The sequence below is a fragment of the Pseudomonas chlororaphis subsp. piscium genome, from assembly GCF_003850345.1.
GTDB classification, from domain to species: Bacteria; Pseudomonadota; Gammaproteobacteria; order Pseudomonadales; family Pseudomonadaceae; genus Aquipseudomonas; species Aquipseudomonas piscium.
In genome coordinates this window covers 57672-113638 of the sequence record NZ_CP027707.1, presented here as the reverse complement: position 1 = coordinate 113638, position 55967 = coordinate 57672, and the positions used below count along the sequence as shown (strand labels likewise).

The 55967-nt window shown below is 62.8% G+C and carries 56 protein-coding genes (2 of these 56 cut by a window edge); 31 read left to right on the top strand and 25 right to left on the bottom strand.

From position 1 onward, the window contains the following. From C4K38_RS00565 to C4K38_RS00530, 8 genes are all read left to right on the top strand, one after another. Positions 1 to 613, top strand: the 3' end of a protein-coding gene (locus C4K38_RS00565) for an NAD(P)(+) transhydrogenase (Re/Si-specific) subunit beta (protein ID WP_053276862.1). It extends 824 nt beyond the left edge of the window; the window shows 613 of its 1437 coding nt (coding positions 825-1437); the start codon falls outside the window, past its left edge; it ends in the stop codon at positions 611 to 613. Positions 614 to 793: 180 nt separating this feature from the next. Further along, positions 794 to 2287, top strand: coding sequence for a succinyl-CoA:acetate CoA-transferase ScpC (gene scpC / locus C4K38_RS00560; RefSeq protein ID WP_053276861.1), 1494 nt, complete (start codon positions 794 to 796; stop codon positions 2285 to 2287). Positions 2288 to 2606: 319 nt separating this feature from the next. Next, the gene (locus C4K38_RS00555; RefSeq protein WP_009041553.1) at positions 2607 to 2822 is read left to right on the top strand and encodes a DUF1127 domain-containing protein; all 216 of its coding nucleotides are present in this window, start codon (positions 2607 to 2609) and stop codon (positions 2820 to 2822) included. 277 nt (positions 2823 to 3099) lie between these two features. Beyond that, positions 3100 to 3309, top strand: coding sequence for a DUF1127 domain-containing protein (locus C4K38_RS00550; RefSeq protein ID WP_169915331.1), 210 nt, complete (start codon positions 3100 to 3102; stop codon positions 3307 to 3309). A gap of 164 nt (positions 3310 to 3473) precedes the next feature. After that, positions 3474 to 3791: a DUF2388 domain-containing protein gene (locus tag C4K38_RS00545; protein ID WP_007924251.1), complete on the top strand. Its 318-nt coding sequence runs from the start codon at positions 3474 to 3476 to the stop codon at positions 3789 to 3791. 107 nt (positions 3792 to 3898) lie between these two features. Next, the gene (locus C4K38_RS00540) at positions 3899 to 4204 is read left to right on the top strand and encodes a DUF2388 domain-containing protein (protein WP_053276873.1); all 306 of its coding nucleotides are present in this window, start codon (positions 3899 to 3901) and stop codon (positions 4202 to 4204) included. Positions 4205 to 4231: 27 nt separating this feature from the next. Next, entirely contained in the window at positions 4232 to 4552 is a 321-nt protein-coding gene (locus C4K38_RS00535) for a DUF2388 domain-containing protein (protein WP_009041550.1), read from the top strand. Then, on the top strand, positions 4549 to 6510 hold the full coding sequence (locus tag C4K38_RS00530; protein WP_053276860.1) for a DUF7844 domain-containing protein: 1962 nt from the start codon (positions 4549 to 4551) through the stop codon (positions 6508 to 6510). The genes C4K38_RS00535 and C4K38_RS00530 overlap by 4 nt, the downstream gene beginning before the upstream one ends. Positions 6511 to 6578: 68 nt before the next feature. Here C4K38_RS00530 and C4K38_RS00525 read toward each other — a convergent pair whose 3' ends face one another. Then, positions 6579 to 6980: a GFA family protein gene (locus tag C4K38_RS00525; RefSeq protein WP_053276859.1), complete on the bottom strand. Its 402-nt coding sequence runs from the start codon at positions 6978 to 6980 to the stop codon at positions 6579 to 6581. Positions 6981 to 7330: 350 nt separating this feature from the next. Between C4K38_RS00525 and C4K38_RS00520 the strand changes: the two genes are divergently transcribed. The 9 genes from C4K38_RS00520 to C4K38_RS00480 all read left to right on the top strand — a co-directional run bounded on the left by C4K38_RS00520 (position 7331) and on the right by C4K38_RS00480 (position 17491). Further along, on the top strand, positions 7331 to 8638 hold the full coding sequence (locus C4K38_RS00520) for a CitMHS family transporter (RefSeq protein ID WP_007924260.1): 1308 nt from the start codon (positions 7331 to 7333) through the stop codon (positions 8636 to 8638). Positions 8639 to 8726: 88 nt separating this feature from the next. Then, positions 8727 to 9494, top strand: a complete 768-nt coding sequence (locus C4K38_RS00515; protein WP_025806798.1) for a TerC family protein — start codon at positions 8727 to 8729, stop codon at positions 9492 to 9494. A 215-nt stretch (positions 9495 to 9709) separates the two neighbouring features. Then, entirely contained in the window at positions 9710 to 11368 is a 1659-nt protein-coding gene (locus C4K38_RS00510) for a Na/Pi cotransporter family protein (RefSeq protein ID WP_053276858.1), read from the top strand. Positions 11369 to 11424: 56 nt separating this feature from the next. After that, a complete protein-coding gene (locus C4K38_RS00505; RefSeq protein ID WP_053276857.1) occupies positions 11425 to 12810 on the top strand; it encodes a M16 family metallopeptidase in 1386 nt (461 codons plus the stop codon). A 62-nt stretch (positions 12811 to 12872) separates the two neighbouring features. Then, entirely contained in the window at positions 12873 to 13904 is a 1032-nt protein-coding gene (locus C4K38_RS00500; protein ID WP_053276856.1) for a DUF5924 family protein, read from the top strand. Positions 13905 to 13973: 69 nt separating this feature from the next. Then, positions 13974 to 15122, top strand: coding sequence for an ABC transporter permease (locus C4K38_RS00495; protein ID WP_053276855.1), 1149 nt, complete (start codon positions 13974 to 13976; stop codon positions 15120 to 15122). A gap of 8 nt (positions 15123 to 15130) precedes the next feature. Next, positions 15131 to 15922 carry an ABC transporter ATP-binding protein gene (locus tag C4K38_RS00490; RefSeq protein WP_172833184.1) on the top strand — a complete coding sequence of 264 codons (792 nt, stop codon included), beginning with the start codon at positions 15131 to 15133 and terminating at the stop codon, positions 15920 to 15922. 1 nt (position 15923) lies between these two features. Beyond that, the gene (locus tag C4K38_RS00485) at positions 15924 to 16862 is read left to right on the top strand and encodes an MlaD family protein (protein WP_025806804.1); all 939 of its coding nucleotides are present in this window, start codon (positions 15924 to 15926) and stop codon (positions 16860 to 16862) included. After that, positions 16859 to 17491, top strand: a complete 633-nt coding sequence (locus C4K38_RS00480) for an ABC-type transport auxiliary lipoprotein family protein (protein ID WP_053276853.1) — start codon at positions 16859 to 16861, stop codon at positions 17489 to 17491. Before C4K38_RS00485 ends, C4K38_RS00480 begins: the two co-directional genes overlap by 4 nt. A gap of 85 nt (positions 17492 to 17576) precedes the next feature. Here C4K38_RS00480 and C4K38_RS00475 read toward each other — a convergent pair whose 3' ends face one another. The 5 genes from C4K38_RS00475 to C4K38_RS00455 all read right to left on the bottom strand — a co-directional run bounded on the left by C4K38_RS00475 (position 17577) and on the right by C4K38_RS00455 (position 21968). Further along, positions 17577 to 18806: a nucleoside recognition domain-containing protein gene (locus C4K38_RS00475; RefSeq protein ID WP_025806806.1), complete on the bottom strand. Its 1230-nt coding sequence runs from the start codon at positions 18804 to 18806 to the stop codon at positions 17577 to 17579. 99 nt (positions 18807 to 18905) lie between these two features. After that, positions 18906 to 20237 carry a glutamate/aspartate:proton symporter GltP gene (gltP, locus tag C4K38_RS00470; RefSeq protein WP_007924276.1) on the bottom strand — a complete coding sequence of 444 codons (1332 nt, stop codon included), beginning with the start codon at positions 20235 to 20237 and terminating at the stop codon, positions 18906 to 18908. 738 nt (positions 20238 to 20975) lie between these two features. Further along, a complete protein-coding gene (locus C4K38_RS00465; RefSeq protein WP_053276852.1) occupies positions 20976 to 21440 on the bottom strand; it encodes an inhibitor of vertebrate lysozyme family protein in 465 nt (154 codons plus the stop codon). A gap of 2 nt (positions 21441 to 21442) precedes the next feature. After that, positions 21443 to 21607 (bottom strand): DUF1328 domain-containing protein, encoded by a 165-nt coding sequence (locus tag C4K38_RS00460; protein ID WP_003177151.1) that lies wholly within the window; start codon positions 21605 to 21607, stop codon positions 21443 to 21445. Positions 21608 to 21680: 73 nt separating this feature from the next. Continuing rightward, positions 21681 to 21968 (bottom strand): hypothetical protein, encoded by a 288-nt coding sequence (locus C4K38_RS00455; RefSeq protein WP_053276851.1) that lies wholly within the window; start codon positions 21966 to 21968, stop codon positions 21681 to 21683. Positions 21969 to 22419: 451 nt separating this feature from the next. Here C4K38_RS00455 and algB point away from each other — a divergent pair, with 451 nt between their 5' ends. Both algB and C4K38_RS00445 read left to right on the top strand, forming a co-directional pair. Next, on the top strand, positions 22420 to 23766 hold the full coding sequence (gene algB, locus C4K38_RS00450) for a sigma-54-dependent response regulator transcription factor AlgB (protein ID WP_053276850.1): 1347 nt from the start codon (positions 22420 to 22422) through the stop codon (positions 23764 to 23766). A 10-nt stretch (positions 23767 to 23776) separates the two neighbouring features. Continuing rightward, positions 23777 to 25564 carry a KinB sensor domain-containing domain gene (locus C4K38_RS00445; protein WP_053276849.1) on the top strand — a complete coding sequence of 596 codons (1788 nt, stop codon included), beginning with the start codon at positions 23777 to 23779 and terminating at the stop codon, positions 25562 to 25564. Here the strand turns inward: C4K38_RS00445 and C4K38_RS00440 are convergent. The 7 genes from C4K38_RS00440 to C4K38_RS00410 all read right to left on the bottom strand — a co-directional run bounded on the left by C4K38_RS00440 (position 25561) and on the right by C4K38_RS00410 (position 32993). Beyond that, complete coding sequence (locus C4K38_RS00440; RefSeq protein WP_172833163.1) at positions 25561 to 27183, bottom strand: EAL domain-containing protein; 1623 nt, start codon at positions 27181 to 27183, stop codon at positions 25561 to 25563. The genes C4K38_RS00445 and C4K38_RS00440 overlap by 4 nt on opposite strands. A 72-nt stretch (positions 27184 to 27255) precedes the next feature. Further along, complete coding sequence (locus tag C4K38_RS00435) at positions 27256 to 28035, bottom strand: N-acetylmuramoyl-L-alanine amidase (RefSeq protein ID WP_053276848.1); 780 nt, start codon at positions 28033 to 28035, stop codon at positions 27256 to 27258. A 105-nt stretch (positions 28036 to 28140) separates the two neighbouring features. Then, positions 28141 to 30339, bottom strand: a complete 2199-nt coding sequence (locus tag C4K38_RS00430) for a GGDEF domain-containing protein (protein WP_053276847.1) — start codon at positions 30337 to 30339, stop codon at positions 28141 to 28143. After that, positions 30336 to 31214, bottom strand: coding sequence for an endonuclease/exonuclease/phosphatase family protein (locus tag C4K38_RS00425; protein ID WP_053276846.1), 879 nt, complete (start codon positions 31212 to 31214; stop codon positions 30336 to 30338). Before C4K38_RS00425 ends, C4K38_RS00430 begins: the two co-directional genes overlap by 4 nt. A 13-nt stretch (positions 31215 to 31227) precedes the next feature. Continuing rightward, positions 31228 to 31857 (bottom strand): thiol:disulfide interchange protein DsbA/DsbL, encoded by a 630-nt coding sequence (locus C4K38_RS00420; protein ID WP_009041530.1) that lies wholly within the window; start codon positions 31855 to 31857, stop codon positions 31228 to 31230. 194 nt (positions 31858 to 32051) lie between these two features. Then, positions 32052 to 32657, bottom strand: coding sequence for a c-type cytochrome (locus C4K38_RS00415; protein ID WP_009041529.1), 606 nt, complete (start codon positions 32655 to 32657; stop codon positions 32052 to 32054). A 45-nt stretch (positions 32658 to 32702) separates the two neighbouring features. Beyond that, a complete protein-coding gene (locus tag C4K38_RS00410) occupies positions 32703 to 32993 on the bottom strand; it encodes a c-type cytochrome (protein ID WP_009041528.1) in 291 nt (96 codons plus the stop codon). A gap of 191 nt (positions 32994 to 33184) precedes the next feature. On the opposite strand from C4K38_RS00410, the gene yihA reads away from it, so the two are divergent. After that, positions 33185 to 33826, top strand: coding sequence for a ribosome biogenesis GTP-binding protein YihA/YsxC (gene yihA, locus C4K38_RS00405; RefSeq protein ID WP_023967622.1), 642 nt, complete (start codon positions 33185 to 33187; stop codon positions 33824 to 33826). 414 nt (positions 33827 to 34240) lie between these two features. On the opposite strand, the gene polA is transcribed toward yihA, so the two are convergent. Continuing rightward, the gene (gene polA / locus C4K38_RS00400; RefSeq protein WP_053276845.1) at positions 34241 to 37048 is read right to left on the bottom strand and encodes a DNA polymerase I; all 2808 of its coding nucleotides are present in this window, start codon (positions 37046 to 37048) and stop codon (positions 34241 to 34243) included. A gap of 74 nt (positions 37049 to 37122) precedes the next feature. Between polA and C4K38_RS00395 the strand changes: the two genes are divergently transcribed. Both C4K38_RS00395 and C4K38_RS00390 read left to right on the top strand, forming a co-directional pair. Further along, a complete protein-coding gene (locus C4K38_RS00395) occupies positions 37123 to 37410 on the top strand; it encodes a DUF2782 domain-containing protein (protein WP_007924295.1) in 288 nt (95 codons plus the stop codon). Positions 37411 to 37472: 62 nt separating this feature from the next. Beyond that, positions 37473 to 38423 carry a homoserine kinase gene (locus C4K38_RS00390; RefSeq protein WP_053276844.1) on the top strand — a complete coding sequence of 317 codons (951 nt, stop codon included), beginning with the start codon at positions 37473 to 37475 and terminating at the stop codon, positions 38421 to 38423. A gap of 73 nt (positions 38424 to 38496) precedes the next feature. Here C4K38_RS00390 and C4K38_RS00385 read toward each other — a convergent pair whose 3' ends face one another. Beyond that, entirely contained in the window at positions 38497 to 39426 is a 930-nt protein-coding gene (locus C4K38_RS00385) for a zinc ABC transporter substrate-binding protein ZnuA (RefSeq protein WP_053276843.1), read from the bottom strand. Positions 39427 to 39483: 57 nt separating this feature from the next. Between C4K38_RS00385 and zur the strand changes: the two genes are divergently transcribed. The 7 genes from zur (at position 39484) to C4K38_RS00350 (ending at position 45108) form a co-directional block, all read left to right on the top strand. Continuing rightward, positions 39484 to 39966, top strand: coding sequence for a zinc uptake transcriptional repressor Zur (gene zur / locus C4K38_RS00380; protein WP_007924301.1), 483 nt, complete (start codon positions 39484 to 39486; stop codon positions 39964 to 39966). Further along, positions 39966 to 40751 (top strand): zinc ABC transporter ATP-binding protein ZnuC, encoded by a 786-nt coding sequence (gene znuC / locus C4K38_RS00375; protein WP_007924302.1) that lies wholly within the window; start codon positions 39966 to 39968, stop codon positions 40749 to 40751. The genes zur and znuC overlap by 1 nt, the downstream gene beginning before the upstream one ends. Next, positions 40744 to 41532 (top strand): zinc ABC transporter permease subunit ZnuB, encoded by a 789-nt coding sequence (gene znuB, locus C4K38_RS00370; RefSeq protein ID WP_009046274.1) that lies wholly within the window; start codon positions 40744 to 40746, stop codon positions 41530 to 41532. Before znuC ends, znuB begins: the two co-directional genes overlap by 8 nt. Positions 41533 to 41569: 37 nt before the next feature. Continuing rightward, the gene (locus tag C4K38_RS00365) at positions 41570 to 42283 is read left to right on the top strand and encodes a PA5502 family lipoprotein (RefSeq protein ID WP_053276842.1); all 714 of its coding nucleotides are present in this window, start codon (positions 41570 to 41572) and stop codon (positions 42281 to 42283) included. 314 nt (positions 42284 to 42597) lie between these two features. Continuing rightward, positions 42598 to 43605, top strand: a complete 1008-nt coding sequence (locus C4K38_RS00360) for a methionine ABC transporter ATP-binding protein (protein WP_007924306.1) — start codon at positions 42598 to 42600, stop codon at positions 43603 to 43605. After that, entirely contained in the window at positions 43605 to 44279 is a 675-nt protein-coding gene (locus tag C4K38_RS00355; RefSeq protein ID WP_007924307.1) for a methionine ABC transporter permease, read from the top strand. Before C4K38_RS00360 ends, C4K38_RS00355 begins: the two co-directional genes overlap by 1 nt. A gap of 55 nt (positions 44280 to 44334) precedes the next feature. Beyond that, complete coding sequence (locus C4K38_RS00350; RefSeq protein WP_053276841.1) at positions 44335 to 45108, top strand: MetQ/NlpA family ABC transporter substrate-binding protein; 774 nt, start codon at positions 44335 to 44337, stop codon at positions 45106 to 45108. 166 nt (positions 45109 to 45274) lie between these two features. Here C4K38_RS00350 and C4K38_RS00345 read toward each other — a convergent pair whose 3' ends face one another. The 5 genes from C4K38_RS00345 to C4K38_RS00325 are packed head-to-tail and all read right to left on the bottom strand — an operon-like array spanning position 45275 to position 49183. After that, positions 45275 to 45910: an SCO family protein gene (locus C4K38_RS00345; protein WP_053276840.1), complete on the bottom strand. Its 636-nt coding sequence runs from the start codon at positions 45908 to 45910 to the stop codon at positions 45275 to 45277. Next, positions 45907 to 46806 (bottom strand): heme o synthase, encoded by a 900-nt coding sequence (gene cyoE, locus C4K38_RS00340; protein WP_053276839.1) that lies wholly within the window; start codon positions 46804 to 46806, stop codon positions 45907 to 45909. The genes C4K38_RS00345 and cyoE overlap by 4 nt, the downstream gene beginning before the upstream one ends. Continuing rightward, positions 46794 to 47873 (bottom strand): COX15/CtaA family protein, encoded by a 1080-nt coding sequence (locus C4K38_RS00335; protein ID WP_053276838.1) that lies wholly within the window; start codon positions 47871 to 47873, stop codon positions 46794 to 46796. The genes cyoE and C4K38_RS00335 overlap by 13 nt, the downstream gene beginning before the upstream one ends. A 10-nt stretch (positions 47874 to 47883) precedes the next feature. Then, positions 47884 to 48477 carry a PA_0111/PP_0108 family redox-active disulfide protein gene (locus C4K38_RS00330; protein ID WP_053276837.1) on the bottom strand — a complete coding sequence of 198 codons (594 nt, stop codon included), beginning with the start codon at positions 48475 to 48477 and terminating at the stop codon, positions 47884 to 47886. After that, positions 48443 to 49183, bottom strand: a complete 741-nt coding sequence (locus C4K38_RS00325) for an SURF1 family protein (protein ID WP_053276836.1) — start codon at positions 49181 to 49183, stop codon at positions 48443 to 48445. Before C4K38_RS00325 ends, C4K38_RS00330 begins: the two co-directional genes overlap by 35 nt. A gap of 69 nt (positions 49184 to 49252) precedes the next feature. On the opposite strand from C4K38_RS00325, the gene C4K38_RS00320 reads away from it, so the two are divergent. Next, positions 49253 to 49456: a twin transmembrane helix small protein gene (locus tag C4K38_RS00320; protein WP_053276835.1), complete on the top strand. Its 204-nt coding sequence runs from the start codon at positions 49253 to 49255 to the stop codon at positions 49454 to 49456. Between the two features lie 8 nt (positions 49457 to 49464). Here the strand turns inward: C4K38_RS00320 and C4K38_RS00315 are convergent, their stop codons facing one another. The 4 genes from C4K38_RS00315 to coxB form a co-directional block, all read right to left on the bottom strand. Next, positions 49465 to 50352, bottom strand: a complete 888-nt coding sequence (locus tag C4K38_RS00315) for a cytochrome c oxidase subunit 3 (protein ID WP_053276834.1) — start codon at positions 50350 to 50352, stop codon at positions 49465 to 49467. A 34-nt stretch (positions 50353 to 50386) separates the two neighbouring features. Continuing rightward, on the bottom strand, positions 50387 to 50941 hold the full coding sequence (locus C4K38_RS00310; protein ID WP_053276833.1) for a cytochrome c oxidase assembly protein: 555 nt from the start codon (positions 50939 to 50941) through the stop codon (positions 50387 to 50389). A 49-nt stretch (positions 50942 to 50990) separates the two neighbouring features. Then, positions 50991 to 52592 carry a cytochrome c oxidase subunit I gene (ctaD, locus tag C4K38_RS00305; RefSeq protein WP_007924322.1) on the bottom strand — a complete coding sequence of 534 codons (1602 nt, stop codon included), beginning with the start codon at positions 52590 to 52592 and terminating at the stop codon, positions 50991 to 50993. Positions 52593 to 52674: 82 nt separating this feature from the next. Then, positions 52675 to 53802, bottom strand: coding sequence for a cytochrome c oxidase subunit II (gene coxB, locus C4K38_RS00300; RefSeq protein ID WP_053276832.1), 1128 nt, complete (start codon positions 53800 to 53802; stop codon positions 52675 to 52677). 372 nt (positions 53803 to 54174) lie between these two features. Here coxB and C4K38_RS00295 point away from each other — a divergent pair, with 372 nt between their 5' ends. Next, on the top strand, positions 54175 to 54825 hold the full coding sequence (locus C4K38_RS00295; RefSeq protein ID WP_025806830.1) for a hypothetical protein: 651 nt from the start codon (positions 54175 to 54177) through the stop codon (positions 54823 to 54825). 157 nt (positions 54826 to 54982) lie between these two features. Here the strand turns inward: C4K38_RS00295 and C4K38_RS00290 are convergent, their stop codons facing one another. Next, positions 54983 to 55967, bottom strand: partial view of a SulP family inorganic anion transporter gene (locus C4K38_RS00290; protein ID WP_053276831.1) — the 3' portion only. The gene runs 572 nt beyond the window's last position; only the last 985 of its 1557 coding nucleotides appear in the window; its start codon lies beyond the right edge, outside the window; the stop codon is at positions 54983 to 54985.

The following is a 55967-nucleotide window of genomic DNA, read 5'->3' as shown; positions in this document are numbered from 1 at the left end:
GATGAACCGTTCGTTCTTCAACGTACTGCTTGGCGGTTTCGGTAACACCGCCGACGCTGGCGGCCCGGCGGGCACACAAGAGGCCCGTCCGGTGAAGTCCGGCTCGGCCGACGACGCCACCTTCCTGCTGACCAACGCCGACACCGTGATCATCGTTCCGGGTTACGGCCTGGCGGTCGCGCGGGCACAGCACGCACTGAAGGAGCTGACCGAGAAACTGGTACACCGTGGCGTGACCGTGAAGTACGCGATCCACCCGGTAGCGGGGCGCATGCCCGGCCACATGAACGTACTGCTGGCCGAAGCTGAAGTGCCGTACGACCAGGTGTTCGAGATGGAAGACATCAACTCCGAGTTCGGCCAGGCCGACGTGGTGCTGGTGCTCGGCGCCAACGACGTGGTCAACCCGGCGGCGAAGAACGATCCGAAATCGCCGATCGCCGGCATGCCGATTCTCGAAGCGTTCAAGGCCAAGACCGTCATCGTCAACAAGCGTTCGATGGCCAGCGGTTATGCCGGCCTGGACAACGAACTGTTCTACCTGGACAAGACCATGATGGTGTTCGGCGACGCCAAGAAAGTCATCGAAGACATGGTCAAAGCCGTCGAGTAAAACCTGCTCCAGCGCAACACCCAAGACCTCAGCCTTTAGTAGGCTGGGGTTTTTTATTTCCCGCACAAACCCGACAAAAGGCTCTAAATCGCGGCCTTTCATTCGACCTTGGTAGCGGGACGAATTTTTTTGAAATCACTAGACTGCGCATCTTGCTTCCGCTGCCCGAGATAACAATCCATGTACCGTGATCGTATCCGCTTGCCTTCGTTGTTGGATAAGGTGATGAGCGCCGCTGACGCTGCCGCTCTGATTCAGGACGGCATGACCGTCGGCATGAGCGGTTTCACCCGCGCCGGCGAAGCCAAGGCCGTGCCCCATGCGTTGGCCGAGCGCGCCAAGGTAACCCCACTGAAAATCAGCCTGATGACCGGCGCCAGCCTGGGCAATGACCTCGACAAGCAACTGACCGAGGCCGGTGTCCTGGCCCGACGCATGCCGTTCCAGGTCGACAGCACCCTGCGCAAGGCAATCAATGCCGGCGAGGTGATGTTCATCGACCAGCACCTGTCGGAAACCGTGGAGCAGCTGCGCAACCAGCAGCTCAAGCTGCCGGACATCGCCGTCATCGAAGCCGTGGCGATCACCGAGCAAGGCCATATCGTGCCGACCACCTCGGTGGGCAACTCCGCCAGTTTCGCGATCTTCGCCAAGCACGTGATCGTCGAGATCAACCTGGCGCACAACCCGAACCTGGAAGGCCTGCACGACATCTATATCCCGACCTACCGGCCGACCCGCACGCCTATCCCGCTGGTGAAGGTCGACGACCGTATCGGCAGCACCGCCATCCCGATCCCGGCGGAGAAGATCGTCGCCATCGTCATCACCAACCAGGCGGACTCGCCATCCACCGTTTCGACGCCAGACAGCGAAACCCAGGGGATCGCCAATCACCTGATCAACTTCTTCAAGCAGGAAGTGGACGCTGGGCGCATGAGCAACAAGCTCGGCCCGCTGCAGGCAGGCATCGGCAATATCGCCAACGCAGTGATGTGCGGCCTGATCGAGTCGCCGTTCGAAGACCTGACCATGTACTCCGAAGTGCTGCAGGATTCGACTTTCGACCTGATCGACGCCGGCAAGCTGAGCTTCGCCTCGGGCAGCTCAATCACCCTGTCGAGCCGTCGCAACGCCGATGTGTTCGGCAACCTGGAGCGTTACAAGGACAAGCTGGTGCTGCGCCCGCAGGAGATCTCCAACCATCCGGAAGTGGTGCGTCGCCTGGGCATCATCGGCATCAACACCGCCCTGGAGTTCGACATCTACGGCAACGTCAACTCCACCCACGTCTGCGGCACTCGGATGATGAACGGCATCGGCGGTTCGGGTGACTTCGCTCGCAACGCGCACCTGGCGATCTTCGTCACCAAGTCCATCGCCAAGGGCGGGGCGATTTCCAGCGTGGTGCCGATGGTCAGCCACGTCGACCACACCGAACACGACGTCGACATCCTGGTGACCGAAGTCGGCCTGGCCGACCTGCGTGGCCTGGCGCCACGGGAGCGGGCACGGGTGATCATCGACAACTGTGTACACCCGGACTATCGCCAACCCCTGAATGACTACTTCAGCGCAGCCTGCGCCCTGGGCGGCCACACGCCGCACATCCTGCGCGATGCCCTGCGCTGGCACATGAACCTGGAAGAAACCGGGCGCATGCTCGCTGTGTGATGGGTACAGTCGAGGGCTGACGCAAGCACAGTTGCGTCAGCCCATCGACATCCTTCAAACGGCCTTCAAAAACTGTACTACTGTACCGGTCTTTTATCGCCTTCAGCCCCTGCCTTTTTCGAGAAAACACCTTGAAACGCACCAAAATGGTGCCGACAGGTACAGTTGCATCATTTCCGAACAGTACAGCACCTATAAACAGTTAACTGGTCCCTCACAATACAGATGAACTGTATCTAGAGAGACTGGCGCGAGAGGAGGATCATGGGCACCAGTTAAACCACTACCTAATCCCGCCACAAGCGGAAGGATGCACACCATGGAACGTACACTCAGTTCCGAACTGTTCTTCGAAGACAAAGCTGCAAAAACCCAGGCTTCCATGCCTCTGCGCGTTCTCGCCAACCTGATGCTGTGGCAGCGCCGCATCTCCAGCCGCCACCAACTGGCTCGCCTGGATTCGCGTCTGCTGGCTGACGCTGGTATCAGCGAAGCTCAACGCTACGAAGAGCTGAGCAAGCCGTTCTGGCGCTAAGTTAGCGTCGCTGGCCCTGACCCACCGGGTCCACTGCCAGCACCTAGAATTGAAAAAACAAAACCCGTCGCGGGCAACCGCGACGGGTTTTGTCGTTTAAGGCCTGGCAATGTTGGAAACAGCCGGTACAGAAGGGGTAAGGCCAGACAGGTACAGTTTTAAAATAAATACATCTGAACCAGTACAATTTCACACTGGTGTATCTGTATACGCGCCTGCGTGAATAGCAACATGGTGTCCCAAGTCCCTGACTTCGGCCTGCCGAAAGGACCGCACCATGAACCACATACCAGGACGTATCGCACCTCTCAGCTTTTCCCATCCTCAGATAAGCGTGTGGAAACGCTTGTTCCGCGCCTTGTGCCAGATGCAGCAGAACGCCCGAACACGTCGTGTGCTGGCAGGGCTCAACGATCAGCAATTGTCCGATGTAGGCATCAGCCACAGCGACCGCATGGCCGAGCTGGACAAACCCTTCTGGCGCTAGTTCGTACCAAGACAGCAGAAGAGGGCTATTCGAACAGATGGGGTGGGCCTAATATCCGGCAGTGTGTAGCGATCTTTCTGAAGGGGCGACTGATTCATCTGCCCCTCAGTGGCTACCCGGTGCCCACTCAGCACCACCCTATCTGTTATCAAGGAGTTTTACCTATGTCCCGTCTTCGCCTGCTCAGCGCTGCTGCCTTGCTGGCCTTGGCCTCCAACGCCCACGCCTCCAGCTTTATCGTCACCACCGATGCGGTAGTCGGCGCACTCAAGGCCACTTCCGATGCGACATCCGACGTCACCTCCTCATTCCGTGACAACAAAATCGTGCGCGCCGCTCGTGACGACGCCGCCAGTTTTGTCGCCACCGAAGGCGCCATTCGCGGCGTGAAGCTGGAAAGCGCGTTTGACCACATCCGCCAACAGTTGCCACAACTGAGCGCTACCGACGCCCAGCTCGCTCAGGCCATCCTGACGATCTGACCGCCGGTCCGGTGACGGGTGCGCCCAACGCACCCGAAACCCTGGGCGCTGGCTCTCGCCCGGGCATTGCGCTAGCCTTGCCGCTGGTTTTTCAGCTGTCGAGACTCATGCGTTTTTCCACCTTGCTTACCGTCCCTTCGTTGATTGCCCTGTGCTGGAGTGGCTCGGCCGCTGCTTTCGACCTGAGCACACAAGGCCTGGTCATCACTGGCTACGCCACCAGCAAGGTGACCTCTGCACCTTTCGATAACAAACGCCTACTGGCTGCCCAGGATGACGCCGCGGCGTTCATTGCCACTGACGGCCACCTGCGCGGAGCCCGGCTGGAATCAGCCCTGAACTACCTGCGTAAAACCCAGCCACAACTTCATGCCGGCGACCTTGAACTGGCGCAGGCAATTCTCGTCCAATAACTATCCCTGTCATCCCGGAGTCGTTCCATGCGTAGCCCGCTGATTGCTGCCACCCTTGGCCTGTTGCTGTTGGCTGATGTAGCCCAGGCGCAAACCCTGGTAGCCACCAGTAACATCATCGTTCGAGCCTTTGGTCGTACCATCGATTTCACCTCGGACACCACCACCTCCATCCGCGACTCGAAAATCGTGCGTGCCGCTCATGACGACGCCGCCAGCTTCGTCGCCAGCGACGGCGATATTCGTGGCGCTCAGCTGGAAGCTGCCTTCGATACCTTGCGTAACCGCGTGCCGCAAGCCCGCGACGCCAGTGATCAGGTTCTCGCCGAAGCCATCCTCGCACTGTGAGGCCGCTCGCTGCCTGGCTGCTGGGCGCAGCGCTGTTACTCTTGGGCAACGGTGCTCAGGCCGGCCTGCAACTGCGGCTCAAGACCGAAGGCTTGAGCCCGGAGCAGCAGCACGCCAGCCAGGCGCTGCTGGATGAAGCGCTGCAAGCGCTGCCGCCGCGCTTCATCGAACAACTGGACCGTCGCATCGATGTCGGCTGGACCGACGACATGCCTCACAACGCTTACGGCCAGGCATCACTGGTCGACGAACTCGACCTGAATCGCAAACTGCTGGCCAGCCTCACCGACGGCAGCGCGGCCACCCAGAAAACCCATCGCCCCCATGGCACCGTGCGCCGGGAAATGCTCGCCACCGTGCTGCACGAACTCACCCATATTTATGACCGTTCGCGCCTGTGGTCAGGTGCCGAGCGCACGCTGATCCAGCGTTGCAGCCGCCAGAACAGCGCCTCCGGCCTGATCGGGCTGCCGGATCAGTGCCGCGGTCAGACCTCGCGCCGCTTCACCCTCAGCGACGACCCGCGCCTGCTCGACCTCGCCGGCTGGCCGCAATACGTTGGCCGCCGGGGCGAGCGCGAGCAATACAACCGCCAGATCGCCCGCAGCCCGGATATCTACGAAACGACCAACCCGAAAGAGTTCGTCGCGGTGAACATGGAGTACTTCCTCCTGGACCCGAGCTACGCCTGCCGCCGGCCGGCGCTGTACCGTTATTACCAGGAACACTTCGGCTGGGCGCCGAAGGCCAAGGACACTTGCACCCGGTCCTTCGCCTTCCTCAACGCCGGCAACGATTTCGCCAAGCAGCCGCTGGGCAAGGTCGACCCGGAGCGGGTCTATGCCGTGGATTACCTGCTGGCCGAGGCCAACCAGAACTGGGTCAGCCGCTGGGGGCATAGCATGTTGCGCCTGGTGATCTGTGCACCCGGCCGGCCGCGCGGACCGGATTGCCGGCTGGACCTCGAGCAGCACCTGGTGCTGTCCTACCGTGCCTTTGTCGGTGACGTACAGCTATCGAGCTGGGACGGCCTGGTCGGCAAATACCCATCCCGCCTGTTTATCCTGCCGCTGGCCCAGGTCATCGATGAATACACCAAGACCGAGCTGCGCAGCCTGGCCTCGGTGCCACTGAACCTGTCGCGCAACGAGATCGAAGAGGTGGTCGAGCGTGCGGCCGAGATGCACTGGAGCTACGACGGCAACTATTACTTCCTGTCCAATAACTGCGCCGTGGAAAGCCTGAAGCTGCTGCGCAGCGGCAGCAACAATGCCCAGCTGACCGGGCTCGACAGCATCATGCCCAACGGCCTGCTGGAAGTGCTCAAGGGCCGCGGCCTGGCCGACACCAGCGTACTGGACGATCCTCGCGAAGCCTTGCGCCTGGGGTATCGCTTCGACTCCTTCCGCGACCGTTACCAGGCGATGTTCGAGGTGCTGAAAAAACACCTGCCGATCAAACAGAACAGCGTCGAAGACTGGCTGTCCCTGAGTGCCGCGGAGCGTCGCCAATGGTTCGACCAGGCGGACCTGCGTACCAGCGCTGCCTTGCTGCTGCTCGAACAGGCGAGCTTCCGGCGCCAGCTGTTGCTGGCCCAGGACGAGGTCAAGCAACGTTATCTGGGGGCCCGCGACCTGCAGAACGGTGGCATGGACAAGGCCAACAAGACCCTGCAGGAAATCCTCGCCAACAGTGGCTTCCTCAGTCGCCCGGCCGAGTTGCTGGGCAGCAGCGGCTACGGCTTGCCACAGCCGAGCGAGTGGCAACGCCTGGAGTCGGAAAGCAGCCTGCGCCAGAAGCAGCTACAGGTGCTGACCGGTGATCTGGACAAGGAAGTACGGGCCCTGCTGGAGCCGAAACGCGCCGCCGAAATCGCCGCCAACGAAGCCAACCTGAAACAGGTCGGCGAACATCTGCGGGCCTTGCACAAGGCCGCGGGCGGACTCGAGCTGCCCTGACGCCAACAGCTTCGCGGGCAAGCCTCGCTCCTACAAGGACGCATTGCCCGCGAAGCGATCCCGCAACCTTACAACGTCTCCTCGGCCTCTCCCGGCAACTGCTCATCCAGGTGCAGCCAGGGCAAACGGCTGTCGGTCCAGATATGCCGCTCGGCAGGCGCCAGCTCCGGATGATCCAGGGTGGCGATGGTCACATCGATGCTGTCCGGGCTCAGTTGAGTGATCAACGCCACATGGGCACCGCAGTTCGGGCAGAAATACCGCGCGCAGCCCGGCGAGGAGTGGTAACACGTCGGCGTCCCAGCCAGCCACTGGAAAGCCGGGCGGGGCAGGGTGATCCAGGTGGTCACCAGGCCGCCGCTGACTCGTCGGCAGATCGAACAATGGCAATGGGCGATATCGCGCAGCGGCCCACTGAACTGATAACGCAGCTGGCCGCAGTGGCAACCGCCGGTGTGCAACAGGCTCATACAAGGACCTCCCATCGAATGACCGGGCCAGCGGCAAACTCCGCCGGCTGGCCGAACTGGTTGTTTTTTAACCGCACGTCGGCTCGCGGCGCATCCGATCATTGCTTTCTACAACGAAAGGTAGCTGAAAGCTTCCGCGATTAGGATCGCCTCCACTGCCGGCAACAGACCGGTTGGCCAATAAGCGTTTTCGCGCCTCCTGGCCCAATTAACAACAACAATGGTGATTCTGATGTCCGTTCGTACCCGCCTTTTCGCCCCGCTTCCTCCAGCCCGTCCCGCGCTTCCCGTTCTGCGCTGACCCCATCCGGTTCGCCATTCCCTAGCCGCGCTACGCCTGGAGTATTCCCATGCTGACTTTCCTTGGCTTCGCCATGGTCATCACCTTCATGTTCCTGATCATGACCAAGCGCCTGTCCGCGCTGATCGCTCTGATCATCGTTCCTATCCTGTTCGCGCTGTTCGGCGGCTTCGCACCGAAGATCGGCCCAATGATGCTCGAAGGCATCACCAAGCTGGCGCCAACCGGCGTGATGCTGATGTTCGCCATCCTGTATTTCGCCCTGATGATCGACTCCGGCCTGTTCGACCCGGCCGTGCGCAAGATCCTCAAGCTGGTCAAGGGTGACCCGCTCAAGGTCTCGGTCGGTACCGCCGTGCTCGCGCTGGTGGTGTCCCTGGACGGTGACGGCGCCACCACCTACATGATCTGCGTGGCGGCCATGCTGCCGCTGTACAGCCGCATCGGCATGAGCCCGCGGATCATGGCCGGCCTGATCATCCTGGCCGGCGGCGTGATGAACATGACCCCCTGGGGTGGCCCGACCGCCCGTGCCGCCAGTGCGCTGCATGTCGACCCGTCGGACATCTTCGTGCCCATGATCCCGGCGATGCTGGCCGGCGTGGTGGCGATCCTGGCGATCGCCTATATGTACGGCAAGCGCGAACGTGCGCGCCTGGGTGAACTGCACCTGCAGGGCGACGAGATCGACCACAGCGAAATCAGCGTTTCGCAATTCCCGGACGCCCGCCGTCCGAAGCTGATCTGGTTCAACGGCGCCCTGACCTTCGCCCTGATGTGCGCACTGATCGCCGGCCTGTTGCCGCTGCCGGTGCTGTTCATGGTGGCCTTCAGTATCGCGATGATCGTCAACTACCCATGCCTGCAACAGCAGAAAGACCGCGTCGCGGCCCACGCCGGCAGCGTGCTGGCGGTGGTCGGGTTGATCTTCGCCGCCGGTATCTTCACCGGCATCCTGTCCGGTACCGGCATGGTCGACGCCATGTCGAAGAGCCTGCTGGCAGTGATTCCGGACGCGCTGGGCCCGTACCTGGCGGTGATCACCGCGCTGGTGAGCATGCCGTTCACCTTCTTCATGTCCAACGATGCCTTCTATTACGGCGTGCTGCCCGTTCTCGCCGAGGCCGCCAGTCACTATGGCATCACCGCGGTGGAAATGGCACGTGCCTCGATCGTCGGCCAACCCGTCCACCTGCTGAGCCCGCTGGTACCATCCACCTACCTGCTGGTGGCCCTGGCCGGTATCGAGTTCGGCGATCACCAGCGCTTCACCCTCAAGTGGGCAGTCCTGGTTTGCCTGTGCATAATGTTCGCCGCCTTGCTGATGGGGATCTTTCCGCTGTTCAGCACTCTATAAAAAAGCAATGACTCACCGCGTCGGCCGCTAGACTTCGCTCTCGGAAATCTCGGCTGGCGCGGTACAACACTCGCTCAAAGGAATACACATGGAATGGCTGACCAACCCGGAAATCTGGGTTGCCTTCTTTACCCTGACCGCCCTGGAAATCGTCCTGGGTATCGACAACATCATCATGATCTCGATCCTGGTCAGCCGCATGCCCAAACACATGCAGGCACGGACCCGGATTTTCGGTCTGGCGCTGGCCATGATCACGCGGATCCTCCTGCTGCTGTCGATCACCTGGGTCATGCGCCTGACCGCCGACCTGTTCGTGGTCTTCGACCAGGGTATTTCCGGACGTGACCTGATCCTGTTCTTCGGTGGCCTGTTCCTGCTCTGGAAAAGCTCCCAGGAGATGTACCACGCCCTGGAAGGCGAGGACGAAACCGCCGATGAGCCAAGCGGCAAGGGCGGCAACTTCCTCTACACCATCATCCAGATCGCGATCATCGACATTGTGTTCTCCCTGGACTCGGTGATCACCGCCGTCGGCATGGTCTCCCATGTGCCGGTCATGGTCGCTGCGATCATCGTCGCGGTACTGGTGATGATGCTGGCCTCGGGCACCATCAGCGAGTTCATCGACAAGCACCCGTCGCTGAAGATGCTGGCGCTGTCGTTCCTGCTGGTGGTCGGTACCGTACTGATCGCCGAGGCGTTCGAAGTGCATGTGCCAAAAGGCTACGTCTACTTCGCCATGGCCTTCTCGCTGGCGGTGGAGGCGATCAACATCAAGATGCGCACCGCCATCGCGAAAAAGAAAAAGCAGCAGGACCCGGTGAAACTGCGCAAGGACATCCCGGGTCAATAACCCGAGAGCGCAGCAGAAAAAGGGGCTTTCGAGCCCCTTTTTCACGCCCGCGAAAAGCCGCTTTCTTTATGACGGTTTTGTTTCAATCGCCGCATCAGCTATGCGATGCTGGCGCACAGACCGTTAGCCAACTACAGCTTAAGTACAGAACGTAGAAAGACGCGCGGCACCGTTAACTTGCCCCTCTGGGGCGCTATTCACCACAGGGGGCCGTCATGCTCACCCTGCTCAATTTGCTGTCCGCCGTGGCCTTGCTGATCTGGGGCACGCATATCGTCCGCACCGGTATCCTGCGGGTCTATGGCTCGAACCTGCGTCACCTGATCGGCCAGAACATGGCCAAGCGTCCGCTGGCCTTCGTCGCCGGGATCCTGGTCACCGCCATGGTCCAGAGCAGCAACGCCACGGCGATGCTGGTCACCTCGTTCGTCGGCCAGGGGCTGATGGCGCTGACACCCGCCCTGGCGACCATGCTCGGCGCCGACGTCGGCACCGCGCTGATGGCTCGGGTGCTGACCTTCGACCTGTCCTGGCTGTCGCCGTTGCTGATCTTTCTCGGGGTGATCTTCTTCCTGTCGCGCAAACAGACCCGCGCCGGCCAGCTCGGGCGGGTAGGGATCGGCCTGGGGCTGATCATCCTGGCGCTGCAACTGATCGTCGAAGCCGCCGCGCCCATCACCCATGCCCAGGGCGTGAAAGTCCTGTTCGCCTCGCTGACCGGCGACATCCTGCTCGACGCCCTGATGGGCGCGCTGTTCGCCATGATTTCCTACTCCAGCCTGGCGGCCGTGCTGCTCACCGCGACCCTGGCCGGGGCCGGCGTGATCAGCCTGCCGGTGGCCATCGGCCTGGTGATCGGCGCCAACATCGGCAGCGGGGTGCTGGCCTTTCTCAGCACCAACATGCAGAACGCCGCCGGCCGCCAGGTGGCGCTGGGCAGCCTGCTGTACAAGCTGATCGGCCTGCTGCTGATCATTCCGGTGCTCGACCCGCTCGCTCACTGGATGGACAGCCTGGACTTCAGCCCGCAAGAGGTGGTGATCGGTTTCCACCTGCTCTACAACACCCTGCGTTGCCTGGTGCTGCTGCCAACGGTCGAGCCGATGGCCAAGGTCTGTGCCTGGCTGCTGCCGGAGCGCCCGGAAACCAATGGCCGGGCCAAGCCTCGCCACCTTGATCCGACCGCCCTGACCACCCCCAGCCTGGCCCTGGCCAACGCGGCGCGGGAAACCCTGCGTATCGGCGACCTGATCGAAACCATGCTCGAAGCCGTGCGCGATGTGTTGCACGGCAAGCAGACCGCGATCACCCAGGAAATGCGCAACCTCAACGACGATGTCGAAGTGCTCTACAACGCCATCAAGCTCTACCTGGCGCAGATGCCCAGGGAAGACCTCGGTGAACAGGACAGCCGGCGCTGGGCCGAGATCATCGAACTGGCGATCAATCTGAAGCTGGCCAGCGACCTGATCGAACGCATGCTGCGCAAGGTCCAGCAGCAGAAGACCGCGCAACGCCGCTCCTTTTCCGAAGTCGGCCTGGAAGAACTGGCCGGTCTGCATGAACAGCTGATCGCCAACCTGCGCCTCGGGCTTTCGGTGTTTCTCAGCGCCGATCCGGAAAGCGCCCGGCAGCTGCTGCGGGAAAAACGCCGCTTTCGCGCTCAAGAACGTCGCCTGGCCCATGCCCATGTCAGCCGCCTGCAACGTAAAATCGTCCAGAGCATCGAGACCAGTTCGCTGCACCTGGAGCTGATCGCCGATATGAAACGCTTGAATTCGCTGTTCTGCGGCAGCGCCTACGTGGTGCTGGGGACATCCGAAACCGGCGCGCTCGCCGTGGACGATATGGCTGACATCACCCATTCACCCTGAACATCCACAGTTACCCGAAGTCTGTAGAACTTACGCCCGTCGTAAGGAAGCCTGTTATGCGTTGCCTGTTACTCGCCTGTCTGCTGCTCGGATCAGCCCATTCGTTTGCCCTGGATCGCTTCCAGGTCGAGGGCTACATGCTGCCCAACGGCCTGCAACTGCTGCTCAAGCCGGGCAGCGAGCGCGGCCACGTAGCGATTCGCCTGGTGGTCGGGGTAGGGCTGGACGACTTCGGCTGCGCCGACAAGGAGCTGCCGCACCTGCTCGAACACCTGCTGTTCAGCGGTATCGACGCCAGCGGCGAGGGCGGCCTGGAAGAACGCATGCAAGCCCTGGGCGGTGAGTGGAACGCCTATACCGGCAATGCCGACACCACCTTCGTCATCGAGGCCCCGGCGAAAAACCAGCGCAAGGTACTGGATCTGCTGCTGGCCCTGCTGACCCGCACCGAACTCGACGACAACGCACTGCAAACGGCGAAACGGGTGGTCGAGCGCGAGGACGGCGGGCACTACTCGCACCTGCAACGCTGGCTGGATCGCCAGGACCTGGGCCACACCGCCAGCAACCAGCTGGCGGTGGAGCTGGGCCTGAAGTGCGCCGAACGGGCCGAGGTCGATCAACTGACCCTGCAACAGCTGGAGCAGCTGCGCAAGAATTGGTACGCGCCGAACAACATGACCCTGATTGTCGTCGGCGACCTTGACCGCCTGTTGCCGGCCTACCTGGAACGCCGCTACGGCGCGCTGGAACCGGTGGAGCCCAGCGAGCACCAGGGCCTGCCGAACATTCAAAAAACGGCCGCCGCCGAGCGCAGCCTGATCCATGGCTGGGTCGGCGACAGCGCCAAACTGCACTGGCTGTTCCCCGAACCGACCCTCGACCAGCAGCACGATGAAACCTTCGATCTGCTCAAGGATTACCTGGACTGGGCGCTGTACCAGAAACTGCGCCTGCAGCATGAGCTGTCCTACGGACCGAATAGCCAACGCGAGGTGTTCGGCGGTGTCGGCTTTCTCAGCCTGAATGCCGACCTGGAACGCGCGGACCTGCCCCAGGCCCGACAGGTGATCGATGAGCTCAAGGCGCAACTGCTCAAGAACGGCCTGGAGCCGGCCACCTTCGCCCGCCTGCAACAGGCCGCGATTGCCCGCCAGGCCTGGGCGGTACAGGGCAACAGCGCGCTGGCGGATTATTACTGGGGCGCCTTGAGCGACTACGCGGACGGGCGTTTCAGCGATCCGGCCAAGCGCCTGAAAGCCGTCAGCCTGAAGCAGGCCAACCTGGCCATGCGCAAGCTGCTGGAGCAGCCCGGTTACCTGCGGATCGAAAAACCGCTGCTGAGCTACGCGGCCTTGAGCGGGCTGATCCTCGGCGCCCTGCTATTGATTGTTTTGGCGCTGTTCGGCTGGCGCGCTTATCGCCAACGAATCCGTGGCTGATGCGTCTTTTGTCACGCTAAACCGTTATTCTGTCGGGGATTTTTTTCTAGTGTGATCGCCGAATGCCAAACCTGACTCATTACATGCAGCGCATCCTGGAACTGATGAAGCGCTACCCAGGGGTCATTGCGCTCGGCGGTTTCATTTCCGGTGTCGGCAGTTTCATCCTGGTGGACCGCCAACAGGGCCTGGCCACCTGGATCGCCGTGATCATGCTGGTGAGCTGGATCTGGCTGATGCTGGAAAACAGCCTGACCCAGCTGTTCACCAAGATCTTCAAGCGGGAAATCCCCCAGCCGCTGCTGCGTTACGCAACGCAGATGATTCACCAGGAAAGCCTGTTTTTCGTCCTGCCGTTCTTCTTCATCACCACCGCCTGGAACAGCGGGCAGCTGGTATTCACCGGCCTGCTGGGCGCCTCGGCGCTGGTCTCGATCATCGACCCGCTGTACTACAAATGGCTGGCCCCACGGCGCTGGCTGTTCCTCGCCCTGCACACCCTGACACTGTTCGCCGCCTTGCTGACCGCGCTGCCGATCATCCTGCACCTGACCACCGCGCAGAGCTTCAAGCTGGCCCTGGGCATTGCCATGCTGCTGTCGTTCCCCAGCCTCGCGTCGATCTTCCCGATCCGCAACCTGCGCGGCGCATTGATGCTGCTGGGCATGACCCTGGCCATCGGCGGCACTGGCTGGTTGCTGCGCTCCTGGGTTCCGCCAGCGACCTTGTGGATCGCCGAGGAAGCCATCAGTACCCAGTTGCAGGACCGCACCCCCGGCGCCAGCCTCAAGGAAGTCAGCGCCAACGAGGTGAGCAGCACCGGGCTGTACGCCTATACCGCGATCAATGCGCCGCGCGGGCTGGACGAGCGCATTTATCACGTCTGGCAATTCAACGGTAAAGAGGTCGACCGGGTGGCCCTGGACATCCATGGCGGGCGCAAGGAGGGCTACCGCGCCTGGTCGCACAAGCAGAACTTCCCCGGCGATCCGACCGGCAGCTGGCAGGTCCGGGTGCTGACCGAAGACGGGCAGGTGATCGGCGTGCTGCGCTTCAAGATCACCGGCACCAACGGACAAAACTCAGCACCTTAGTACAAGGCAAAGTCGTCTCGATCGTGGTATTACGTAGCACTGCGTAAAAACCATACAAGCACGGAGCTTATGACCCAGAGCACGACGGCCGGCAGTGCCCAACTGGATACGTCGAGTTCCCCCTCGCGGTTGCGAGTCACGGGGGACTGGACGCTCGTCCATTACACCGAGCTCAAGCACCTCTGCGAAAAGCTCACCGGACAGTACGACAGCAGCACCCACATCGACCTCAACGGTCTCGGCGCCCTGGATACCGCGGGCGCCTCGCTGTTGGTCGAGCTGCTGGGCTCCGAGCGTCTCGGCAAGTCCACCGAACACCCCGACTGCACCCTGTCTTCGGCCGACCGCGCGCTGCTGCAGACCGTCTACTGCTCGCTGACCGACTTCTGCGTGCCGCTCAAGGAACCGGAAGTATCGGTCGGCATCCTGTTGCTGACACGGATCGGCAAGGCGGTCGACGCCATCTGGCAGGACACCCTGAAGCTGCTGGGTTTCGTCGGCCTGATCCTGGAAACCCTGGCCCGCGGCCTGCTGCGTCCCAAGCGCTGGCGCATCACGCCGATGGTCGCGCATATCGAGCAGACCGGTCTCGACGCCGCGCCCATCGTCGCCTTGCTGACCTTCCTGGTGGGCGCCGTGGTGGCTTTCCTCGGCGCCACGGTACTGCAGAGTTTCGGCGCCAGCATCTTTACCGTGGACCTGGTGGCGTTCTCCTTCCTGCGTGAGTTCGGTGTACTGCTCACGGCGATCCTCATGGCCGGGCGGACCGCGAGCGCCTTCACCGCGCAGATCGGCTCGATGAAGGCCAACGAGGAAATCGACGCCATCCGCACCCTGGGCCTGGACCCGATGGAGCTGCTGGTGCTGCCCCGGGTCCTGGCGCTGCTGGTGGCTCTGCCCATGCTGACCTTCCTGGCGATGCTCTCGGGGATAGTCGGTGGCGGGGTGGTCTGTGCGCTGTCGCTGGATATCTCGCCGGCGATGTTCCTCGCCTTGCTGCAATCGGACATTGGCGTGCAGCACTTCCTGGTGGGCATGGTCAAGGCGCCGATCTTCGCCTTCCTGATCGCCGCCATCGGCTGCCTGGAAGGCTTCAAGGTCAGCGGCAGCGCCGAGTCCGTGGGCGCCCACACCACGTCCAGCGTGGTGCAATCGATCTTCGTGGTGATCGTCCTCGATGCCGTCGCCGCGCTGTTCTTCATGGAGATGGGCTGGTGAACCGTTCAATGCGTCCGCCCTCCGAGGCGGTGATCGAAGTCCGCGGCCTGTGCAATCGCTTCGGCCCGCAGAGCGTGCACGAAAACCTCGACCTGGACCTGTACAAAGGCGAGATCCTCGCCGTGGTCGGCGGTTCGGGCAGCGGCAAGTCGGTGCTGCTGCGCAGCATCATCGGCCTGCGCCAGCCCAGCGAAGGTTCGGTGCGGGTGTTTGGCCAGAACCTGCCGAGCCTGGCGGAACATGAGCGCTCGCTGATCGAACGGCACTTCGGTGTGCTGTTCCAGAAGGGCGCGCTGTTCTCGTCGCTGACCGTGACCGAAAACGTCGCCCTGCCGCTGATCGAGCATGCCGGCCTGAGCCGCGCCGACGCCGAGCACCTGGCGGCGGTGAAGCTGGCGCTGGCCGGGTTGCCGCTGTCGGCGGCCGACAAGTACCCGGCCTCGTTGTCCGGCGGCATGATCAAGCGCGCCGCCCTGGCCCGGGCACTGGCCCTGGACCCGGACATCCTGTTTCTCGACGAACCCACCGCCGGCCTCGACCCGATCGGCGCCGCGGCTTTCGACCAATTGATCCTGACCCTGCGTGACGCCCTGGGCCTGAGCGTGTTCCTGGTCACCCACGACCTGGATACGCTGTACACCATCACCGACCGGGTGGCGGTGCTGGCGCAGAAAAAGGTGCTGGTGGCGGATGCCATCGACCAGGTCGCCGAGACCGACGACGCCTGGATTCACGAGTACTTCCATGGCCCTCGCGGCCGCGCGGCGTATCAGGCCGCTACACAGCTCAACGAGGTATGACATGGAAACCCGAGCCCATCATGTACTGATCGGCCTGTTCACCGTGATTGTGGTGGTCGGCGCCTTGCTGTTCGGCCTGTGGCTGGCCAAGTCCAGCGTCGACACGGAGTTCAAGGACTACGAGGTCGTGTTCAACGAGGCCGTCAGCGGCCTGTCCAAAGGCAGCTCCGTGCAGTACAGCGGGATCAAGGTCGGCGATGTGGTCAGCCTGCGCCTCGACCCGAAGGACCCGCGCCGGGTCCTGGCGCGGGTCCGCCTGAGCGGCGAAACCCCGATCAAGGAAGACACCCAGGCCAAGCTGGCCCTGACCGGTATCACCGGGACCTCGATCATCCAGCTCAGCGGCGGCACCCCGCAAAGCCAGCCGCTCCAGGGCAAGGACGGCAAGCTGCCGCTGATCGTCGCTTCGCCTTCGCCGATCGCCCGCCTGCTGAACAACAGCGATGACCTGATGACCAGCGTCAACCTGCTGCTGCACAACGCCAACGGCATGTTCTCGCCAGACAACGTCGAGCGCATCAGCAACACCCTCGAACACCTGGAGCAGACCACTGGGGCCATCGCCGAACAGCGCGGCGACGTGCGTCAGGCCATGCAGCAGCTGGCCTCCATCGGCAAGCAGGCCAGCGCCACCCTGGAGCAGACCACCGCGCTGATGCGCAACGCCAACGGCCTGCTCAACGAGCAGGGCAAGCAGATGTTCGGCAGCGCCGAACAAGCCATGCAATCGCTGGAACAGAGCAGCGCCACCATCAACAAACTGCTGACCGACAACCAGGACTCGCTGAACAACGGTATCCAGGGCCTCAACGGTCTGGCACCGGCGGTGCGCGAGCTGCGCGACACCCTGAGCTCGCTGCGGGCCATTTCGCGTCGCCTGGAAGCCAACCCCAGCGGCTACCTGCTGGGCAGTGACAAGAACAAGGAGTTCACGCCATGAAGCGTGCCTATCGCCCATTCGGCCGGCTGGCCCTGGCCGCCGGCTTCGCCTTGAGTGGCGCCTGCTCGATTCTGCCCCAGGCCGATCCGGTGGATATCTATCGCCTGCCCACGGCCCAGAGCGCCACAGCCCAGCCTCAGGGCCACGCACAGCCCTGGTCCCTGCGCCTGACCAAACCCCTGGCGAGCGACGCCTTGAACAGCGCGAGAATCGCTGTGATCCCCCAGGGCGATGTGATCAGCAGCTACAAGGACGCGCGCTGGAGCGATCCGGCGCCGGTGCTGCTGCGCAATCGGCTGCTGGACGGATTCCTCGCCGACGGTCGGGTGCAGCTGCTGGGCACCGATGACAGCGATGTACAGACCGATCTTGAACTGGGCGGCAACCTGCAGGCATTCCAGAGCGAATACCAGGGCAAGGCTGTGGCGGTGGTGATCCGCCTGGATGCGCGCCTGGTGCGGGGCTACGACCAGAAGATCCTGGCCAGCCAGCGCTTCGAAGTGCGCCAGCCGCTGAACGATACCAAGGTGCCGGCGGTGGTCGCCGGATTTGGCCAGGCGGGGGATGCCTTGAACCGGCAGGTGGTGGAGTGGACGGTGAAGCAGGGCAGTCAGCTGGTCAGACGCTGACGGCCTCATCGCGGGTCAGCCTCGCTCCTGCGGGATGTTTATCGTCCTCGCAGGAGCAGAGCCTGGCCGCGAATCGATCCGCGCCTTAACCGAAGAACCAGTAGCACACCGCAATCGCCGCCACCACGCCGGCCAGCTCGGCCAGCAAGGCGCAACCGACGGCATGGCGCGCGCGCTGGATGCCGACCGAACCGAAGTACACCGCCAGCACGTAGAAGGTGGTTTCGGTACTGCCCTGGATCGTCGCCGCGGCCAACGCCGGGAAACTGTCCACGCCTTGGGTCTGCATGGTTTCGATCAGCATGGCCCGCGCGGCGCTGCCGGAGAAGGGTTTGACCAGGGCCGTCGGCAGGGCATCGACGAAGCGCGTGTCCCAGCCGGCCCATTCCACCAGATGCCGGATGCCATCCAGGCCGAAGTCCAGGGCCCCGGAGGCGCGCAACACACCCACCGCGCAGAGCATGGCCACCAGATACGGCAGCAGGTTCTTGGCGACGTCGAAACCTTCCTTGGCGCCCTCGACGAAGGCCTCGTAGACCTTGACCTTGCGTAACGCGCCAATCACCAGGAACAGCATGATCAGGCCAAACAGGGTCAGGTTGCCCAGGATCGACGACAGCGACGCCAGCGCGGTGGCCGACAGCGTGGCCAGCAAGGCCATGAAGCCGCCCAGGACCAGGGCACCGGGGACCAGATAGGCCAGCACCACCGGGTCCCACAGGCGCAGACGCTGCACCACCGCGACCGACAGCAGGCCGACCAGGGTCGAGGCGCTGGTGGCCAGCAGGATCGGCAGGAACACCAGGGTCGGATCGGGGGCGCCTTGCTGGGCGCGATACATGAAGATGGTCACCGGCAGCAGGGTCAGGGACGAGGCGTTCAGCACCAGGAACAGGATCTGCGCGTTGCTCGCCGTGGTCGCGCTTGGGTTGAGATCCTGCAGGGCGCGCATGGCCTTGAGGCCGATCGGCGTGGCGGCGTTGTCCAGCCCCAGGCCATTGGCCGCGAAGTTCAGGGTGATCAGGCCGATGGCTGGGTGTCCCGGCGGCACTTCCGGCATCAGGCGGCTGAACAGCGGGCCCAGGGCCTTGGCCAGCCAGTCGACGATCCCGGCCTTTTCGGCGATCCGCAAAAAGCCCAGCCACAGGGTCAGGGTGCCGAACAGCAGCACCATCACTTCCACCGACAGCTTGGCCATGGCGAAGATGCTTTCCACCATCGCCGAGAAGATCCCGGCGTTACCGCCGACCAGCCACTGCGTCAGCGCTGAAACGGCCGCCACGATGAAGAAGCCAAGCCACAGGCCATTGAGCATCAGTTATTCCCCCAGAAGATGCGGCGAATGATAGCGGGGCGGACAGAAACGACAAACCCCGGATTGACCGGGGTTTGTCGATGATGACGGCTACAGCTGTCAGCCCTTGGTGACTTCACCGGCCGGCAGCGGCTCCTTGCTGCGCCAGTGCGGCAGGGAGTTCCAGTAGCGCTGGCCCTTGGCGTCGTCGTACATGCCTTCCCAACGAGCGATGACCAGTACCGCCAGGGCGTTGCCGATCACGTTCAGGGCGGTACGGGCCATGTCCATGATGCGGTCGACACCGGCGATGAAGGCCAGGCCTTCCAGCGGAATGCCCACGCTGCCCAGGGTCGCCAGCAGGACCACGAAGGACACGCCCGGAACGCCGGCGATGCCTTTGGAGGTGACCATCAGGGTCAGGACCAGCAGCAGTTGCTGGCTGATCGACAGGTCGATGCCGTACAGCTGGGCGATGAAGATCGCCGCGATGCTCTGGTACAGGGTCGAGCCGTCGAGGTTGAACGAGTAACCGGTTGGCACCACGAAACTGCAGATGGCTTTCGGCGCGCCGTAGGCTTCCATCTTCTCGATCACGCGCGGCAGCACGGTTTCCGAACTGGCGGTGGAGTAGGCCAGCACCAGCTCATCCTTGAAGATGCGCATCAGCTTGATCACCGAGAAGCCGAACAGGCGAGCGATCAGGCCCAGGACCACGAAGGCGAAGAAGGCGATCGCCACGTAAACCAGGATCACCAGCTTGGCCAGCGGCAGCAGGGAGGCGAAACCGAAGTTGGCCACGGTCACCGCGATCAGGGCGAATACGCCGATCGGGGCGTAGTTCATGATCATGTGGGTGACTTTGAACATGCTTTCCGAGACGCCCTGGAACATCTTCACCAGCGGCTCGCGCAGGTCGGCCTGCAGGCTCGACAGACCGAGGCCGAACAGCACCGAGAAGAAGATGATCGGCAGCATCTCGCCGCGGGCCATGGCCGCGAAGATGTTCGATGGGATCAGGTTGAGGATGGTTTCGATGAACGCGTGTTCATGCTGTACCTCGGCGGCGGTCGCCTGGTACTTGGAAATATCCACGGTACCCAGGGTGCTCATGTCGATGCCGGCGCCCGGGTGGAACACGTTGGCCAGCACCAGACCGACCAGGATGGCGATGGTGGTGACGATTTCGAAGTAGATGATGGTCTTCAGGCCGATACGCCCGAGTTTCTTCGCGTCGCCCACGCCGGCGATACCGACGATCAGCGAGGAGATCACGATCGGGATCACGATCATCTTGATCAAGCGGATAAAGATATCGCCCGCAGGTTGCAGGACGTTGCTGATCCACCAGGCTTTTTCGGCACTGAAATGGTTGAGCAGCGCACCAATTGCAATCCCCAGCACCAGACCGATGAGGATCTGCCAGGCGAGGCTTAGTTTTGCCTTCTTCATATCATTACCCTTACTTCAGTTGGACTCGGGCTGATGCGCGAACTGGAACGCTCAATGGCGGAAAAGTCTGTGCATCGGCCCCCGTATAAGGTCACCCCGAGCGAGCATTTACGGCTCTCTGCAGGCGAAAAAAGGCGCAACTATTCCGACGCAAGGGGAGCACGTCTAATGCCGTAAACGCCTACCCTATGCCGAATCGGCATGAGTTTTTCTAAACGAAACGGGCGTCCCAACCGGTTCGAATGCGACATTTCGGCCTGGCCACCTACCGTGAAACGGCCATTTCAGGCGGCATTCAGCGCTTTTGGGTGGGTTGGGAATGACCTTTGAAAGAAGGGAAAGTTCTTACGTTAGAACCAGAAATATCATCTGGAAAAAACCAAAAGTTTCTCGATGTACGGTCGCAAAGAAACACCGTGAAACGGTTAGGCCGCACATCTGGGAATGTTTGCCGCGAATCCCCACCGGAAAAAGCAGGCCAGCGCTCTGCCACAAAGGTTTGTGGCATTCAAACACGGCGCAAGTCGTCAAGCCTCGGCGGCTTGCGAGCTTGCACCGCAGTTTTTCCTGACCCGGCCCTCGCGGAGGCACTCCCTGTACCCCTGGGTCACGCCGATCCGGTTTCGATCAGAACGTCCCGGCCCCCTGGTCATGCGCTGCCCCTCCTCGGGGCGGTGCAACAGAAAGCAAGGCCCGGTGGGCGCTTCCTTCCTATGATCGGACCTTCGAACCGCGTACTCAGTACCAGTTCGGATCCTTTTTCAGCTGTTCCTTGAGCAAGCCCTGCATGCCAGCGTCCGGCTTGCCGAGAAAGCGGTATTCGGCATGGCGGGTCGGCGACTTGTCCGCGGGCAGGCCCGCCGGCACTTCGACCAGCATGGCGTAGGCGTTTTTCTTGTCGAAACTGAACGCCACGATCAGGCGCTGGTTGCGGCAGGTATCGCGGGTTTCGCAAAGCGGACCGACCAGGTACTTGTCGCCGTCTTCTTCCAGCGCATTCATCTGCTGCGCATCACCGGACAGGTTCATCACCCATTCCGGCAGGCGCTCTTCCTTTTCGACGACTTCCTGCCAGGTATCGCGGTATTGCGGGTCACTGTTCAACAACTCGTTGACCCGGGCCTGACCGTCGTTGGCCGCCATCGCCGTGGCCGTGCCGCCCAGCAGCAGGGCGGTGGCCAATGCTTTTAAAGAAAGGCTCATGTTCAACCTCGACCACGACGGCCAAAGAAGAAGGAAGCAATGAACATCACCAGGAAAACGACAAAGAGAATCTTGGCGATACCCGTGGCGGTGCCCGCGATACCACCGAAGCCCAGTACCGCGGCGATGATGGCAATGATCAGGAATGTGATTGCCCAGCTCAACATGGTCATTCTCCTTACGCTTCTATTTAGAGGTACTGCCTGGCCGGCCCGCCCAGTTGCGCGCCGGCTGTCCTGCCTAGAACACCCAGCGTTCCTGATAAGCCGTGTCGGCGACAGGCTGGGCCTGGTCGACGTCCATCAGAAACATCGGGGCGGAATCCGCAAACCGAGTGCTGACTGCACTGAAGTGGGTTTGAGTGGTGTGATAAGCCGGCAACCTCACAGCCTCTTGCTGCTGGCTCTGCTCCCAGCGTGAAAACTGCTGACCGCCAATCAAGGTCACCAGCAATGCCAGGCTGGCGACCAACCCCTGCTGCAGGTGCAGGGGCGAAACAGACAATGGGGCGAGACGTTGGCGTTTCATCCGGAAGCTCCTCCCACGCGGGTCATTGTTCTCAAGCGCTTGTCGCTGCGCCTGCGGCTTATTCAGCCGAGCCTGATCAGACCGTTGCAGCCTGCATGCCAGCTTTCACCATTAAAATAAACTCAATAAAAACAATGAGTTGATATCAATCAGGGAGGCTCTCCATACGCCATCCTGCACGATGCCGCCCTGGATACCGTGCGAATTGCACGATTGGCCTGGTACTTGAGGACAAAAACGCGGCTGAAAATGCAGGGCGTACAGTGGAAAAATCGGGAAAGGACTGTGGGCAAGACCTGAAAAACGATAGAAAACCTAATATTTTCAATCGATTAGTAAAGAACCCCGGAGATGACTAACCGGCATGCCTGGGAATCGACCAGAATTAACCATGCAACTTGCCCGATTTTTCCGGGACTAAATAAGATCACTCACTTCAGGAGCCTCGGACATGGAATCAGCACCGGAAAATCAAGGTCGCATTCTTCTGGTAGATGATGAGTCCGCGATCCTTCGTACCTTCCGTTACTGCCTGGAAGACGAGGGCTACACCGTCGCCACGGCCAATAGCGCCGCCCAGGCCGATGCCTTGCTGCAACGCCAGGTGTTCGACCTGTGTTTCCTCGACTTGCGCCTGGGCGAGGACAACGGCCTGGACGTACTGGCCCAGATGCGCATCCAGGCCCCCTGGATGCGGGTGGTCATAGTCACCGCCCATTCGGCCGTCGACACCGCGGTGGATGCGATCCAGGCTGGCGCCGCCGACTATCTGGTCAAGCCCTGCAGCCCCGATCAGCTGCGCCTGGCGACCGCCAAGCAACTGGAAGTCCGCCAGCTCTCGGCGCGCCTGGAGGCCCTCGAAGGCGAAGTGCGCAAACCCAAGGACGGCCTGGACTCCCACAGCCCGGCAATGAAAGTGGTGCTGGAAACCGCCCGCCAGGTCGCCGGCACCGACGCCAACATCCTGATCCTCGGCGAGTCCGGTACTGGCAAGGGCGAGCTGGCCCAGGCCATTCACGGCTGGAGCAAGCGCGCCAGGAAATCCTGCGTCACCATCAACTGCCCGTCGCTGAATGCCGAGCTGATGGAGAGCGAGCTGTTCGGTCACAGCCGTGGAGCCTTCACCGGCGCCAGCGAAAGCACCCTCGGTCGAGTCAACCAGGCCGACGGCGGCACGCTGTTCCTTGACGAGATCGGCGACTTCCCTCTGACCCTGCAACCCAAGTTGCTGCGGTTCATCCAGGACAAGGAATACGAGCGGATCGGCGACCCGGTGACCCGCCGCGCCGACGTGCGCATCCTCGCCGCGACCAACCTCAACCTCGAGGACATGGTGCGCGACGGACGCTTCCGTGAAGACCTGCTGTACCGCCTGAACGTGATCACCCTGCACCTGCCACCGCTGCGCGAACGCAGCGAAGACATCCTGACCCTGGCCGACCGTTTCCTCGCGCGCTTCGTCAAGGAGTATGCCCGTCCCGCCCGCTGCTTCAGCGACGAGGCCCGCGAAGCGCTGCTCAACTATCGCTGGCCGGGCAATATCCGCGAGCTGCGCAACGTGGTGGAACGCGCCAGCATCATCTGTCCCCAGGAGAAGGTGGAGATCAGCCACCTGGGAATGGCCGAGCAACCCACCAACAACACTCCGCGCATCGGCGCCGCCTTGAGCCTGGACGAGCTGGAGAAAGCCCATATCGGCGCCGTGCTGGCCACCAGCGATACCCTCGACCAGGCGGCCAAGACGCTCGGCATCGACGCCTCGACGCTGTACCGCAAACGCAAACAGTACAACCTGTGAGCCGCACCTCATGAAGTTAGCGATGAAACTGCGCACGAGACTGTTTCTGAGCATCTCGGCGCTGATCACCGTGGCGCTGCTCGGCCTGCTGCTCGGGCTGGTCAGCGTGATGCAGATGGCCAAGACCCAGGAAGCGCTGATCCGCGACAACTTCATCACCCTGGACCTGGGGCTCAAGCTGCGCCAGACCCTGGGCGACCAACTGATCATCATGCTCAATCACAATCCCGACCGAGCAGCGCTGAACAACTCCAGGCAGGAATACCTGGCCCTGCTCGACCAGGGCATCGAGCATGAACGGCAAAACCCTATACGCAACGGCTTCAGCCAGGCACGCGACGACTACCAGCGTTTCTTCGAAGCCTTCGAGCGCGCCGACGGGACCTCGGCAGGGGCCAATGGCAATACGGAACTGACCCAACGCTTCAATACCCTGCGCAATGGCTTGATCGGCGAGCACCAGCAGGCCCTGGACAACATCAATGACATCGAACACCAGGCCCGCAATCGCGCCTTGATGATTGCCGGCCTGCTCGGTCTGGTCGGACTGGCCGTCTTGGTCATCGGCTTCATCACCGCCCACGGCATCGCCCAGCGCTTTGGTGGCCCCATCGAAGCCCTGGCCAAGGCCGCCGACAACATCGGCCAGGGCAATTTCGACGTGACCCTGCCCCTGTCTTCGGCGGCCGAGATGAACCTGCTGACCCGGCGCTTCGGGATCATGGCCGAAGCCCTGCGCGAGCATCAGGCCACCAACGTCGACGAACTGCTCGCCGGCCAGCAGCGCCTGCAATCGGTGCTCGACAGCATCGACGACGGCTTGCTGATGATCGACCGCCAGGGTCATCTGGAACACCTCAACCCGGTGGCGCAGCGTCAGCTGGGCTGGGACGAGGAGCGCCTCGGGCAAGGACTGGGCAGCGCCCTGGAACGTCCGGAGCTGGACGAACAGCTGCAGCTGGTGCTGCGCGGCGGCAACCTGGAACGGGCGCCGGAGGACCTCAGCATCGAGGTCGATGGCGAATCGCGCCTGCTGACGTACAGCCTGACCCCGGTCAGCCATCCCCAGGGGCATATCCTCGGCGCGGTGATGGTGCTGCACGATGTCACCGAGCAGCGGGCCTTCGAGCGCGTGCGCAGCGAGTTCGTATTGCGTGCCTCCCATGAGTTGCGCACCCCGGTTACCGGCATGCACATGGCGTTCGGCCTGTTGCAGGAACGCCTGCGCTTCCCTGAGGAATCTCGCGAAGCCGACCTGCTGAACACCGTCAACGAAGAAATGCAGCGCCTGATGCAGCTGATCAACGACCTGCTGAACTTCTCGCGTTATCAGAACGGCCTGCAGAAACTCACCCTGGCGCCTTGCACCCTGGAAGAGCTGCTGGAGCAGGCGCGCAACCGCTTCATCGGCGCTGCCACGGCGCAGGGCATCGAGCTGCGGGTGGAGATCCAGGCGCCGCTGCCACGGCTGCATGCCGACCGCGTGCAACTGGAGCGGGTACTGGACAACCTGATCGACAATGCCCTGCGGCATACCGCCGAGGGTGGCTTGATCCGCTTGCAGGCGCGCCGACATGGCGAGCGGGTGATCATCAGCGTCGAAGACAACGGCGAAGGCATCGCCTACGGACAACAGGGGCGGATTTTCGAACCCTTCGTCCAGGTCGGACGCAAGAAAGGCGGCGCCGGCCTGGGCCTGGCGCTGTGCAAGGAAATCGTGCAACTGCACGGCGGGCGCATGGGCGTCTATTCGCGGCCTGGGCAGGGAACCCAGTTTTACCTGGCCCTGCCGCTCTAGGCCTCGTCATCCAGGCGCCGCGGGCCCAGGCGGCGCCCGCGGGTGATCAGGTCGATGAACTGCACCGCGCTCAACGCATGGGCGAACAGCCAGCCCTGGCCATAACGCACGCCCTCGCTGCTCAGCAGCAGCGCCTGATCCTCGAATTCGATGCCCTCGGCAATCACCTTGAGCTGCAGGGCATGGGCCATGCGAATGATGTGCGGGGCGACGCCGCTGCTGGCGGCGTCGTGCCCCAGGGCATCGATGAATGCCTTGTCGATCTTCAGGTAGTCCACCGGCAGGGTCTGCAAGTAGGCCAGGCTGCAATAACCCGTGCCGAAGTCGTCGATCAGCACCTGATGGCCGACGTCCCGCAAGGCTTGCAGGTTATGCCGGGCGACCACCACATCGATCAGCCCACGCTCGGTGACTTCGAAGGCGATCTGCCGCGCCGCCACCCTATGCAGCGCCAACAGGCGCGCCATCACCTTGCCGATCCGCGGCACCATGACATCGCAGGCCGCAAGGTTGACCGAGATGTACAGGTTCGGGTTGGCCCGCAACAGGTGCCCCAACTGTTCGAGCAGGCGTTGCAGGACAAAATCGGTGATGGGGCGGATCTGCCCGGTGTTCTCCGCCATGGGAATGAACAGCTCCGGACTGGTCAGGGTGCCATCCGGACGGCGCCAGCGCAGCAGGGCCTCGGCGCCGACACACTGGCGCGTTTGCAGATCGAAGATGGGTTGATACAGCACCTGCAGCTCGCCACGACGCAGCGCACCTTGTAACTCCGCGCCCAGGGTTTGGCGCTGCCGGGACAACTGAAAGACCAGGCCACCGATGAAGGTCGCCAGTACTAGGCTGCTGGGCAACAGCCACCACCACCCCTCGAACATTTCTCGCTGCATGTTGGTGCGGGGAGTTACAAGTACCAGTTGATACTCCGGGTTGATGGTGGGCATCCGATAGATCAGCTGGTCCTGGGTCACCTGCAGCGGGCTGCGATTGGTCGGAGGCCAAGGCTCCATCGGCGGCCAGTCCAGCGCCGGCCCCAGCACCGGGATGGCCCGCGAGCCATGGTCGAGAACCACCATCAGGCTGCTGTTGGCGGGCAGATCGACCATGTCGGTCAGATGCCCGCGAGACGTCGCCACGCGAAAGTTGCCGCGCCCGAGCATCAGCGCCGCGCGGTTTTCATTGGGTTCGGTGGAAGTGTTCAGCCAGTAGCTGTAAGTCGGGCCGCGGATATCCGGCGGTCGCACCACCGCCAGGTTGTCCTGGCGGGGCCAGTTGGTGCAGGCCTGGGCAGCATCGATATAAGCCGCTTCATAAATGAAGCGATAACTGAAGCTGATCTGCTGCAGGGTCACGACCATCTCGGGGCTGCATTCGCGCAGGGGCTGCGCCTCGAGTACGTCCAGGCCTTCACGCAACTGACCGAACAGTTGCTCCAGGCGTTCGAGAAAACGCTGGCCCTGGGCGTTCATCTGCTCGCTTTCGCGCAGTTGCACCTCGTGCATCACGATGCCCAGGCTTGCCGCCAGCAGTAGGACCGCACTCAACACAGCCGCGCACATCGCCAACAGCCAGGGGCGATAGAACCAACTGCGTAGGGGTTCGCGAGCGGCCGGCATCATTGGATATCCGAGGGTTACCAATGAGTTATAGCTACTGATTGAGAAAAAACCCTGACCGTCGGGCGGGCGTCATTATTTTGTCTGGTTGAGAACCTGCAGGATCGCAGCGCTTTCCGCATCCGGCTGACCGTCGAAACGCGACGGCCGGTAATGCATCTGGAACGCAGCCAATACGTGACGGGTCGCCACATCCAGTTCGCCGGTCTGCGGCGTCTCATAACCAAGACGCGCCAGGCCTTGCTGGAACCAGGCGACGCTCGGCAACTGCGCGGCAAAGAATGCCTGCTGGCGCGCCACCGCCTGGGCGTTCGGCCACCGGCCCAACCCGGCTTCGGCCAGACGCTTCCAGGGGAACAGCGGGCCCGGATCGAGCTTGCGCAAAGGGGCGATATCGCTGTGGCCGATGATGTGCTGTGGTGCGATGTTGTTGCGCTTGCTGATGTCCTTGAGCAGCACGATCAGGCTCTGGACCTGCGCTTCGCTGTAGGGGTACCAGACACGCCCGGTGGGCAGGTCACGAAAGCCCGGGTTGACGATCTCGATCCCGATGGAGCTGGAGTTCAGCCAGGTACGGCCTTGCCACTGGCTCTCGCCGGCGTGCCAGGCGCGGTATTGCTCGTCCACCAGCTTGTAGATGGTCGCCGCCTTGTCGTCGCCGATCAGGTAGTGGCTGCTGACCTGGCCGTGGGTCAGCAGTTGCAGGGAGCGCTCCATCGAGGCCGAGGTGTAATGCACCACCACGAATTGCACCCGCTCATCGAAGTTGACCGAAGGGTGGCTGGTATCGAAACGCGGACCGCTGGCGCAACCGGCCAGCAACAGAAGGGACAAGGCGAGGACAAGAACTTTCATGGCAAAAGGCAGTACGCTGGGGAAAATAATGCAACAGTGTAACGTACTGCCTTCGCGGAAAACCGGCAAAAGCACCGGTTTATACAAAATGGAACAAATTACGCGTCAGCCCAGTTCCACCCGGTTGCGCCCCGCCTCCTTGGCCCGATAAAGCGCCTGATCGGCTCTTTTGAGCACCAGATCGCTGCGTTCTCCCGGTTTGAAGGCACTCATGCCGATGGACATGGTGATGGTCACGCGCTCGCCCTTGAAGTGGAACGGACAGGCTTCGATGGCCGCCCGCAAGGTTTCCGCCAGGCGCGCCCCGATCGTCAATGTGGTATCGGGCATCAGCAGGACGAACTCCTCACCACCAAAACGGGCGATGAAATCGTTGCCACGCAGGCGCTTGCGCAGCACGCCGGCGATGATCTTCAGCACCTTGTCGCCGGCCAGGTGACCGTAGTTGTCGTTGATGCTCTTGAAATGATCGAGATCGAGCATCGCCAGCAGCAAGGTGTTGCCGTGCTGCTGCCACTGCGCCACTTCATGCTCCAGGCGCTCGCTCCAGGCCGCGCGATTGGGCAAGCCGGTAAGAGGGTCGATCAGCGCTTTCTGCCGCTGCTCTTCCAGGTGCTCGCGGTAGCCCTGGGCCTCCTGCTCCATGCTCGACACCCGCTCGGCCAGGCTCTGCAGGCGTGCGGCCACTTCCTTCTCGCGTTCGTCACGCTGCTTCTGGTGATGGTCCATGGTGCCGAGCAGGCCTTCCAGGTGACTTTCCAGCACCTGCTTGAGGTCGTCCAGATCGGCCGCTTCCTGCACGCTGTTTTGCAGGCCATCGACCTGTTCGCGGATCTGCGAGTCCATCTCCCGCGCCGCCGAGCTGCTGTCGGCGTGGCCCTCGCTGGCGGCCTGCAGGTTGCTCTGGAAGGATTCCAGGCGCTCGTTGAGCCGCTTGAGATACGCCTCGAACTCATGCTGGCCGCTGTCGGTGATCGCCAGCATCAAGACCGCCAGATCGTCGAGGATCGGCAGCAATTCGTACCAGTTCAGCCCATGTTGCAAGCGGTCGCGCATGGACTCGGCTTGCGGCCGATGACGCTCTGGCAGGCTCAGGTCATCCAGAAGGCCAAGCAGGGTATGTTCGATATGCTTGGCCACCGAACTGTAAGACGGCTCCGGCGAGTCGGGCAGGGCATACAGCACATCCTGCTCGGCCTGCAGCGGGTCGATCGCCGCCAGCGCCTCGGCCATGGCCGCCGGCAACGGCAAGCGGTCGAGCAACAGGGGCGCCGGAGCCGCCTCGGTGGGTGCGGCAACGATCAATTCGTCCGGGCTGCTGACCTGGGCTTCGATAACCGGGGACTGTACGGGCACCGGCGAATCGGCGGGGACAGGCTCGGCTGACGGCTGCGATGCTGGTGCTGGTGCTGGTGCTGGTGCTGGTGCTGGTGCGGACAAGTCTGGCACCTGTGGCGCCGGCTCCGCGGCGACGGGTTTCTCCGGCTCGAGCACCGGCGGCACAAAGGCCGTGACCTGGGCAGCAGCGGCCTCGGGCGGCGATTCCGGCTGCGCTTCGAGCGCCTGGCTGGCAGCGGCAACAACCTTTTCCACCGAGGGTGGGGACACCGGCTCCAACGTTTCGGACCACCGCGCAAGCTCAGCCTCGGCCTGAGGCGAGAGCATGTCAGCCGTGACTGTTTCAGCCGTTGCCGGAGACGGTGCCGGAACTGAGGCTGGGGCCGGGCTCGCCACCACCGCAAGCGGCGCAGCTTCGGACGGTACCGCCGCTTCGTCAGCGTCGCGACCACCAAACAGGCGCTGCAACAAGCCTGGGCGGATCGGCTCCGCGGGGCTCTCCAACAGGCTCAGCGCCTTGCTTTGCAGGCCGCTCAGTTCGCCCAGCAGCAGCGGAATTTCCCGGGCCTGGCCGACACGGCCATCCAGTTGCTTGGCGAAGCTTTTCAGCGGCCGGCTCACCTCGCGGGGCAGCGGCAACTTCTGCAACTGGCTGACCAGCGAGGTCAGGGCCGTGCTCATTTGCTCGATGCGGGTCTCGCGGCGCTGTTCGGAGTCCAGCACGGCTTTTTCCAGGCGCGGCAACAGGGCCGCCAAGGCCGCGTCCATGTCGTCGGTGCGCACTACTTCGCGCATTTCCTTCATGCACTGATCGACAGCGCGGTCAGTGCCCTCGGCCGCCAGCGTGCTGCGCACCAGGCCACGACGAAGCAGGTCGAGACGGGCATTCCAGCGCCGTTCGAGTTTTTCCTGTTGTTCGATGCTTTTGAGGTATTTCTCTTTCCAGCGCTGGGCGTCGTCGCTCATTCAGGGGTTCCGCGAGGGGCAGGACTCAGCGCGGGCAATGCATCGGCCGTGAGCGAACCCGGCAGACGAATCTCTACCGCGACCGGCAGGTGATCGGAAATCGGTTGGGCCAGAACCTCGACCCGCTCCAGCGTCAGGCTGGGGCTGAGCAAAATATGATCAAGACAGCGTTGTGGGCGCCAGCTGGGGAAAGTCGCTTCCAATTGCGGCGCCAGCAAACTGAGGTCACGCAAGGGCGAATGCTCCAGCAGATCGCTGGCATGGGTATTCATGTCGCCCATCAGCACCTGATGCTTGTAGCCGCCGATCATCTCGCGGATATAAGCCAGCTGCCGGGTGCGCGTACGGGCACCGAGGGCCAGGTGCATCATCACCACCACCAAGGCTTCGGGCCCATCGCCGAAGCGCACGAGGATCGCACCGCGGCCCTTGGGGCCGGGCAGCGGATGATCTTCGATCGCCCAGGGGCGCAGGCGGCTGAGCACGCCATTACTGTGTTGGGCCAGACGACCAAGGTTGCGATTGAGCTGCTGATACCAGTAGGGGAAGGCGCCGAGATGGGCCAGGTGTTCGACCTGATTGACGTAGCCCGAGCGCAGGCTACCGCCATCGGCTTCCTGCAGGGCGACCAGATCGAAGTCGCCCAGCAGATCGCCGATCTTCTGCAGGTTGTCGGCGCGCCCGTTGTGCGGCAGCAGGTGCTGCCAGCCACGGGTCAGGTAATGCCGATAACGTTCGGTACTGATACCGACCTGGATATTGAAACTGAGCAGCCGCAGACGGCTGTCTGCCGGCAGGCCGGAGGACGCCACATGGTGCTCGTTGACCCGCGGATCATGCAGGCCAACGATGCGTTCCGTACCCCAACGTCGCATGGCAGGGACTCGCTTACTTGGCCGCCCGCTCTTTGGCGATCAGCTGGTCGGCGACGCTCAGGGCACCTTCAGGACCACCGGCGGTGCCCAGGTCGAAACGGTACTTGCCGTTGACGACCATGGTCGGTACGCCAGAGATCTGATAGGCCTGGGCCTTCTTCTTCGCGTCCTCGACCTTGCCTTTGACGGCGAACGAGTTGTAGGTGCTCAGGAATTTATCCTTGTCGACGCCTTCGCCGGCCAGGAACTCGGCCATTTCCTCTGGGGAAGCGAGTTTCTTGCCGCCATGGATGGCTTCGAATACGGCTTTGTGGACCTTGTGCTCGACGCCCATGGCTTCCAGGGTGATGAACAGCTGGCCATGAACGTTCCAGATACCGCCGAACATCGCCGGGATACGCACGAAGTTGACGTCGGCCGGCAGTTTTTCAGCCCATGGGTTGATGGTCGGCTCGAAGGCGTAGCAGTGTGGGCAGCCGTACCAGAACAGCTCGACCACTTCGATCTTGCCAGGCACCGCAACCGGAACGGCGCTGCTCAGCTCTACGTATTGTTTACCGGCTTCAAGGGGCTCGGCGGCTTGAGCAGTCATGCCAAACAGGCTGGCGGTGACGAGAGCGGCGCTGAGAATCAGATTACGCATGCTTTACTCCTGAACAAGTAAGGTCGCCTCGCGCGGCCTGTCGCAGACAGGTCATGGCGGGGCTTGAGTTCGCTAGTGTAGCGGCAGACGCCATAAAAAAGGGCGGCCTGAGCCACCCTTTATGCTTTCATCGACAGATTAATCGATCATTAACGTTGCGCAAGATAGACCCTTTTGCAACATGATCGCCGGCCTCAGTGCAGGCCCTGGATGTAGCTGGATACTGCTTCGATGTCCTTGTTGCTCAGCTTGGCGGCGATGCTGCGCATGATCATGGTGTCGCCGTCGTTGGTGCGGTTGCCTTCGCGGAAGTCGGTCAACTGCTTGGCTACGTACTGAGCGTGCTGGCCACCCAGGTGCGGGAAGCCGGCAGCGGCGTTACCCGTGCCATTTGGCGAGTGGCAACCGGTGCAGGAAGGCATGCCTTGATCCAGCTTGCCGCCACGGAACAACTCTTCACCGCGAGCCACGACTTTCGGGTCTGCCGCGCCGACGCTGCCTTTCTGGCTGGCGAAGTAGGCGGAGAGGTCGGCCAGGTCCTGATCGCTCAGGTTGGTCAGTAGGCCGGTCATTTCCAACACCTGGCGCTTGCCGGACTTGATGTCGTGCAACTGCTTGTTCAGGTAACGCTCACCCTGACCCGCCAGCTTTGGAAAGTTAGGCGCCATGCTGTTCCCATCCGGACCATGGCAAGCACCACATACGGCGGCTTTCGCCTGACCGGCAGCAGCGTCGCCTGCAGCATGGGCGACACCTGTGATGCCCAAGGTCAACAGCAGACTCACGAGTAATTTGTTCATCAGCTAATCCAACTACGGCTAAGGGTTAAGAGTTATGGACCGGGATCACTCGCTCATCCAAAGGATGATGGCTCGGTAATCCTCGGCACTGCAGTCCATGCACAAACCACGCGGCGGCATCGCCTTGAAACCCTGGGTCACGTGTTGCACCAGCGTCTCCATACCTTGCGCCAGCCTCGGCGCCCAAGCTCCCTGGTCCCCCTTGCGGGGAGCCGTTGGTAGTTGGCCGGAATGACAAGCCCCACAAACACGGTTGTACACAGCTTCCGGATCCTGTGTAGCCTGAGCGCTGTAAAGCGGTATCAGGACGCCGGCAGCCAGCAGCCATTTCGTCATAAAACGACCTTTTCAGGGTTGAGAGCGTGCTGCGTTCTAATGCGCAATCAAGGTCTATCGCTCTCGTGAACTTCATCCTACGCTGGGACAAAGCGCACACAAAATCTGCGGCATTATATACTGGCGCTACTGAAACGGAAACGACACCGCTCGCCGCGTCCATTCTCGGCACCGCCCCTATCGGAAATCCCATGCAACTCAAAAATCCCATTCTTGGTCTGTGCCAACAGTCCACTTTCATGCTCAGCGCCGCCAAAGTCGATCAATGCCCCGACGACGAAGGCTTCGAAGTGGCCTTCGCCGGGCGTTCCAACGCCGGCAAATCCAGCGCCCTGAATACCCTGACCCATGCCAGCCTGGCACGCACCTCGAAAACTCCGGGCCGCACGCAGCTGTTGAACTTCTTCAAGCTAGACGACGATCGCCGTCTGGTCGACCTGCCGGGGTACGGTTATGCGAAAGTACCGATCCCGCTCAAGCAGCACTGGCAGCGTCACCTGGAAGCCTACCTGGGCAGCCGCGAGAGTCTGAAAGGGTTGATTCTGATGATGGACATCCGCCATCCGATGACCGACTTCGACCTGCTGATGCTCGACTGGGCCGTCGCCAGCGGCATGCCGATGCACATCCTGCTGACCAAGGCCGACAAACTGACCTACGGCGCGGCCAAGAACACCCTGCTCAAGGTGCAGTCGCAAATCCGTAAAGGCTGGGGCGACAACGTCACCATCCAACTGTTCTCGGCGCCAAAACGCATGGGCCTGGAAGAGGCCTACACTGTACTGGCGGGCTGGATGGAACTGGCGGACAAAGGCGCCGAAATCGAAGCCTGAAAGACATAGGCAAAACTGTCTGTGGGATGATCAGGCAAGGCAAAAGCGCGGCTCGAAAGCGGAGTTTACTGGCTGTAAATGAGCATTTCGAGCCGCGCTTTTAACGCAGCATGATCATTCCACAGGCAGTTTTGGGGCAAAAAAAACCCCGGACTTCGTATGGGGAGGGGAAGTTCGGGGTCCAAGTTCCGGACCGCTAGGGCGGGGTCCAGATATCTGCCAACACTTAACACAACATAGGAGCATCGAAGGGCTTCACCAGCCATTCAGATACTCTGAGTGGGCTTTCGCCAATTAAGTTCCGGGAGCTTTCAAAAACTATTGGTAATAGTGGATGAAATTTTCCGCACTAATAGCTCTTCGCCAGCTTTTGCCGCGGCACTATGCCGCGGCGAAAGTGACGGTCATCTCGCCTCAGTGAGCCTCGTCCCAGTTGCTGCCCACACCGACTTCGACCAGCAGCGGAACATCCAGGGTTGCGGCCTTGCTCATATAGCCGCGAATCTCCTCGCTCACCTGGTCCACCAGGTCTTCGCGCACCTCCAGCACCAGTTCGTCGTGCACCTGCAGGATGACCTTGGCATCCAGGCCTGAGGCCGTCAGCCAGTTGTCCACCGCCACCATGGCTTTCTTGATGATGTCGGCCGCCGTGCCCTGCATCGGCGCGTTGATCGCCGTACGTTCGGCGCCGGCGCGTTCCTGCGGCTTGTTGGAGTTGATCTCCGGCAGGTACAGGCGACGCCCGAACAGGGTTTCCACATAACCCTGGTCCGCGGCCTGGGCACGGGTGCGGTCCATGTATTCACGCACCCCAGGGTAACGGGCGAAGTAGGTGTCGATATAAGCCTTGGCGGTCTTGGTATCGACGCCGATATCCTTGCCGAGCTTTTGCGCGCCCATGCCGTAGATCAGGCCGAAGTTGATCGCCTTGGCGCTGCGACGCTGGTCAGAACTGACGTCCTTGAGCTCGACCTTGAACACTTCGGCCGCGGTGGCCGTGTGCACGTCGAGGTTATTGCGGAAGGCATTCATCAAGCCTTCGTCGCGGGACAGGTGCGCCATGATCCGCAGCTCGATCTGCGAGTAGTCAGCCGCCAGCAGCTTGTAGCCAGGCGGAGCGATGAAGGCCTGGCGGATGCGCCGGCCTTCGGCGGTACGCACCGGGATGTTCTGCAGGTTCGGATCGCTGGAAGACAAGCGCCCGGTGGATGCCACCGCCTGATGGTAGGAGGTGTGGATCCGCCCGGTCCGCGGGTTGATCTGCTCCGGCAGGCGGTCGGTGTAGGTACTCTTGAGCTTGCTCATGGAGCGGTACTGCATCAGCACCTTGGGCAGCGGGTAGTCGTCCTCGGCCAGCTTGGCCAACACCTCTTCAGCGGTGGACGGCTGACCTTTGGCGGTCTTCTTCAGCACCGGCAGGCCGAGCTTGTCGTAGAGGATCACCCCCAGTTGCTTGGGCGAGCCGAGGTTGAATTCTTCACCGGCAATCTCGAAGGCTTCCCGCTCCAGCGCCACCATCTTGTCGCCCAGTTCGATGCTCTGCACACCCAGCAGCTCGGCGTCCACCAGCGCCCCTTGGCGCTCGATGCGCGCCAGTACCGGCACCACGGGCATTTCGATATCGCTGAGCACGCTGGCCAGGCTCGGGATCGCGGCCAGCTTTTCATGCAGGGCCTGATGCAGACGCAGGGTCACATCGGCGTCCTCGGCGGCATAAGGCCCGGCCTGCTCGAGGGCGATCTGGTCGAACGTCAGCTGCTTGGCGCCCTTGCCGGCGATGTCCTGGAAGCTCACGGTGGTGTAGCCCAGGTATTTCTCCGCCAGGCTGTCCATGTCATGCCGGGTAGCCGTGGAGTTGAGCACGTAGGATTCGAGCATGGTGTCGAAGGCGACCCCGCGCACCGTGATGCCATTGGCTTGATCGCCACCGATGGCGCAGTTGGCCAGGATGTTCATGTCGAACTTGGCGTGCTGGCCGACTTTGAGTTTGTTCGGGTCTTCGAGAATCGGCTTCAAGGCCCGCAGGACAGCGTCACGGTCCAGCTGCTCCGGCGCGCCGATGTAAGAGTGGGTCAGAGGAATATAAGCCGCTTCGTTGGCCTGCACAGCGAAGGACAGCCCCACGAGCTGCGCCTGCTGGGCGTCGATACCGGTGGTTTCCGTATCGAAGGCGAACAGCTTGGCGTTCTTCAGTTTCTCCAGCCAGACATCGAAACGCGCCTGATCGAGGATGGTTTCGTACTGCGCTTCAACCGCCACCGGCGCTTCGACCTCAGCCTCAGCCTGGGTCAACAGGTCAGCCACCGGCTCGGGTGCCGCAGCGGCACTCAGCTCGAGACGCTTGGCATCGCGCTGCAGCTCGTCGAGCCAGCTCTTGAACTCCAGCAGGCTGTACAGCTCCACCAGCTTGTCGCGATCCGGCTCGCCCAGGTGCAGGTCGTCCAGGCCAACATCCAGCGGCACATCGACCTTGATGGTCGCCAGCTGATAGGAGAGGAAAGCCATCTCCTTGTGCTCTTCGAGCTTGGCCGGCAGGGTCTTGGCCCCGCGAATCGGCAGGCTCGGGACGATATCGAGCTGTGCATACAGCTCGTTCAGGCCACCGTTGACCCCCACCAGCAGGCCGGAAGCGGTCTTCGGGCCAATGCCCGGCACACCCGGGATGTTGTCGGAGGAGTCGCCCATCAGCGCCAGGTAATCGATGATCTGCTCGGGAGCGACGCCAAATTTCTCCTTAACGCCCTCCACGTCCATGCTGCTACCGGACATGGTGTTGACCAGAGTAATGTGCCCGTCCACCAGCTGCGCCATGTCCTTGTCGCCGGTGGAGATCACCACCGGCCGGTCGGCCGCCGCGCTGCTGCGGGCCAGGGTGCCGATCACGTCGTCCGCCTCGACGCCCTCGACGCACAGCAGCGGAAAGCCCAGGGCGATCACGCTGGCGTGCAGCGGCTCGATCTGCACCCGCATGTCGTCGGGCATGCTCGGCCGATTGGCCTTGTACTCGGCGTACATGTCATCGCGGAAAGTCCCGCCCTTGGCGTCGAACACCACGGCGAACGGGCTGTCCGGGTACTGCTTGCGCAGACTCTTGAGCATGTTCAGCACGCCCTTGACCGCACCGGTCGGCATGCCTTTGGAAGTGGTCAAAGGTGGTAGCGCGTGGAAGGCGCGGTACAGGTAGGACGAACCGTCCACCAGGACGAGGGGGGCTTGGCTCATGAGCAGGATCAACCTTTTCGGCGGGTCCGGCGCTAGAATAGCGGGACCGTTGACGACAAAGGGACAAGGTTATCATGCGCACACTAAATCGCTTGCTGCTGGCCAGCCTGATTGCAATCGCGCCGATGGCAGTGATTGCCGCGGAGGATGCGCCATCGGCGGATCCGGAAGTAACCATTCGCACGGAAGGCGACAAGACCATCCAGGAATACCGCCAGAACGGTTTCCTGTACGCCATCAAGGTCACACCGAAGGTCGGTAAACCCTACTTCCTGGTGCGCGCCGACGGTTCCGATGGCAACTTCATTCGTTCGGACCAGCCGGATATGCTGATTCCGGCGTGGAAAATTTTCGAGTGGTAAACCGCTCCTAACTTCAACCGGCGCCGCCTCCACAGCGGCGCCCGTACTGGCAGTTTTTAACCATGTCTGTGTTTACTCCCCTGGCTCGGCCCGAGCTGGAAACCTTTCTCGCCCCTTACGGGCTCGGCCGCCTGCTTGACTTCCAGGGGATTGCCGCTGGTAGCGAAAACACCAACTTCTTCATCAGCCTGGAACAGGGCGAGTTCGTCCTGACCCTGGTCGAGCGTGGCCCGGTCCAGGAAATGCCGTTCTTCATCGAACTGCTGGACGTGCTGCACGACGCCAACCTGCCGGTGCCTTACGCCCTGCGCACCACCGACGGCGTGGCCCTGCGCGAGCTGGCCGGCAAGCCGGCGCTGCTGCAGCCGCGCCTGGCCGGCAAGCACATCAAGGACGCCAATGCCCAGCATTGCGCACAGGTTGGCGAGCTGCTCGGCCATCTGCACCTGGCCACCAGGGACAACATGATCAAGCGCAAGACCGATCGTGGCCTGGACTGGATGCAGGAAGAAGGCTCGCAGATGCTGTCCCATCTCGACCCGCAGGCGCGGGACCTGCTGCAACGGGCGCTGGATGAAATCGCCGAGCAGAAGACCAGAATCCTCGCGCTGCCGCGGGCCAATATCCACGCCGACCTGTTCCGCGACAACGCGATGTTCGAAGGCACGCACCTGACCGGGCTGATCGACTTCTACAACGCCTGCTCCGGGCCGATGCTGTATGACGTGGCGATTGCCCTGAACGACTGGTGTTCCGACGCCGACGGCCTGCTCGACGGTCCGCGGGCCCGGGCCCTGCTGGGCGCCTACGCGACCCTGCGCCCGTTCACCGCCACCGAAGCCGAGCTGTGGCCAACCATGCTGCGGGTAGCCTGCGTACGCTTCTGGCTGTCACGCCTGATCGCCGCCGAGTCCTTCGCCGGGCAAGACGTGCTCATTCACGACCCGATGGAGTTCCAGCTGCGCCTGGCCCAGCGCCAGCAGGTCAGCGCACCATTGCCGTTCGCCATCTGAACGCATCGCGGGCAAGCCCGCCCCTACGATCTCCTGTAGGAGCGAGGCTTGCCCGCGATAGCGCCAGCCGCCTTTACAGCGACTCCAGGCAGCCCGCCAGATCGTTGCCCAGTTTCTCCAGCACCTGTTCATAACCCTGCGCGGTAGCCGGGGTGTAACCGCCCAATGCATCGAGTTCCGCCAGCTTCACCGGCAAGCCCGCCACCAGGGTTTCGGCCAGGCGCGGGCGCAATGGCGGCTCGCTGAACACACAGGTCTTGCCGACTTCCTGCAAGCGCGTGCGCATCGCCGCTACGTGCTGCGCGCCCGGCTGCACTTCGGCCGCGACGCTGAACACGCCTGCGTGCTTGAGGCCATAGGCGTCTTCGAAGTAATCGAAGGCTTCGTGGAAGACGAAATAAGGCTTGCCGGCGATTGGCGCCAGGCGGGCTTTCAAACGGGCATCCAGGGCATCCAGGCGTGCGTCGAAAGCCTTGGCGTTGCTCTGGTAACGCGCGGCGTTGGCCGGGTCCGCGGCACTCAGGTCGGCCGCCATGCGGTCAGCGATAACCCGCGCGTTGACCGGCGACAGCCACAAGTGCGCATCGAGGCTGCCCGGACGGTGATCGTGGTCATGCTCGTCGGCTTCTTCGGCGTGCGAGTGGTTATCTTCGGCGAAATGACGGAGTTTCAGGCCTGGCAAGTCCTGCACCGCCAGCGATGGCTGCGTGCGGCCCTTGAGCACCCGCGGCAGGAAGCTCTCCATGTCCGGGCCGATCCAGTACAGCAACTCCACCGACTGCACCTTGCGCACGTCGGAAGGACGCAGCGCATAGTTGTGCGGCGAGGCGCCCGGCGGCAGCAGAACCTCAGGCACGGCGATGCCATCCTGGACGGCGGCGGCGATCAATTGCAGGGGTTTGATGCTGGTCAGGACCCGGACTTCGGCCTGGGCCGAGCTGATCACGAACAAACTGGCGGTAAAAGCGACAAAAAGGGCAAAAAGTCGGGACACGATGACCACTCGAAGAGGCGAGAACGGGTAACATAATAACGTCTCTCACAATTATCGTCGCCGCTCATGCCTAAAACCCCTCTCGCCAGTCGCCCCCACGACCACTCTCACTGCGTGCACAGCGCATTGTCCGAGGCCGATGCCCTGTGCGCGCGCCAAGGCCTGCGCCTGACCGCCCTGCGTCGGCGGGTGCTGGAGCTGGTCTGGCAAAGCCACAAGCCGCTGGGTGCCTACGACATCCTCGCCGTGCTCAGCGAACAGGACGGTCGCCGCGCCGCGCCGCCGACCGTGTACCGCGCCCTGGATTTCCTCCTGGAAAACGGCCTGGTGCACCGCATCGCCTCACTCAACGCCTTCGTCGGCTGCAACCACCCGGAACACGCACACCAGGGCCAGTTCCTGATCTGCCGCGTGTGCCACGCCGCCATCGAGCTTGAACAGAAATCCATCAGCGACGCGATCATCAGCAGCGCCCGTGATGTCGGTTTCGTCGTCGAAGGCCAGACCGTCGAAGTGGTCGGCCTCTGCTCGGGTTGCCAGGGGGCTTGATGAGCAATGCCTTGATCCGCCTCGATCAGGTCGCGGTGACCTTTGCCGGGCAAACCGTGCTGGACAACATCCAGCTCAGTGTCGAGCCAGGACAGATCGTCACCCTGATCGGCCCCAACGGCGCCGGCAAGACCACCCTGGTGCGCGCCGTGCTCGGCCTGCTCAAGCCCGACAGCGGCAGCGTCTGGCGCAAGCCGAAGTTGCGGGTCGGCTATATGCCGCAGAAGCTGCACGTCGATCCGACCTTGCCGCTGTCGGTGCTGCGCTTCCTGCGCCTGGTGCCCGGCGTGGACCGCGCGACAGCCCTGGCCGCGCTGAACGAAGTCGGCGCCGAACAGGTGATCGACAGCCCGGTGCAGAGCATTTCCGGTGGCGAAATGCAGCGTGTACTGCTGGCCCGCGCCCTGCTGCGCGAGCCGGAACTGCTGGTACTCGACGAACCGGTACAAGGCGTGGACGTCGCCGGCCAGGCCGAGCTGTACAGCCTGATCACCCGTTTGCGCGACCGCCACGGCTGCGGCGTGCTAATGGTTTCCCACGACCTGCACCTGGTGATGAGCACCACCGACCAGGTGGTCTGCCTCAATCGCCACGTGTGCTGCTCCGGCCACCCGGAACAGGTCAGCGGCGACCCAGCCTTCGTCGAGCTGTTCGGCCAGAACGCGCCGAGCCTGGCGATCTACCACCACCATCACGACCACGCCCACGATCTGCACGGCTCGGTAGTCACCGGGGCCGCGGCCGGCCACGTTCATGTTCACGGAGATAGCTGCAAGCATGGCTGATTTTCTGTTCTACGCCCTGCTCGCAGGTCTGGCGCTGGCGCTGGTGGCAGGCCCCTTGGGATCGTTCGTGGTCTGGCGGCGCATGGCCTATTTCGGCGACACCCTGTCCCATGCCGCCTTGCTCGGCGTGGCCCTGGGCTTTCTGCTGGATGTCAGCCCAGCGGTGGCGGTGACCGTCGGCTGCCTGCTGCTGGCGGTGCTGCTGGTCACCCTGCAACAGCGCCAGCCGCTGGCTTCCGACACCCTGCTGGGGATTCTCGCCCCCAGTACGCTCTCCCTCGGGCTGGTGGTACTAAGCTTCATGCATGACGTGCGGATCGACCTGATGGCCTATCTGTTCGGTGACCTGCTGGCGATCAGCCCCGGCGACCTGGCGTGGATTCTCGGCGGCAGCGCCGCGGTCCTGCTGCTGTTGGTGGCCCTGTGGCGCCCCTTACTGGCGATCACCGTGCACGAGGAGCTGGCCAGGGTCGAAGGCTTGCCGGTGGCGTCGTTGCGCCTGGCGCTGATGCTGTTGATCGCGGTGGTGATCGCGGTGGCGATGAAAATCGTCGGGGTGTTGCTGATCACTTCGCTGCTGATCATCCCGGCGGCTGCGGCTCAACGTCACGCCCGCTCCCCGGAACAGATGGCACTGGGCGCAAGCCTGCTGGGCATACTTGCGGTCTGTGGCGGGCTGGCGCTGTCCTGGTTCAAGGACACCCCCGCGGGGCCGTCGATTGTGGTCACGGCGGCTGCACTGTTTCTGCTGAGTTTTGTCCTGCCCCGTCGAGGGGTGTAGACTTGCTCGCTTTTTGCGCAATTAGAGAGTCGCAGGAATGAAGCCGTTCGCCTCCCGTTATCTGCTCCTTGTCGCATTTTCCCTGCTGCTGGGCGCCTGCCAGAGCACGCCGCCGGCTGAAGTGCCCGACGCCCGCGCCACGGCCATCGCACAGCTGCAACAAAATATCGCCAGCAGCGAGCTGGCCACCGCCGAAGACCAGCTGAGCGCCTTGCAGGCCCAGTCGCCCAACGACCCGCAGCTCGAGCAATACCAGCGCCAGCTGGCCGAAGCCTACCTGCAGCGCAGCCAGATCGTGCTGCAAAAGGGTGATGTCAACGCCGCCGCCACGGCCCTGAGCCGCGCCCGCGCGCTGATGCCCAAGGCACCGGCCCTGACCGGTGGCGTCGATGGCGCCATCACCCAGGCCCGTAAAGCCGAGCTGGAAAAAGCCGAAGCCGCGCTCAAGGCCGCTGAAGCCAGGCCGCCAGCCAAGTTGATCGACCCGGCCGCCGAGAGCACCACCATTGCGCTGAACCTCAGCGATATCAAGCAACTGCGTCGGCAACTCGATGGGATCGCCGCCGATGTGGTGAATTACCAGTGCGACGTGAGCATCCAGGCGCCACGCACCGAGGATTACCCCTGGCTGAAGACCCTGCTGAGCAAGCGGGTGAAGAAGCTCGATGCCGACTACGACCTGACAATCGAACGGCAGATCCTGCGCCACGTCCCGGCACAGATGGTGTTGAGCCCGCGCAAACCCCAATAAAGCCCATCGCCCGCAAGCCCGCTTCTGTAGGAGCGAGCGGGCGGCGATCCGACTTGCCTGCGATGAAGGATAACGCGGTACTACAGATGACCGTGGCGCCTCCATCGCACGCAAGCTGTGCTCCTACACAAACATCTCGCCGCAATCGCCTTGGGCTCCCGCTCCCAGAGCCGGTGCCATGACCTTTGATCGCGTTATTGCCAAATCGAAGGATGAATACAAAATAAATGCTAAGAACCTCTATACGGACAGGCTAAAATGCGCGCCCGGCTAACCGCTGATCCTTTTCTAACGCGCCCCACAAGGTTCGCTACGTGATCGAGTTTCAAAACGTCCATAAAACCTACCGGGTCGCCGGTAAGGATATTCCCGCCCTGCATCCGACCAGCCTGAAGGTCGAGAATGGCCAGGTATTTGGCCTGATCGGCCATTCCGGCGCGGGCAAAAGTACCCTGTTGCGCCTGATCAACCGCCTGGAAAATCCCAGCGGCGGCAAGATCGTCGTCGACGACGAAGAAGTCACCGCCCTGGACGCCAACGGCCTGCGCCGCTTCCGCCAGCAGGTCGGGATGATCTTCCAGCACTTCAACCTGCTGGCTTCCAAGACCGTGGCCGACAACGTCGCGCTGCCGCTGACCCTGGCCGGCGAGCTGTCGCGCAGCGCGATCGACCAGCGCGTCGCCGAGTTGCTGGCCCGCGTCGGGCTGTCCGATCACGCCAAGAAGTACCCGGCCCAGCTGTCCGGCGGGCAGAAGCAGCGCGTCGGCATCGCCCGCGCCCTGGCGACCAAGCCAAAGATCCTGCTGTGCGACGAAGCCACCAGCGCCCTGGACCCGCAGACCACCGCGTCAGTCCTGCAACTGCTGGCCGAGATCAACCGCGAACTGAAGCTGACCATCGTGCTGATCACCCATGAGATGGACGTGATCCGTCGCGTCTGCGACCAAGTGGCGGTGATGGATGCCGGGGTGATTGTCGAGCAAGGTTCGGTGGCCGAGGTGTTCCTGCATCCCAAGCACCCGACCACCAAGCGTTTCGTCCAGGAAGACGAACAGATCGACGAAAGCGAACAGCGCGACGACTTCGCCCACGTACCGGGCCGCATCGTACGCCTGACCTTCCAGGGCGATGCCACCTACGCGCCGCTGCTGGGCACCGTGGCCCGCGAAACCGGGGTGGACTACAGCATCCTCGCCGGCCGCATCGACCGCATCAAAGACGTCCCTTACGGGCAACTGACCCTGGCCATCACCGGCGGTGACATGGAGGCGGCCTTCGCCCACTTCACCGCAGCAGATGTCCACATGGAGGTGCTGCGCTAATGGAACTGCTGACAAGTTTCTTCGCCAATATCGACTGGTACGAAATCTGGCTGGCCACCGGCGACACCCTGCTGATGCTCGGTGGCTCGCTGCTGTTCACCGTGCTGCTGGGCCTGCCCCTGGGCGTGCTGCTGTTCCTCTGCAGCCCACGCCAGCTGCTGGAGCAGAAGAGCCTCTACGCCCTGCTGTCGCTGCTGGTGAACATCCTGCGCTCGCTGCCGTTCATCATCCTGCTGATCGTGATGATCCCGTTCACTGTGCTGATCACCGGCACCTCGCTGGGTGTCGCCGGCGCGATTCCGCCCCTGGTGGTCGGCGCCACGCCGTTCTTCGCCCGTTTGGTGGAAACCGCCCTGCGCGAAGTGGACCGCGGCATCATCGAAGCCACCCAATCGATGGGCGCGACCACCCGGCAGATCATCACCAACGCTTTGCTGCCGGAAGCCCGTCCGGGTATTTTCGCGGCAATTACCGTGACAGCGATTACCCTTGTTTCCTACACCGCCATGGCGGGCGTGGTAGGCGCGGGCGGCCTCGGCGACTTGGCGATCCGCTTCGGTTACCAGCGCTTCCAGACCGATGTGATGGTGGTCACCGTGGTGCTGTTGCTGGTGCTGGTTCAAGTTCTGCAAACCGTCGGCGACAAGCTGGTGGTGCACTTTTCCCGAAAATAAGTCGGCCCTGGCCGGCAGGCGTCCGGCACCGGGCGCCTCACAAGGAGCTAGCTGGATGAAAAAACTACTCGTCGCTTTCGCCGCCGTTGCCGCGTTCTCCGCGCACGCCGCTGACACCCTGACCGTGGCCGCCACTCCGGTGCCTCACGCCGAGATCCTCGAATTCGTGAAGCCGGCGCTGGCCAAGGAAGGCGTGGACCTGAAGATCAAGGTCTTCACCGACTACATCCAGCCGAACGTGCAGGTCGCCGAAAAGCGCCTGGACGCCAACTTCTTCCAGCACCAGCCGTACCTGGATGAGTTCAACAAGGCCAAGGGCACCCACCTGGTGAGCGTCGCCGGCGTGCACCTGGAGCCGCTGGGCGCCTACTCCAACAAGTTCAAGAAGCTCGAAGAACTGCCAGGCGGCGCCAACGTGGTGATCCCCAACGACGCCACCAACGGCGGCCGTGCCTTGCTGCTGCTGGCCAAGGCCGGCCTGATCAAGCTCAAGGACTCCAACAACATCCTGTCCACGGTCAAAGACATCACCGAGAACAGCAAGGACCTGAAATTCCGTGAGCTGGAGGCCGCGACCATCCCGCGCGTGCTGACCCAGGTCGACCTGGCGCTGATCAACACCAACTACGCCCTGGAAGCCAAGCTGGACCCGTCCAAGGACGCCCTGGTGATCGAAGGCAAGGACTCGCCTTACGTGAACATCCTGGTGGTCCGCCCTGACGACAAGGATTCGGACGCCATGAAGAAGCTGGTTGCCGCCCTGCACGGCCCGGAGGTGAAGCAATTCATCCTCGAGAAGTACAAAGGCGCCGTGCTGCCGGCGTTCTGATACCGGTCCGAGACACAACAAGGGCGCCTATTGGCGCCCTTGTTCGTTTTACGAGATACCGCGGTGCTTCCATCGCACGCAAGCTGTGCTCCTACAGAAGCCTGGTAGGAGCGAGCGGGCGGCGATCCGACTTGCCCGCGATGAACGATGACGCGGTCCCCTTGAATTACTTGCGCTGCAACATCACCGGCAGCTGGGCCACCAGTTTCTGGTTGTTCAGCGGCGCGCGGATGAAGCCGCGCTGGGTGCCGTCCGGGCCGATCACCGCCAGGTTACCGCTGTGGTCGACGGTGTAATTGGGCTTGCTGGTGTCCGCCGGAATGAACGGGATGCTCACCGCATTGGCGAGTTTCTGCACGTCCGCCACCGAGGTCGCGGTCAGGCCCTTGAAGTCTTTGTCGAAGTAGCCCAGGTACTGTTTCAGCTGCTGCGGCGTGTCGCGGTTCGGGTCGACGCTGACCAGCACCACCTGCAGGTTGTCCAGCGCCTCCTTGGGCAGCTCGCTCTTGATCTGGCGCAGCTGGGCGAGGGTGGTCGGGCAGATGTCCGGGCAGAAGGTGTAGCCGAAGAACAGCAGGCTCCACTTGCCCTTGAGCTCATTGAGCACCACCGGCTGGCCTTCCTGGTCGGTCATCTTCACATCCGGCAGGTTGCGGCTCTGGGGCAGCAGGATGATCCCGGCGTCGATCAACGCGGTCGGGTCCCCCTGGTTCTTGCCGGTCAGCACTTTGTTGACGGTGAGCCCCAGCACCAGGGCCACCAGCGCCACGAGAATAAAGACGGTTTTCTGAGTTCGAGTCATAGGTTCAACAATAGGTAGTGGTCTACGAGCAGCGCGATAAACAGCAGGAACAAGTAGTAAATAGAGTACTTGAAGGTGTTGATCGCCGCGTGCGGCCGACTGCCACGGTACAGCACCCAGGCCCATTGCAGAAAGCGCGCACCCAGGCCCAGGGCACAAACCAGGTAGAGCATGCCGCTCATGTGGATCGCATAGGGCAGCAGGCTGACCGCCAGCAGGGCGAAGGTGTAGAGCAGGATATGCACCTTGGTGTAGTGCTCGCCGTGGGTCACCGGCAGCATCGGGATGTCGGCCTTGGCGTACTCCTCCTTGCGGTGAATGGCCAGGGCCCAGAAGTGCGGCGGGGTCCAGGCGAAGATGATCAGCACCAGCAACAGCGGTTCGGCCGTCACATGGCCGGTGGCCGCGACCCAGCCCAACAGCGGTGGCGCGGCCCCGGCCAAACCGCCGATCACAATGTTCTGCGGGGTCGCTCGCTTGAGGAAGCCGGTGTAGATCACCGCATAACCGAGCAGCGACGCCAGGGTCAGCCAGGCGGTCAGCGGGTTGGTGAACGCCAGCAGCAAGGCTTGCCCGGCGATGGCCAGCAGCAGGGCGAAACCCAGCGCCGCCAGCGGCGATACCCGGCCTTCGGCCAGCGGCCGTTTATGGGTGCGCGCCATGACTGCATCGATCCGCCGGTCCACCACATGGTTCACCGCCGCCGCCGCGCCGGCGCACAGGGCGATGCCCAGGTTGCCGAACACCAGCACCGTCCACGGCACCCCGGCGCGGGTGGCGAGGAACATGCCCACCAGCGAGGTAATGAGCATCAGCACCACCACCTTGGGCTTGGTCAGCTCCAGATAGTCACGCCAGATCGCCTGGTTGTGACGCTCGCCGATCAGAGTCGCCATGGCATCTCTCCTTTTATGGTTATGGGCCCGGCGGCGTGTTTACGCGGGCTCAGGCGCCAGCCCAGCGGCAGGTGCGAGCGGGAGCGGACCAGGCTGGTGCGGGCGTGATAGTTGACCAGCACCAGGGTCAGCAGCAGCGCAGCGCCGCCCGCGTTGTGCGCCACGGCCACCGGCAGCGGCAGGTGGAACAGCACATTGCTGATGCCGAGGCCGATCTGCGCCGCCAGCGCCACCAGCACCAGCCCGGCGAGGCGGGTCATGCCCACGTGCTTGAGTTGCCAGGCCAGGCCGAGCAACACCAGGGTCACCAGCAACGCGCCGATGCGATGGGTCAGGTGGATGGCGGTGCGGGCATCGCTGTCGAGCTGCCCGCCCAGGTAGTTGGGGCCGATGTGCTGGGTCAGGTGAAAGCCGTTGGCGAAATCCGCCGCCGGCCACCACTGGCCGTGGCAGGTCGGCAGGTCGATGCAGGCCACCGCCGCGTAGTTGGAGCTGACCCAGCCGCCGAGGGCGATCTGCCCGATCACCAGCACCAGCCCGGCCGTGGCCCAGTACTGCAGGCGGCGCGGCACGATCAGCGCCGGCAGCACCCCGGACAGGCGCAGCGTCAGCAAGAACAGCAGGCTCAGGGTGGCGAAGCCTCCCAGCAGGTGTGCGGTGACCACCTGCGGCCACAGCTTGAGGGTCACCGTCCACATGCCGAACAAGGCCTGGGCGAACACTACCGACAGCAGGAACAGCGGCAACTTCAGCGGTTGCCCGGGATGATGCCGATGGGTCCAGGACCGCGCCGCCAACAGCACGATCAGCAGGCCCAGGGTGCCGGCGAAATAGCGGTGGATCATCTCGTTCCAGCCCTTGTGGGCTTCCACCGGGGTATCGGGAAAATGCAGCTCGGCATGGGCCAGCTGGGCTTCGCTTTTCGGCACGCTGATGAAGCCGTAGCAACCCGGCCAGTCCGGGCAGCCGAGGCCGGCGTGGGTCAGCCGGGTGTAGGCGCCGAGCAGCACCACGATCAGCGCCAGCAAGGTGGCAAACAAGGCGAGGCGAAATCCAGGTTTGGCCATGACGATGCCCTTATCCGATGTTCGACAGTTTCAGCAGATGGCGCAGGTCGTTGAGCAGGTCCTTGCCATTGACCCGGGCGTCGTAGCGCAGGACCAGGTTGCCGTGCGGGTCGACTATCCACAGCAGCGGCGCGCCCTGGTCGCTGGTGCCCTTGGTGAAGGTCGACAAGTCCAGTGGGTAACGCTGCAGTTGCGGGTATTCACGCTGCAGCTTGGCCTGGTAGTCGGCATCCAGCGGCTGGGCGGCGGCCAGGGCGTGGCTGGCCCGGGAGGCGTCGCGGCCCAGGGAGATCTGGATCTGCCGCGCCAGGTACACCAGTTGCTGGCAATCCTCGGAGCAGTCCTTGGGCGCCGTGACCAGGATCTGCCAGCGCGTCTCGTCGGCCTGGACCCCGATGTCGGCGCGGCTCTGGCCGTTGCCGATCAGCTCGCCGTGGTAGCTGCGGCTTTCCGGTACCCAGAACTGCAACTTGTACATGCCGGTGGCGAGGATCATCGGGCCGATCACCATGGCCACGATCAGCAGCAGCTGCCAGCGTCCGCGGCGCCGGTTGTGCGGCGCCTGGACCTCAGTAATGTTGGGTGGATTCATGGCCGCTCCCATGGTGTTTCTCCCTTGCGTTATGCCATCCGAGATAGAGGTACAAAGCGCACAGGGCCAGCGCCATGGCGAACCACTGCACGGCGTAGCCCAGATGTTTTTCCGGCCCCATGGCCACCACCGGCCATTCGGTCATGTAGGCGCCCGGACCAGCCTCCTGGCGCAGCTCATAGGCAAAACCGCTACGTCCCAGCTCGCTCCAGAGCCTGGCCGGCTCGACCCTCGTCACCAGCCGCGGCCACTGGGCATTCAGCGGATCGGCATGCAGTTGAAAGGTCGCGCCGGGGGCGACATAGACCCAGGCGTCGAGGCTCAGGGGCTGTTCTGGGGTGTTGAATGCGGGTGGCGTGCGCCGGTCCGGCCAGGGCAGCCAGCCACGGTTGAGCAACAGCCATTGGCCGCTGGCCTGGTCGAGAAAGGGTTGCAGCAGCTCGACCCCGACCTTGCCCTCATGCATGCGGTTATCCAGCAGCAGGCTGTGGGCCGCATCGAAGCGGCCATGCACTTGCACCCGGCGGAACGCCGGATCGTTGGCAGCCTGCAGCTCATCCAGGGTCAGTGGCTCGGCCACTCGCCGTTCGGCGTAGCTGGCCAGCAGCTCGCGCTTCTGTTCGCCCCGGCCCAGTTGCCAGAACCCGAGCGTCACCAGCACCGGCAGCAACGCCAGCACCACCAGGGTCGGCAGCACGCCCGGGCGAAAGCCGTTCATGGCAGCGCCCGAAAGTGGCGAGATCGACTGGCTATACTCAAGCGCATCGCGTTTCCCCTGGAGCCCACCATGCTTAAAGCGGCAATCGTCCTGTTGCTGATAGCCACGCTCATCAGCCTGTTCAGCGGCCTGTTCTTTCTGGTCAAGGACGACAGCAGCTCCCATCGCCTGCTCAGGTCGCTGACCATTCGTGTGTGCCTGGCCGCGCTCACCGTCGGCTTGATCGCCTGGGGCTTCTTCAGCGGCCAGCTGGTGTCGCACGCGCCCTGGTAACGCGGCGCTCAGAGCACGTAGACGAAGACAAACAAGCCGATCCACACCACATCGACGAAGTGCCAATACCAACTGGCCGCCTCGAAACCGAACTGATGCTCGGCGTCGAAGTGCCCCCTCATGATGCGCATCAGCATCACGAACAGGATCAGCGTGCCGATGGTCACGTGGGCGCCGTGGAAGCCGGTGAGCATGAAGAAAGTGGCGCCGTAGATGCCCGAGCCCAGGGTCAGCCCCAGCTCGTGGTAGGCGTGCAGGTACTCCTCGGCCTGGAAGCCGAGAAAGGCACAGCCCAGCAACACGGTAATCACCAGCCAGATTTTCAGCGCGCCGCGATGGCCGTTCTTCAGGGCGTGGTGGGCAATGGTCACGGTGACGCTGGAACTCACCAGCAGCACGGTGTTGAGCAACGGCAGGCCCCAGGGGCTGATGACTTCCTTAGGCGGTGGGAACAGCTTCGAGTCGGGGTTTTCGAGCAATGGCCAGACGAACTCGAAGTTCGGCCACAGCATGTGCGCGATGCCCTTGCTGCCTTCGCCGCCCAGGGCCGGGCCGGCGATATGGCGCACGTAGAACAGCGCGCCGAAGAAGGCGATGAAGAACATCACTTCGGAAAAGATGAACCAGCTCATGCCCCAGCGGAACGAGCGATCCAGCTGGGCGCTGTACAGGCCGGCGCGACTTTCCTTGATCACCGCGCCGAACCAGCCGAACAGCATGTAGGCCAGCAGCAGGCCACCGACGAAGAAAATCAGCGGGCCGTGGGATTCCGGGCGTGCGGCCTTGAGGTCGTTGAACCAGGTGGCCAGGCCGAACACAGTAACGAACATGCCCACCGTGGCGATGATCGGCCACTTGCTCTGGGCGGGAACGTAATAATGCTCATGAATTGCCATTTATTGTTCTCCTTATCGGGCACGCTTAAACGTCTTAACCGCCGGTGTTGGTGCTCACGGCCACCGGTGGATGACGCGCGGTGATATCGAACAGCGTGTAAGCCAGCGTCAGGTGCTTCACATCCTTGGGCATGTCGCGGTCAACGATGAAACGTACCGGCATCTCGATCTGCTGACCGGGCTGCAGCATTTGCTGGGTGAAACAGAAGCATTCGGTCTTGTGGAAATACATCGCGGCGCTGCTCGGCGAAATGCTCGGGATCGCCTGGGCGCTCATCGGGCGGTCGCTGGGATTGCGGGCGATGAAGATCATCTCGTTCACAGCGCCTGGATGAACCACGATGTCGTCGGCCTTGGGATAAAAATCCCAGACCATGTCGATCGCGTTGGTCGACAGGAACTGCACCCGCACCTGGCGCGAGACATCCACCTGCTGCTCGCCGGAATACTGCCCGCCGGTCTTGCCGTTGATGCCCAGCGCCTTGCACATCACGTCGTAGATCGGCACCAGGGCAAAACCGAAGACGAACATCGCCGCCACCACCAGCAACAGGCGGGTGACCAGCTTCTTCATCGAAACCTCGGCCATCAGCTACCTCCAGCTGTTTCAGCAGCGAGCGGGCATCGCGGCAGGCTGTTCATTTCACTTCCGGTGGCGTGGTGAAGGTGTGGTACGGCGCCGGCGACGGCACGCTCCACTCCAGCCCTTCGGCACCGTCCCAAGGCTTGGCCGGCGCGGGTTGGCCACCACGGATGCACTTGATGACGATGAACAGGAAGAAGATCTGCGTCGCGCCGAAGGTGAACGCGCCGATGGACGACACCATGTTGAAATCGGCGAACTGCAGGTTGTAGTCCGGGATCCGCCGTGGCATCCCCGCCAGGCCAACGAAGTGCATCGGGAAGAACGCCATGTTCATGCCGATGAAGGACAGCCAGAAGTGCAGCTTGCCCAGGGTTTCGTCGTACATGTGCCCGGTCCACTTCGGCAGCCAGTAGTAGGCCGAGGCGAAGATGCCGAAGATCGCGCCCGGCACCAGCACATAGTGGAAGTGCGCGACCACGAAATAGGTGTCCTGGTACTGGAAGTCCGCCGGGGCGATGGCCAGCATCAGCCCGGAGAAGCCGCCGATGGTGAACAGGATCACGAAGGCCACGGCGAACAGCATTGGCGTTTCGAAGGTCAGCGAGCCCTGCCACATGGTGCTGACCCAGTTGAAGACCTTGACCCCGGTCGGCACCGCGATAAGCATCGTGGCGTACATGAAGAACAGCTCGCCCACCAGCGGGATGCCGACCACGAACATGTGGTGCGCCCAGACGATGAACGACAGGAAGGCGATACTCGCCGTGGCATAGACCATCGAGGTGTAGCCGAACAACGGCTTGCGCGAGAAGGCCGGGATGATCGCGCTGACGGCGCCGAAGGCCGGCAGGATCATGATGTACACCTCGGGGTGACCGAAGAACCAGAACACATGCTGGAACAGAACCGGGTCACCGCCGCCGGCGGCACTGAAGAAGCTGGTGCCGAAGTGGATGTCCATCAGCATCATGGTCACGCAGCCGGCCAGCACCGGCATCACCGCGATCAGCAGGAAGGCGGTGATCAGCCAGGTCCAGACGAACAGCGGCATCTTCATCAGGGTCATGCCGGGGGCGCGCAGGTTGAGGATGGTGGCGATCACATTGATCGCGCCCATGATCGAGCTGATACCCATCAGGTGAATGGCGAAGATGAAGAAGGTCACGCTTTCCGGCGCGTAGGTGGTGGACAGCGGGGCGTAGAAAGTCCAGCCGAAGTTGGGTCCGCCACCGGGCATGAACAGGGTCGAGACCAGCAGCAGGAACGCCGCCGGCAGCAACCAGAAACTGAAGTTGTTCATCCGTGGCAGGGCCATGTCCGGCGCGCCGACCATCAGCGGGATCATCCAGTTGGCCAGGCCGACGAAGGCCGGCATCACCGCGCCGAAGACCATCACCAGGCCGTGCATGGTGGTCATCTGGTTGAAGAATTCCGGCTGCACGATCTGCAGGCCGGGCTGGAACAGCTCGGCGCGGATCACCATGGCGAACGAGCCGCCGAGCAGGAACATGGAGAAGGCGAACCACAGGTACAGGGTGCCAATGTCCTTGTGGTTGGTGGTCAGCACCCAGCGCATCAGGCCCTTGGCGGGACCGTGGGTGTGGTCATGATCGCCAACGATTGCATGACCGTGCTCATCGCTCACAGCGTTCATGGCCTGTCTCCTGTAAACGGTTGGGCTGGACGATCGAGGGCGGCACGCCCCGAGCGGCTGCGGGAACACGCAATAGACCGGGTCATTTGCTTTCCGCCTGTTTCAGAGCCAGGACATCCTTGGGCGTCACCATGTCGCCCTTGTTGTTGCCCCAGGCGTTACGTTCGTAGGTGATTACCGCTGCCAGGTCGACTTCCGACAGCTGCTTGCCGAAGGCCGCCATGGCGGTGCCGGGCTTGCCGTGGAAGACGATGTTCAGATGATCCGCCACCGGCCCGGTGGCGATCTTCGAGCCCTTGAGCGCCGGGAACATCGGCGGCAGGCCCTGGCCCTCGGCCTGGTGACAGGCCACGCAGGTGGTGTGGTAGACCTTGTCGCCACGGGCCACCAGCTCTTCGAGGGTCCATTCCTTGCTGGTCAGTTCCTTGAGCTTGAGGGCCTCGGCCTTGCGTTCGCCCAGCCAGGTGTCGTAGTCGGCCTGGGTCTTCACGTCGACCACGATCGGCATGAAGCCGTGGTCCTTGCCGCACAGCTCGGCGCACTGGCCGCGATACAGGCCGGGCTTGTCGACCCGGGTCCAGGCTTCGTTGACGAAACCGGGGATCGCATCGCGCTTGACCGCGAAGGCCGGTACCCACCAGGAATGGATGACGTCGGCGGAGGTCACCAGAAAGCGCACCTTGGCGCCGATCGGCAGCACCAGCGGCTGGTCGACTTCCAGCAGGTAATGTTCGCCCTTGGCGCTCTGGTTATGAATCTGCTCGGCGGGAGTGGTCAGGTTGCTGAAGAACTCGACGTCCTGGCCCAGGTATTTGTAGTGCCACTTCCACTGATAGCCGGTGATCTGGATGTCCACATCCGGCTCACTGGCGTCATACATCTTGATCAGGGTCGCGGTAGCGGGAACGGCCATGGCCACCAGGATCAGCAGCGGCACCACCGTCCAGAGGATTTCCACCGTCGTGCTTTCGTGGAACTTGGCGGCTACCTGGCCGGTGGAGCGGCGGTGCACGATCATCGACCAGAACATGGCGCCGAAGACAATGACGCCGATCACCACACAGATCCAGAAGATGGTCATGTGCAGGTCGAATACCGCGTGACTTATATCAGTCGCTCCAGGCGCCATATTCACGGTCCAGGCGCCATGCGCCTGGCTGAATACCGACCACAACAGGAGGCCCATCCAGACTTGTGGATGTCGCATCATTGCGGGTTCCCCTTATCGTTCTTGTTATCCCGCCGGCTTTCACCTGCGGCCAAGGGATCGGCTGCCCAGACTACGAACTTATACCGCCGAGCCTTCGCTGCACATGCAGTCGGGCGTCATCAGCTAACTTCATACAGACCCGAGTATAGACAGCGACTTCGACCTCGCAACGCGGTGCCGTAAATCCACTGAAACAGTTTGCCGCGGCCTTATAGGCCACGGTTGGAAAGGGATAGGGGATGAATGATGGCAAGGCGATATAACTCAGACGACTAACCATGAAATAATTATGAGAAATACGTCTTAAGCGATTTCGTGAGCAGGCTAACTTATGTCTTCCCTAATTAATTGCCCTTGTTTCCTGGAGTATTCATGAACACCGCCGCATTGCGCGAGCAGATCCAACGAGCCCATCAACATGAATCCAGCACCGGGCATTTGCGCCGCCAGCTGGAAACCCAATTGCCACACCTGCACCCCGCCATCCTGCTCCCCGAAGTGGACGCCCAGGGGGTGATGACCCGTTTTGTCGCCGCTTATATCGACCAGGTTCCCGACCTGCTGGACGCCGCCAACGAAGTCGCGCGCGAAGCCGGCATCGAGTCACAGATCAAGCCGGTGCTGAAGATCGCCGAGCAGTTCTTCCTCCAGCCGCCCGCCATCATGGCCGGCCACGAAGGCCTGGACGGCCTGCTGGACGAAGCCTATCTGGCCCATCGCCTGGTGGAAGAGGTCAACGACCTGTACATCACCCATTTCGGCCAGCCGCTGATCCCGCTGGACACCACGGTGGCCAACCTGATCGCCCACCAGTTGATCGGCGAAACCTTCGCCAACCAACTGGACGAAGCAGTGCACCATGCGGTCGACGCGATGCTCAATGAAGAGAGCTTCGCCCTGGAGTCGGTCGAGGCCTATCGTGAGAAGCTCAACAGCCCCGACACCGACGCCGCCTGGAAACGCTGGCCGTGCCTGTCGCGTCAGTTGGGCGTGGAGCTGGAACTCGACCAGCCGGCTGCTTGAGTCTATTCATCGCCCGCCAGCCGTGCTCCTGAGGGATCTGTAGGAGCGAGCAGGCGGCGATCCGACTTGCCCGCGATGAACGCTGATGCGGTCCAGAAGACAGACCGCAGCGCGGCCATCGCACGCAAGCTGTGCTCCTACAGAAGCTCCTTCTGGCTTACGCCCGGGCTTCCAGCTTCGAGGCCGGACTCACGCCCACGTTGGTGTGCAAGCGGCCCTCCAGCCGGCGCTTCAACCCGCGCGACTCGATCACCAGCTTCGAGCCCTTGGCCGCATTGGCCCGTCCCCACTCCTCGAGCAGCTCCAGGCAGGCATGGTCGATGTAGCCCAGGTTATTGAGCGGCACATGCACCCTGGTGCCCGGTGGGATGCTGCCCAGCGCCTGGGTCAGGGCCGGCACCTTGAGGAAGGTCGCGGCGCCCACCAGGCGCAGCTCCATTTCGCCTGCGGCCGGTAGGTCCACCAGGCTGATCTTCAGCCGCGAAGCGCCCCAGGCCAGCTTCACCAGGGTCAGGCCAAAGCCGATCAGCACACCGGTCAGCAGGTCGGTGAAGACAATCGCCAGCGCGGTCACGCCGTAGGTCAGCATCGGCATCGGCCCATAACGGCCCAGCTTGCGGAACGACTTGAGGTCCACCAGCTTGAACCCGGTGTACACCAGCACGCCCGCCAAGCTGGCCACCGGAATGCTTTGCAGCACGCTGGACAGCAACAGCACGAACGCCAGCAGCCACAGGCCGTGAAAGATCGCCGACAGCCGCGTGGTCGCGCCCGCCTGGACGTTGGCCGAACTGCGCACTATCACCCCGGTCATCGGCAGGGCGCCGAGCAGCCCGCAGAGCATGTTGCCGATCCCTTGCGCCGACAGCTCACGGTCGAAATCCGAACGTGTGCCGTTGTGCATGCGATCCACCGCGGCGGCGGACAGCAGGGTTTCGGCACTGGCGATAAAGGCCACGGCAAAGGCCGCGACCAGCAGTGCCGGATCCGCCAGGTTGAGCAGGTCGGCCGGACGCAGCCAGTCGATCGCCTCGGCGAGGTTCTCCGGTACCTCGACCCGCTTGACCTGCAACGCCAGGGCCAGGCTGGCAAAGGTCGCCAGGCCGACACCCAGCAGGGCGCCGGGGATGAAGCGCAGCGAA

Excerpts from the sequence above, each read along its gene's own strand:
- C4K38_RS00390 (WP_053276844.1), top strand. The coding sequence starts at position 37,473 with ATGTCTGTGTTTACTCCCCTGGCTCGGCCCGAGCTGGAAACCTTTCTC.
- C4K38_RS00460 (WP_003177151.1), bottom strand. The coding sequence starts at position 21,607 with ATGTTGAGCTGGGCAATCACATTCCTGATCATTGCCATCATCGCCGCG.
- C4K38_RS00550 (WP_169915331.1), top strand. The coding sequence starts at position 3,100 with ATGAACCACATACCAGGACGTATCGCACCTCTCAGCTTTTCCCATCCT.
- C4K38_RS00320 (WP_053276835.1), top strand. The coding sequence starts at position 49,253 with ATGCTTAAAGCGGCAATCGTCCTGTTGCTGATAGCCACGCTCATCAGC.
- C4K38_RS00540 (WP_053276873.1), top strand. The coding sequence starts at position 3,899 with ATGCGTTTTTCCACCTTGCTTACCGTCCCTTCGTTGATTGCCCTGTGC.
- C4K38_RS00515 (WP_025806798.1), top strand. The coding sequence starts at position 8,727 with ATGGAATGGCTGACCAACCCGGAAATCTGGGTTGCCTTCTTTACCCTG.
- C4K38_RS00315 (WP_053276834.1), bottom strand. The coding sequence starts at position 50,352 with ATGGCAATTCATGAGCATTATTACGTTCCCGCCCAGAGCAAGTGGCCG.
- C4K38_RS00395 (WP_007924295.1), top strand. The coding sequence starts at position 37,123 with ATGCGCACACTAAATCGCTTGCTGCTGGCCAGCCTGATTGCAATCGCG.
- C4K38_RS00295 (WP_025806830.1), top strand. The coding sequence starts at position 54,175 with ATGAACACCGCCGCATTGCGCGAGCAGATCCAACGAGCCCATCAACAT.
- C4K38_RS00355 (WP_007924307.1), top strand. The coding sequence starts at position 43,605 with ATGGAACTGCTGACAAGTTTCTTCGCCAATATCGACTGGTACGAAATC.
- C4K38_RS00485 (WP_025806804.1), top strand. The coding sequence starts at position 15,924 with ATGGAAACCCGAGCCCATCATGTACTGATCGGCCTGTTCACCGTGATT.
- scpC (WP_053276861.1), top strand. The coding sequence starts at position 794 with ATGTACCGTGATCGTATCCGCTTGCCTTCGTTGTTGGATAAGGTGATG.
- C4K38_RS00335 (WP_053276838.1), bottom strand. The coding sequence starts at position 47,873 with ATGGCCAAACCTGGATTTCGCCTCGCCTTGTTTGCCACCTTGCTGGCG.
- C4K38_RS00345 (WP_053276840.1), bottom strand. The coding sequence starts at position 45,910 with ATGACTCGAACTCAGAAAACCGTCTTTATTCTCGTGGCGCTGGTGGCC.
- C4K38_RS00350 (WP_053276841.1), top strand. The coding sequence starts at position 44,335 with ATGAAAAAACTACTCGTCGCTTTCGCCGCCGTTGCCGCGTTCTCCGCG.
- C4K38_RS00475 (WP_025806806.1), bottom strand. The coding sequence starts at position 18,806 with ATGCTCAATGGCCTGTGGCTTGGCTTCTTCATCGTGGCGGCCGTTTCA.
- C4K38_RS00490 (WP_172833184.1), top strand. The coding sequence starts at position 15,131 with ATGCGTCCGCCCTCCGAGGCGGTGATCGAAGTCCGCGGCCTGTGCAAT.
- C4K38_RS00535 (WP_009041550.1), top strand. The coding sequence starts at position 4,232 with ATGCGTAGCCCGCTGATTGCTGCCACCCTTGGCCTGTTGCTGTTGGCT.
- gltP (WP_007924276.1), bottom strand. The coding sequence starts at position 20,237 with ATGAAGAAGGCAAAACTAAGCCTCGCCTGGCAGATCCTCATCGGTCTG.
- C4K38_RS00520 (WP_007924260.1), top strand. The coding sequence starts at position 7,331 with ATGCTGACTTTCCTTGGCTTCGCCATGGTCATCACCTTCATGTTCCTG.
- zur (WP_007924301.1), top strand. The coding sequence starts at position 39,484 with ATGCCTAAAACCCCTCTCGCCAGTCGCCCCCACGACCACTCTCACTGC.
- C4K38_RS00310 (WP_053276833.1), bottom strand. The coding sequence starts at position 50,941 with ATGGCCGAGGTTTCGATGAAGAAGCTGGTCACCCGCCTGTTGCTGGTG.
- C4K38_RS00465 (WP_053276852.1), bottom strand. The coding sequence starts at position 21,440 with ATGAGCCTTTCTTTAAAAGCATTGGCCACCGCCCTGCTGCTGGGCGGC.
- C4K38_RS00420 (WP_009041530.1), bottom strand. The coding sequence starts at position 31,857 with ATGCGTAATCTGATTCTCAGCGCCGCTCTCGTCACCGCCAGCCTGTTT.
- C4K38_RS00505 (WP_053276857.1), top strand. The coding sequence starts at position 11,425 with ATGCGTTGCCTGTTACTCGCCTGTCTGCTGCTCGGATCAGCCCATTCG.
- C4K38_RS00365 (WP_053276842.1), top strand. The coding sequence starts at position 41,570 with ATGAAGCCGTTCGCCTCCCGTTATCTGCTCCTTGTCGCATTTTCCCTG.
- C4K38_RS00445 (WP_053276849.1), top strand. The coding sequence starts at position 23,777 with ATGAAGTTAGCGATGAAACTGCGCACGAGACTGTTTCTGAGCATCTCG.
- C4K38_RS00555 (WP_009041553.1), top strand. The coding sequence starts at position 2,607 with ATGGAACGTACACTCAGTTCCGAACTGTTCTTCGAAGACAAAGCTGCA.
- coxB (WP_053276832.1), bottom strand. The coding sequence starts at position 53,802 with ATGATGCGACATCCACAAGTCTGGATGGGCCTCCTGTTGTGGTCGGTA.
- C4K38_RS00480 (WP_053276853.1), top strand. The coding sequence starts at position 16,859 with ATGAAGCGTGCCTATCGCCCATTCGGCCGGCTGGCCCTGGCCGCCGGC.
- C4K38_RS00430 (WP_053276847.1), bottom strand. The coding sequence starts at position 30,339 with ATGAGCGACGACGCCCAGCGCTGGAAAGAGAAATACCTCAAAAGCATC.
- C4K38_RS00545 (WP_007924251.1), top strand. The coding sequence starts at position 3,474 with ATGTCCCGTCTTCGCCTGCTCAGCGCTGCTGCCTTGCTGGCCTTGGCC.
- ctaD (WP_007924322.1), bottom strand. The coding sequence starts at position 52,592 with ATGAACGCTGTGAGCGATGAGCACGGTCATGCAATCGTTGGCGATCAT.
- C4K38_RS00330 (WP_053276837.1), bottom strand. The coding sequence starts at position 48,477 with ATGGGAGCGGCCATGAATCCACCCAACATTACTGAGGTCCAGGCGCCG.
- C4K38_RS00425 (WP_053276846.1), bottom strand. The coding sequence starts at position 31,214 with ATGCGACGTTGGGGTACGGAACGCATCGTTGGCCTGCATGATCCGCGG.
- cyoE (WP_053276839.1), bottom strand. The coding sequence starts at position 46,806 with ATGGCGACTCTGATCGGCGAGCGTCACAACCAGGCGATCTGGCGTGAC.
- C4K38_RS00325 (WP_053276836.1), bottom strand. The coding sequence starts at position 49,183 with ATGAACGGCTTTCGCCCGGGCGTGCTGCCGACCCTGGTGGTGCTGGCG.
- yihA (WP_023967622.1), top strand. The coding sequence starts at position 33,185 with ATGCAACTCAAAAATCCCATTCTTGGTCTGTGCCAACAGTCCACTTTC.
- polA (WP_053276845.1), bottom strand. The coding sequence starts at position 37,048 with ATGAGCCAAGCCCCCCTCGTCCTGGTGGACGGTTCGTCCTACCTGTAC.
- C4K38_RS00455 (WP_053276851.1), bottom strand. The coding sequence starts at position 21,968 with ATGAAACGCCAACGTCTCGCCCCATTGTCTGTTTCGCCCCTGCACCTG.
- C4K38_RS00510 (WP_053276858.1), top strand. The coding sequence starts at position 9,710 with ATGCTCACCCTGCTCAATTTGCTGTCCGCCGTGGCCTTGCTGATCTGG.
- C4K38_RS00525 (WP_053276859.1), bottom strand. The coding sequence starts at position 6,980 with ATGAGCCTGTTGCACACCGGCGGTTGCCACTGCGGCCAGCTGCGTTAT.
- C4K38_RS00415 (WP_009041529.1), bottom strand. The coding sequence starts at position 32,657 with ATGAACAAATTACTCGTGAGTCTGCTGTTGACCTTGGGCATCACAGGT.
- znuB (WP_009046274.1), top strand. The coding sequence starts at position 40,744 with ATGGCTGATTTTCTGTTCTACGCCCTGCTCGCAGGTCTGGCGCTGGCG.
- C4K38_RS00495 (WP_053276855.1), top strand. The coding sequence starts at position 13,974 with ATGACCCAGAGCACGACGGCCGGCAGTGCCCAACTGGATACGTCGAGT.
- C4K38_RS00410 (WP_009041528.1), bottom strand. The coding sequence starts at position 32,993 with ATGACGAAATGGCTGCTGGCTGCCGGCGTCCTGATACCGCTTTACAGC.
- algB (WP_053276850.1), top strand. The coding sequence starts at position 22,420 with ATGGAATCAGCACCGGAAAATCAAGGTCGCATTCTTCTGGTAGATGAT.
- znuC (WP_007924302.1), top strand. The coding sequence starts at position 39,966 with ATGAGCAATGCCTTGATCCGCCTCGATCAGGTCGCGGTGACCTTTGCC.
- C4K38_RS00440 (WP_172833163.1), bottom strand. The coding sequence starts at position 27,183 with ATGATGCCGGCCGCTCGCGAACCCCTACGCAGTTGGTTCTATCGCCCC.
- C4K38_RS00500 (WP_053276856.1), top strand. The coding sequence starts at position 12,873 with ATGCCAAACCTGACTCATTACATGCAGCGCATCCTGGAACTGATGAAG.
- C4K38_RS00435 (WP_053276848.1), bottom strand. The coding sequence starts at position 28,035 with ATGAAAGTTCTTGTCCTCGCCTTGTCCCTTCTGTTGCTGGCCGGTTGC.